The sequence below is a fragment of the Psychromonas sp. SP041 genome (assembly GCF_000470315.2).
Classification (GTDB): domain Bacteria; phylum Pseudomonadota; class Gammaproteobacteria; order Enterobacterales; family Psychromonadaceae; genus Psychromonas.
In genome coordinates, this window is record NZ_CBRF02000002.1 from 57672 (window position 1) to 115342 (window position 57671).

The window sequence follows — 57671 nt, forward strand, 5'->3', positions numbered from 1 at the left end:
GCGCTGTCAATTTATAATATTAAACAATTGAATTAAAAAAACTCTCTTTATAAAGTGATTTTAGCCTTGTCGTTCTTAGATCAAGATAAGAATAAAACGAGATGATATTACGCGTTAAATATTTGGACTTGCTGCAATTTTTTGCTCAAGAAACATGTCTTATATACACTCATTTTAGAATTAGAGCGTAATAAGTAAATTTGAATCAAAGGAACATAAAATGAAAGTAACATGTCCAGGTTGCCAAGCTAAAATTAACGTTAAAGATATTAAGAATATTAAGAAGAAAGGCATTTACGTAGAGAAGCAATGTCCTTCTTGTCATGTTTGGTTTAGTTTAAATACAACACTTGCATTTGCTAAAATGCTAGGCGTTTCACTATTACTTGTTACTAGCTTACTTAATCTTTCTGGTACTAAAAGCGAATATAGCCTGTTATTTTCAAGTCTTGGTTTTGTAGGTGTTGTTGTTGCATTATTGGTCACTTTTTTCGGTAAAAATGAAACAGTGAAAAAGCCAAATAATTAACTAAATAATCTGTATTAAGTTGTCTTATTCTTCGTTCAATCTAGACAACTCTTTAACTAAGCCTTGCGGTCAAAGGGCGATAATCGTGAACTTACTGACTAGGGCATAATAGCGCGTCTTACATTGTTAATCGCAAAGTTCGATGTCTAGTCAGATAACCAACAGACTCACTAGTCTCTACAATTTATGAAGAGACTTCTTTCATTTAAGACCCTCCTATAGCAATAAAATCAAAAAGATTGATATCAAATCTTATTGAGGCGTTAGCATCTTATACCGATTACATTAAATAAGTGATCTAAATTTTGTGCAGGAAAAATGACTTAGTTTAAGGCATAAATTGAGCCTTTCGAAGATTAACTTCGTTAATCGTCTATCGGAGAATTAACCAAAGGATGTTAATTCTTTAATGGTTGTTTCCTTTACGAAATTTAAAACGAAGAAATAAGTTATTTTAACCAGTAAAATAGATCAGTTAATTAGTGTGATTGGTATTACTAGCATGAATAACATTTATACATCAGCTATCAACAAAGAGATCAGTTAAATACTAATGATAATAAGTATCATCTATATTGATCTACCTTCTTTTTATTGTTATGTTATAACGTAACAATAAAAAAGAGGATCAACAATGAAAGAAAATATTCACCCGGATTACCAAGAAGTTGTGTTTCATGACACAGCAGCAGAGGTTTATTTTGTGATTGGGTCAACCTTACAAACAGATAGAACGATAGAGTATGAAGGTAAGGTTTACCCTTATTTACCTATCGATATCTCGAGTGCATCACACCCTCAATACACTGGTAAGCAACGAGCGGCTAAACAGGAAGGGCAAATTGCTAAGTTCAATAATCGTTTTGGAAGCCTTAGGAGTAAATAATGAAGGTATTGAGTTCTTTAAAAAGTGCCAAAACACGCAGTTCAGACTGTCAAGTAGTTAAACGACGCGGGCGGACCTATGTTATTTGTAAATCAAATCCGAGGTTTAAGGCTGTGCAAGGCATGAAGAAAAAACGTTAATTTATTGATAGTTAGTTAGATAGATAGTTAGCTAGTTACTTGTTTAGTTACTTACATCGCTACTTACCTGGCTAACTAACTATCAGGTTCACTCATCAACAGGTTAACTGCTGATCTATTCAATGATTCTATTTTTAAAAATTAACGAGGCTTTTTAAATCGTCTCCTTTTTAATCTTCAAAAATAGGTGTTAAATAACCCGTTCCAAGTTGCCTCATTTGTCGTTCAATCCAAACAACTCTTTGGCTAAGTGTTGCAGTCAAACGGCGAGGGTCGCGAGTTCGTGGGCTAGGTAATAGTACCGCCAACTGTGCCGTTTGATGTTTAGTTAGATAACGTGCGGACTTACCGAAATAATGTTGACTGGCTGCTTCAACACCATAAATACCTTGACCAAATTCAGCGATATTTAAGTACACTTCTAAAATACGTCGCTTACCCCAAATAGCTTCAAGGCTTAGTGCAAAGCCTGCTTCTAAACCTTTACGAATAAAGCTTCGACCAGACCAAAGGAAAAGGTTTTTGGCTGTTTGTTGAGTAATCGTACTTGCGCCACGAAGGCCATCACCATCCCCGTATTGTTCTACCGCATTAATGATCGCGGTAAAATCGACACCAAAATGTTCTGGGAACCGTTGATCTTCAGAAGCTACAACGGCTAATGCCATATTCTGCGGTAGCTTATCAATACTGACCCATTGTTGAGTAACAGGGTAAGGGCTTTGTAGCATAAATGCAGTCGTCGGCAGAGGGACAAAGCGAAACATCAGTAAGATGAGTGCGACGAACAACACTAACGCCAACAGTAAACGCCATATCTTCGACCATATATTACTTAAAAAACTAGATTTACGCTTTGCCATTTATTGTCTCTAATTGGGGATGAACGAAGCTATGAGGAGTGATAGTTTCGACGTCAGTATTTGTTATTAAATGGCCATGACACACTTAATTAAATTGTTAATGTAAAAGCTCCTTTTTAACAATAAGTAAAGGAACAGCCGCGTATAATGCCATATTTCTCATGTTTTATCTCTACCATTGAAGATGGATCCTATTGGGTAGATTAAAGCTAAAGTGTATAAACGGTTTATTATTGATGCGAAATGATTATTAAGTCAATACTGTCGTATCGGTCGATTGTGTTTCAGTTTGCGCTTGCTTAGTATGATAGCTCACTTTCAACTATGGATATTTTACTAATATGAAAAATAGTTTGCTTATCGGTATCACTCTGGCTTTTGTTGTCTCTTGTAAAAGCACCTCAACTGACGTTACTGACAATTCGAATCTAGTGTCTCCTCCCATTGTTGACCAGTCAAAGTCCATTATGTTGTTTAATGGGGAGGATTTAAGTGGTTGGAAAATTCATGGTACTGAACAATGGTATGTAGAAGACGGATTATTAGTCTGTGAAAATGGCGTTGATAATACCTTTGGCTATTTATCCACAATTAAGCACTACAAAGACTTTGTACTGACCTTAGAATACAAACAGGAAAAAAGAGGTAACAGTGGGATCTTTGTTCGCTCAACCGTTCAAGGTAATAAAGCGACTGGCTGGCAAGTTGAAATCGCACCTCCTGGACATAAAACGGGTGGAATTAATGCGTACAAAAGTGGGTGGCTAGCTAAACCCGATTCTTCAAAAGATGCTGTAATTAAAATGGGGGAATGGAATGAAATGAAAATTCTGATAAAAGGTGGTTCAATTACGTCATGGCTTAACGGTACTCAAATGGTCACTATTAATAATGCCGAAATAGAGAAAGGCGAGGGTGGTATTTCATTACAGATTCATGGTGAAAATGTAACAAAAGTGAAATGGCGAAATATTAGATTGGTTGAATTGTAAGTTACAGGGGTCTTTTAAACGTTAAAAGATAACCATTTTTTGTATTAGTTAGTTTTAGCTCATCCTGTTAGTTTTGGTTTAGTCGTGTCTGCGCCCTTTTTGTTACCAGAAGAAAAGAGGCGCAGATAAGGATAAAGACTAGCCATCGAATCATTTTTTATTCAATCAATTTTTTATTTAATTACTTTTTTATTTAATCCAAAGTTTAAAATCATTATTTTAAATGTACCGTTTCGACCTGCATTCACTCACTCTTCTCCGTTAATGCAAACATCCTGTTTAGCTTTACTAAAGCGAATTAATTAGGAAAACTCAACCGTTGGCGGGTTGTAGCCATATTAACTTAGGTTTTATTTTTAGCTTAAAAGCAAAAAGTAAAACCTAAACATCAGAGTCTATTACACCTTTGATTCTCGTGTATTTAATTTGAAAAAACCTGCTAGTTTATCGGCCGGTAATAGTGCGAGTAGCATACCTACCAATGAACATAATCCACCTGCGAGATGAAACCAGTAGATTGATTCATCAAGAAATACAATCGCTAGAGCGGCACCGAACAATGGCATTAAAGTGATTGATAACGACGCGCTTTCAGGACCAAGACGGACCACGCCATTTGTCCAAAATATGTAGGCTAGTATTGATGGGAAAACCCATAGATAAGCAAACAAACTTAGGTGTTCTAATGACGGAAAATAAAACTTAAAAAACACCGCTTCAATGGCATAACCGATCATTAAAAAAGGTAGCCCAAGAATGATGAGTAAATAAAGCACTGTAATGGCGGGCAATTTGAGAGACATTTTTTTTAATAACACAGTAAACAACGCCCAAATCACTACCGCTGCAATCATAAATAGATCACCTTGACTAAACTTAAGGCTTAATAAATGTGGTAAATATCCTTTTGTTAAAATCAATAACACACCTAATATCGATATCGCCATACCAATTGATTGCAGTAAGCGCGGACGGTTGCCTAAGACTCGCCATGCAATCAAAAGTGTCGCAATCGGAATCAGTGTATTAATTAGAGTGATGTTAACGGCAGTCGTAAAATTCGCGGCTACATAAAGTAAGCTGTTATAAAGAGCGATACTTAATACCGCTAACCCAGATAAAGGCAATAAATGAGGACGGATTGTCGGCCAACTTTTAATCACACGAGGGAGAGCAAAAGGTGTTAGCAATATAAGTGCACCAATCCAGCGGAACAAATTCATGGCAATTGGGGCGACTTCGGGCATAAAACCACGGGCTAAAATGGCATTAATCGCCCAAAATAAGTTAGTCATCAACAAGCCTAAAAAAGCCATCCATAATATACGATTGTTTGTTGATGTTGAGTCTGCCATTACTTTATTAGTCAATGTTCTCTCCATAGAATTATTTGATAAAAGCTTTTTCATGTTAATGGTTTAAGGAAATAAAAGACATAAATTAAATATTTAAAGTTAACTTTCATTTAAACTTTAAACTTAAAGCAGGGAAGGGCAGTTTAGATAGGTGTTGACTAAGTTATTTTATTGGATGCGTTGCCGATATATTTACTAATTTTTATTGAGCCATGTAGGTATTTATTCACTTTTATTTCGCTCTTGCGACGAGTTAATGAATATTTAAAGAGTTAAAAGCAATTCAGTGTCAGTCTATTTTATTCCCTATTAGCATAGAGGGCTCTATTAATAGAAATAAATTAAAGTCGTCAACAGTGTGCAAATCCAAAGTGGATAAACTTGTAAATAGACTGGGTGAGTTAATAGTAAAACTAGTTAACCTTAACTCACTTCAATATGTTACTCACATCTACCCCTTGACGCTCTAAAAAATGATGGCTATTTAGCTAGGCTCCTCATCTTCTGATGAAATCGATTCTTCAATAGTTTCGACTTTCTTAACGATATTCAGTGGGGCAATCTCTACACGGTCACGACCGTTTTTCTTAGCAAGATACAAAGCTTCATCTGCAATACTAATGACTTCATCCATTGTTTTTGCATGGTCAGGGTAAGTGGCTACGCCAATAGAGGTTGTCACTGTCCCTAACGACAATTGATTCATGCTGAGTTCAAGAGAGCGAATACCTTTCCCAATACGCTCCGCAATTAATAATGCTTGTTGGTCATTGGCAGACGGACAAACAATGCAAAATTCTTCACCACCATAACGGCAAGCAATATCTTCTTGGCGTATTGAATCAATTAAAACTTGCGACACTGCTTTTAAAACATGATCGCCTGCGTCATGGCCAAAGTTATCATTAAATAATTTAAAGTGGTCGAGGTCGATCATCATAATAGCGATACTGGTACCTGTCCGTTCAGCTCTGCTATAACATTGTTCCAATGATTCTGTCATATAACGACGGTTAAATAACCCTGTTAGTGGGTCTCGAATAGCTTGTTCACGAAGGTTGTCGCGTAATTGAATATTAGCAAGCGTTAACCCAATTTGCTCTGCAATAGCATGGGACATCGCTTGATGTTTATCAATATCAATCTCTGGTGACATCACAAAATGTAGCACCCCAATTGTTTCCCCCTGTGCAAGTAAAGGTATGCATAACGTTTGCTCTGTAGGTTCTTCTTTCCAATGTTGACAAGTAATTTGAATGCCATGATCAGTCGATAAATGTTGATGTCCTTTACGCAGCGCCCAACATTCATTGGGGGCAAAACGCTCGACCCATATATCATCGTCTCCCCACGTTGCAACCGTATCTAAGCGGTTACGAGAAGATTTGATAATAGAGATGGAGCCTTTAAATTCAGGTAATAATTTGGGAATGACAGTATTCATGACTTGTCCTGCTTCTTTCAATGTAGAGCAGGCATTGAGCAGACCACCAAAGGTTTGTAGAATCGATATTTCTGTCGTGCGGTCCTCAACTCGTTTTTCAAGTAAAAAACGTTCGTTTTGTACCGTTTTATGCATTGTTCTCGCACTTAATAAGCCGAGTATTAACACTGCAAAAAGGCTTAGGGTGCCGGTCAAAAACAGCGTGATTCTCAGCTCGTTAATCGCAATTTGAATCGAAGCTTGAGAGCGTGCAATACGTGCCACAATAGGGTGGTTAAGATGAGATGTGCTATCAGTATAGTGAGCTTCACCTGAGCGAATAGCGACATATAACATCTCATCATTAAGTGTATTACTAAAACGCTGAGAGATACCAACGCCAGATGTTAATGCGAGTACAATTTCAGGTCTGTCTGCATGGTTTTCAATATGAATGAGCTGATCAAACCCGATATCAGAATCTCCCAACACTTTCCCTTTTGCATCAATATAGGTCATGCGAAAATCACCAGCATGGGCAATATTTTCAGCTAAACGCTGGAAAGCACGAATGATATATCCCTGATCTTCTGCTTCTATCGACTCTAATGTTTTAATCGACTCAAGGGATGCTTTTGCTAACGTGGTTAATTCAGTTGCGTTACGTTCAAGTAAATGCGATTCAAGATACTTTTCAACCATCAGCATGGTAACAGTACTGACTAAAAGCATTACGGTAAGAGGGATGACCACAAGTTTTTGTTGAATATTCATATTAACCTTAACCCTTTGTGGGCATTAGACTTTAATTACAATAATTTACTCAAGATTGAAATATATTAATGTCTACCAATTACTTTTGTTATTAAAACCAGAGAAGAGTGAAAACGGGATTACTGTTACATAACTATTACATAACTATAAAATAAAATAACTACAAAGTTGTTACCATAAAGTCATATTTATAACCTTATAGTAATAACTTTAGACTAAATATTAGAGTTAATTAGGAAATATGAAAGAAATAAAGTTTTTAAACTGAAAATAGCTATGTAGTTCAATATATTGAAGAAAAGTTTGAAATTAACGTCATTAAATTGAACACATATTAACCGTTCTAGCCTAATTAATGAGACCCATTAAAACTGACTGTAACTGACGACCGTAGAACTTTTACAAATAATGAACTTATTTAGCAAAAACAAGCAGAAGGTTTACGATACTTAAGCAGGAATACTTAAGCCTATTTAGATGAGTTGATTTAATTAATGTAGTTGGATTAGTTGGATTAGTTGAATTAGTTAATGTAGTTGAATTTGATGCAATTGAGCAAGCGTGCTGAGTTGGGTATACCAGAGGAGAGTACCTTTTCTGTGATCTTGTAGGGGCGCTACATTGATTAAGCAGTAGAGGTAAAAGCCGTCCCTAATAAAGTGATCTCATTAAATGAAATATATTAGTAAACGGCTTTTAAAATACTGAGGTTAATAGGTTAGTTGTTTAAATAACTTGGATTCAGATCATAAGTGCATAACTTAATAACTTAATAGCTTAATAACTTAATCAGTTAACAGGTTAATAACTTATTTAGTAGGCGCTTCAGAAGCGCCCAACACGATTTTAGAGAAAGTGGCTTGTACGTAATCGCCATTTGCTTTGTCAATCGCCCAATCACCTGTACCAGGACAATTTGTGTACCATATTCCCGGTGCATCTTTGCTGCTACATTGGTTATAGGCACCTGCTTTAAAATAAAACCAATCTTTTTGATAACCATTAGGGTTATCCAATGCGTCTGCTTTGCCGTAAGCATTAATATTATTTGATAAATCAATTTCATACTTAACTTCAGGTTGATTTTTGGTTGTGAAGGTTAAGTACATAGTATTGTCGTGAACGTTAATGATATAGCTAAACTCTTCTCCTAACGCGATACCTTGGTCACCTGGTTCTGCAGGGTTTTCCCACGAGTTTCCCCACACAGGGTAGGCGACATCAGTACGGTTTGGATCTCTTTTAGGAAGGTTTTTTTCGTAGGTCCAAAAAACAGAGCCTTTGGTATGGTTAGGCCATTTTTTATAATAAATTTTAATCGGCTCGTTACCCCAACCAAACGCGTCATCGGTGTTATATAACAGGTTGTCATCTTTCCCTGCATGTATTTGCCCAACAACAACTGAGTAGGCTGGTGGCTTATTTGGGTAACCTGCATGCACAGAAACAGCATCGACTGTTAAAGTAGCTTCTAATTTACCACCTATATCAGCAAATTTTTTTGCATTAGGATTAGCGGAAAGTGCAAAATTATTACGTTTAGACTTGGGATCGCCTCCGTAGTCACCACTCATCATTTGCCTAAACTCACTACGTGTATTAGTTGAGCCACCTGTGGTTGCAGCTTTGTTTGGCGCCGCAAAAACAACACCATGATCAGCATTCGCATAGAAAAAATTAGGATCGTAAAAAGAATTAATACTACCGACATCAACTTCTCTCGCTTTGCCGCTATTACCTTCTAACGGAAGCGTTATTTTCCAATAACTCAAGTCGGTAATATCAGCAGGCAATACACCACTAGCTGGAGGGGGAAGCGTACAGCCAGATAAAAGTAATGATACGCTGATACTGGTAAACAAATATTGTAGAGGTGGTATACGCTTCATAGAAACTTCCTAAGTAAATGCATGCTGTAGATTAAGCTAAAGTATAAGAATAACCTTAAAGCCATTTTTATTTGCATTACAATAATATTTATTGTGATGTGAATCTCTCAAAATAAATATATAGGCGCTTGATAAATAAGAGGTAAAATAAGTGATTTGTGATATTTATATAAACGGATTCCTATCTTAATAGTCTTAAATCCACGCTTAAACTTACTAGAAGCCGCCATTGATTTAGAAAAACTCAATCAAGGAGAGTGAATGTAGCCAGGTTGAATAAGTATTTTTGTAATTAATTGATTTTATTCGTATTATTTTTCAGATGTTCAGCTTTGAATTACAAAATAAATTAATTGATTGGGAAAGTTAGAGGGAGAAATTGTAGCCATATTGAGTCAGTTTTTATCGTTAACTTTAAGTGGTTTATCACATCAACATTGTCGTTAAAATAGTCATTTTTTATTTTTAATGAAATCAAACTCCTTCCTGCTTGGTCTATTAAACGTGACATCAAAGATTTTAATCAAACACGATCATGTTCAATCAACTAAATATCGATTGAATTGCATTTATTTTACATATTTCGGTTGAGTTTAGTTTTTGTTAACTGGGAAATTTAAAATAAAGATCTGACTGCATCTTTTAAGTCTATTTAGGCATTTCAATAGAAAAATGAAGTGAAAAATAAGTTAAATCTTCTCGTTATGAAAGAGGTCATTATGAAAAAATTAATTACATCTGGTTTGTTAACCATTGCTATGTTCGGTCAACAACAAGTATTAGCCGAAACGTTTAATAGTGGAGTTGATTCTGTTGCGTTAGTTGAACTTTTTAGTTCTGAAGGTTGCCATTCTTGCCCACCTGCCGATGAAAAATTGAGTCAGTTGTTGGATAGTCCACAATTATTTAAAAAATTTGTTCCTGTCGCTTTTCATGTCGATTATTGGGATCGATTAGGGTGGAAAGATCCCTTTGCTACTCCAGAATATACCACTAGGCAATATAACTTGTTATCAGAAAGTGGTCGTAGAGGCGCTTACACACCAAACTTCATTATTTCGGGGAATGAATGGAAAGGTTTCTTTAGAGGGCGTTCTATAGAAAGTGGCGTAGATGCCTTTGCAAAAAACTCAATTGGTAATTTAAAAATAGATTATCAAGCATCAGATTCTCAGCACGAAGTTAAAGCGGTATTTTCACCTGACAAAGGATTTATTGCAGATAAAAATAAGCCATTGATTTTATCCGTTGCACCATTAGGGATGGGATTAAAGAGTGATGTGAAACGTGGTGAAAACAGTAATAAGCAACTACACCATGAATTTGTGGCGTTAGATTGGCAAAAAATCCCGATGACATTTGAAAACAATCAATGGGTAGCGACGTTGAACTTATCTAAAGGTGCACATATAGAACAAGCACAGGCGATTAGCGCATGGGTAAGTAAAGAGAACAGTTTAACTCCTATTCAAGCTGTAGGGGGTTATATCAAATAACATTTTATGGGCGTTGGCTTTAATTTTCTTTTAAATTCGTCTGCGCTCATCCAGCCAGCTTGAATATTATTTACAGTGTTTTCGCCCTGTCTGCGACTCTACTTTTTCTTGTCAGAAGAAACTTTTTACCCACAACACGCAAAAAAGACTGACCTCCGATTCGTTTTTTTAATCTACTCTTTTGGAAATATAGTAATAACTGCCTTCTTTACGTACCGCTCATACGCCACATCCCTGTGGCGAGCTGAGCTAGCACGTCTGCTCAGGACACAATAATGGCGTATAATTCGCTACCTAACCTTGCTAAAGGCATTTCTTGTTTCAGAAAAACGAGACGGAGGGGCTTGTTGTAACCACATTGAGTAATGTTTTATCGTAACTAATTGATATTTCTTAACGCAATGAGTGGGTGTCCACAACTTATTAACACTTTTTAAGTAAAAGTAACAATTATAAGACTCATTTCATTGTGGTTTATTTAAATTTGATCAAAAAGTCTTTTTTTTGATCTATGGCTCATATTTATAGTTCTTTTTCGTTTTTGGTTAATTTTTGTACAGGTTTGTGTTTTAGTTTGTATGAGTCATCATTTTGTGGTCTCTATATATTTAACACTATGAAAGAGTCACTAATTTAAGGCTTAAAGGAATAAGCTGCATTAACAATAGCGTAATTATTATGTTTACTCGCTATGTATGCAACACAATAAAATATGAAATTTTCTAAACTTAAAAAGGAGAAGGTTATGAAAAGCATTTATTTTTTATTATTAAGCGCATCATTATCGTTAACAGGTTGTGGAGGTAGTAGCGATAGTGATTCAAATGAATCGGACCCAAGTGAAGGTGTTTTTTTAGATAGTGCAGTGATAAATATCGGTTATAAAACGGAGACATTAGAAGGGGTTACAGATGAGTCAGGCAAGTTCGATTATGTAGAAGGCGAATCAGTTATATTCTTTATTGGTGATTTAGCGCTCCCATCTGTGGATGCGTCATCGACAATAACACCATTAGATATCGCTAATTCTACTGACACATCTGACCCTAAAGTTATTAATATTATACGTTTACTTCAGTCGATTGATGAGGACGGCGATCCAAGTAATGGTATTATGATTTCTGACACCGCAAAAGAAGTAGCGACTCCGGTTAATTTTGATTTACCTGTAGATGAGTTTGAGTCCTCAGAAGATGTTACTGGGTTAATTAGTCATTCTGGTTCAACAAATACAATGTTAATTTCTGAAAGTCAGGCCATTGCACATTTCGAAGAAACATTAGTTGATGAAGGTGTAGAATTTATCGCTAGCTCTACTATTGTCGGTACTTGGAGGGCAATTGACGATGTAAATGATTTATTATTATTGATCTTCTTTGACGATGGCACCTATGTTCATGCAGAAATTGATATAACAGACTTAGATGAAGATAGTGGAATGGAATGGGGGGCTTACAGCCTAGATAGTGAAACGGGCATTATTACTACGACTCAAACTTTTGATTCAAATGGTGACACTGGACTTAGCGATGTAGAAACAATAACTGCACAAGTTTCTGGTGATCAATTAACCATTATTGCAAGCGATGTTGTTGAGCCTATTGAATTTGAGCGCATTGAATCTGAAGGTTTACTAGGTACTTGGATTTCAGATACAGGAGATGATGATTTATTAGGTTTTATATATTTAAATGATGGAACATATCTTCATATAGAAGTTATCGATTCACCCGCAGGTATTGAGTGGGCTAGTTATGGGCTAAATAATGAAACAAGAGAATTTAATATTACAAACCTTATCTTTGATGAAAATGGGGAAGCTGGTTTGTCTGATATAAATTCTTTATTTATTGATGTTACTGGTGATGTGATGACTTATGAAATTACTGAGCCAGGAGAAACTGATAGTTATAGTATTACCTTTGATCGCGAATAATTGTTTTATTTATTAATAATCTACTGCATTAATCATTTGTTGTATCCATAGCCATCTTTTATTGGGCATTTAGTCTTAATGAAAGGTGGTTATTTTTATCATTAATGGCACAGGCTATTTCATTTTTAAATAGATAACCTGATGCTAATTATTCAATCATTATTAAATAAAACGCGTTACCCAACTTTCGCATACTTCAATATATAATTCAGATCTGCATTTTAGTTATTGTTTCATTACATGCTAATCATGAACACAATCCGATAAGCCAAAAGGTGGTAAGGAAAATAGCAGAACAGTTTACTTGTTAATTGTTGCGTTTTTTATTTATGTGTAAAGTTCATAATGAGGCTGGTCTATTGCTTTTAAAAGTAGCTTGTTGAGAAAGATTATATGGAGTAGTTAATTACTTAGGCTAAAAATTAAAAAGGCCTTGGTTTCAACGCATAGGCCTTTCTAGATAGATTTATATTAGCGAATTTTTTTTGCTTTAACGCTCATTAATCATGTATTAATACTTTTTGTTCTTTTGCGATACGTTGTCTAAATACCCCATTACAAAAGCAGAGAGTACAAACGTTAAGTGTATGATCACAAACCACATCAGTTTATCATTAGCAATATTTTCTGCGTCCATAAATACACGTAAAAGATGAATTGATGAAATAGCAACAATGGCCGCGGCTACTTTATTTTTAAGCGACCCAGAATCGATTGTGCCTAACCAAGAAAGCTTTTCTTTACTTTCGTCAATATCCAACTTAGATACAAAATTTTCATACCCTGCAAACATCACCATAACCAGTAAACCACCGACTAGTGTCATATCGATCAGTGATAATAATAATAAAATAAGATCATTTTCAGTCACACTCAAAATATTAGGTAATAAATGAATTAATTCCTGAAAAAACTTGATTGATAAAGCTAATAAACCTAATGACAACCCCGCATATATAGGCGCTAAAAGCCAGCGAGAAGAGTAAATAAGGTTTTCAATAAAACGTTCCATAAAGCCCAACTTAGTAAAGTTAAAAGGCGATAATATATACACCTATCTGAAAGATGCAATCATAAAAAATCCTATAGTGTGTAGGGGCTCATTGGCAAGTTGATATTTTAAAAGCAACCCCTTTTAGTTTGTATGAACGAGGGGCTAACGTAATTAAGTTTAAATAATCATAATAAAGAAACAGGTATACCTGAACTAATAACAAAAAGGGCAGTGAAAGTACTTTTTGAGCTTTGTATTATTTAATTTTTTAATTATTTAAGTAATGCCTGACATTGCGTCAGGCATTATAACGGCCATTCGATAACTAAAGAAAAAGCAGGTTTCCATTAATAAAGTGAGTCCAACCAATAGAATATGTTTTTCATCTTAGCGCAATCAATGACGGAAGCTCGATATTAATGCAGGAATGCCAGGTAACATGCCTACTGCAGCCATTACGGTTGTTAATACTACGAACATAATACCCGGTATAATCCAACGATTCATTTGGCTTAATTTGGCACTACGTTCTTTACAACCAATTAAACCAAGATTATCAAGCAACATAGTAAGGGACCAACCAAAAGCAGGGTTAACAAGAGTAGATGCAAAGACAACAATAGCGGCTGATTGCGTCGTCTTACCTTCACGCGTCATTTCCATGCCTGCTTCAAGTAATGGGATAAAAACACCTACGATTAATGCAACGCACAATACAGGTTGCCATATCGCTAAATCCATAGGATATCCCCATATCGCTGCTATCACACAAAACAGCGCGGTCAATAAAGCGCCAGCAGGAATAGGGCGTTTAGCAATTGCGGCAGGTATTAAATAAGTTCCCCATGATGACGTAAAGTTAGACCCACCTAAAAGGGAGCCAAACACTTGGCGAATAGACGCAGTGGTCATCGTATCATCTATATTCATTTGTACTTTTTCAGTACGCTCAGGGTAACTGATTTTTTGAAATACTTGATGTCCCAAGAAATCAGGTGACCACATTGCCACTGCTAAAATAGCAAAAGGTAATACAACCACAAAACTTTCTACTGTCGGTAAACCTAACATCCAACCAGTATTTTCTCCCCACCAATACGTTGGGCTCAGATGTGGTAAGCCAGGGTCAGTAATAAACTCAAAGGGCGCGCCCATTGCAAAAGCAATCGTGCCTCCTAACAAACAGCTTAACGGTACTGCTAACCAACGTTTTTTCCAATGTTCAAGTAATGCATACAGCAAAATAGTACAAATAATAACGACAAAAGGGATGTGTGACATACCAATATCATCCCCCCAAGCCAGTAACTTTTTAACTTGAGAAATAGTCCCTACAAAACCAAGATATAACAGTAATCCACCACACACACCTTTGCTGGTGAGGTTTGCTAATCGACTTCCGCCTTTACTAACCGCTAAAATTAAACCAAACGCTCCAATCAGTAAACCAAATGCCATCGGGTGTCCGCCAGCAGCAACTACAATTGGAATAAGTGGAATGAGCGGGCCATGAGTACCCGCTAAGTTGGCCGTTGGCAGTAAAAATCCGGAAAAAAGAACAATAAATATAGAAACAATTAATAGCTCATAACGGACATTTTCTAACACAAAACCTTCATCAAGGCCAAGTGGTAAAGCAAAGGTTGCGGCTATTGCACCCACCATCACTATTTTACCTATCGTCGCGGCCATTGCTGGAATGGTATCTTCTATTTCAAAACGGTAGTCTTTAAAAGGTAAGTTTGGTCGCCAACGTTTAGGCGCCATTATTTGTAATTCGTGCTCTAAGTATTCTTCTCGTGTATTAAAGTCTGAACTCGGTTTGTGCTTTTGCTCGTAATTCAGCTGATCTTTATTTTTTTTGTTTTTTGATTCTTGCTCAAGTGTGGCATTAGCAGTTTTTTTCATTATTAATCCCTGTCGTCACTATTTAAAAAACACTCTGTATTTCAACGCAGTCACACTACGCTTAGGTGATATTGATTACTAATAACGAGATACAATCATTAGCTATACATCATGTTTTTCATTAATTTAGGGGAGTAAACTGTATTGCGTCACACAGATTATAAAATCTATTTTTTACGTTTTATTGATTTAATGACTATCTTCAACGCAGTGAGTCATATGTCGATAAATAAAAGTCACCAAAGGAAAGAAATCGCAGGAAAGAAATCGCGGACATATATGGACGCTCTCTCGTAGTGGAAAGAAATCGCGGACACCCATCTATTTGAATAATTGTAATGCTTAGACTATCTTTTAGAAATGCTTATTTCTGCATCTAGGAGGTAGTTCGTTATGACTCAATCTCGCCAATCTCAAGTATCGTTATCTGATACCCCTTATTACCATTGTATTTCTCGCTGTGTTCGTCGAGCTTATTTGTGTGGAGAAGATAAATACACGGAAAAATCATTTGAACATAGACGACAATGGGTTGTTGAACGCATGCATTATCTAGCCTTTCTGTTTAATATCGATATTTGCGCCTACGCTATCATGTCTAACCACTATCACCTTGTATTACATATTGACGAGGCGCTTAACGAAAGCTTAAGTCATGAAGAGGTTTGTGAACGCTGGTGTCAGCTTTATTCAAAACCTATACTCGTTGAGCGTTGGCAATCAGAGCAAATAGTATCTGAGGCTGAAAACAAAGCCGCATTAGCTATTATCGAAGGATGGAGAGGAAGATTAGTGGATATTTCATGGTTTATGCGCTGTTTAAATGAATTCATTGCGCGTAAAGCCAATAAAGAAGATGAGTGCTCAGGACGTTTTTGGGAAGGCCGATTTAAATCTCAAGCACTATTAGACGAAGATGCGTTATTAACTTGCATGGCTTATGTTGATTTAAACCCAGTACGAGCAAAAATGACTGTCAGTGTAGAAACGTCAGAATATACATCTGCTTACGAACGCATTCATGGTGTTGCCCAACAGCATGAAAAGCCACAGGAGTACCCTTTTATTAAAAAGCCTTTATTTGGCTTTGTGGGTGATGAGAACCAACATCATGCTGAAAAGAACACACAAGGTCTCCCATTTTCATTATTAGACTATATTGAGTTAGTTGATTGGAGTGGGCGAATAATAAGGGAAGATAAACGAGGTGCTATTTCAAATCAACGACCTAAGTTATTATCAATGCTTAGTTTAGATGATGATAGTTGGTTATCACTAGCGAGTAGTTTTGGTAAAGATTATCACGGAGCAGTGGGTTCGTTAGAAGCATTAGCGGCTTATGCAAGCAACACAGGTAAACGCTGGATAGCGAGTAAGAATCAATTACGACTGCATTAACCAGTGCATTTTTTATTCACAAAATAATATACTCTTCAATTAGCTACCGCTAAAATTTTTCATATTTGAAAACGCTATTATTTGTCACAAACTCCCTCAAATTTATATATTTAACGATTAAATAAACTAATTTCGTAATTACTTTTATTTTTCACTAATGAAAATAGGTTTGTTTTTGGTTGTTTAAATTAATGGATGTCCGCATTTTTCTTAGTTTTAATTAATGGATGTCCGCGTTATAGCGTTTATGGGTGTCCAGCACTTTTAAGTCTTTTGAAGCTTCAAGCATTTGGCGAGAACGTGAAGCTACCCCAAAAGAGAAAGGGACATTTGGTTAAAGACACAAACCAAAAGCTTGGAAGAGTCAAAAATTCTCTGCAAGGTGAATTCTCACCAGAAGAATTTAATGAAAAATTCAAGACGATGTTTCCTGTTGAATTTGATATTTATTCATTTGAAAAACGAAATGAATTTGATAAATGGGTTTCTAATGTATTAAGTTCGTCACCTAAAAAATAAACATACAAGTTGCTGTGCCCTGACTCGATACAGGTGGTGAGCAAGGCGTTATCTGCACACAGGAGAGTTCGATGCAAGGAATATGCAAATTATGCAATAAGGAAGGCACCCTTAAAGAAAGCCACTTCATTCCGAAATTCATAGGGAAATGGATAAAAAAAACGTCTATTACTGGTTTTTTGCGTGAGAACAACGATATCCATAAAAGGAAACAAGACATAGCCAAGGAATATTGGCTATGTGGAGAGTGTGAAGGGTTATTCTCTAACTGGGAAAGACAGTTCGCCAACAATATATTTCATCCCTTCGTAGATGATAATAAGTCTAAAGCTTCATATGAAAACTGGATGCCAAAGTTTTGTGCTTCCATTTCGTGGCGTACGTTGACCTATATACGTAGCAAGAACCCAGAGTTAAAAGGCAGCGATGAGGATTATAAGCTTCTTGACGCGGCTGAATCCCACCTTGCAAAATACCTTCTTGGAGAGAATAAATATTTAGAACACTATAAACAGCATGTATTCCCACTAGAAGAGATAGAGTCAACGACTCAGGCAGGGCTACCGCCTAATATAAACAGATATTTTCTACGAGTCATGGCTATGGATATTATCAACAACTCGGAAAATATTTATATATATACAAAGCTACCACGCTTTATCATTCTAGGTGTTGTTAAGTCTTCAGAATCGCAAGATATGCGTTCAAGCCAAATTAGAGAAAAATCAGGGAAAATAAAGCCAAGAGATTATTGGTGGCCCGAAGGATTTATAAGCTATATAGTAGAAAAAACAGAAGAAATCAGTGCTAAAAGTAAAGCTATTACTGAAAAAGATGGTAAAAAGTTTGAAGAATTCATTCTTAAGAATCCAGACAAAGCAGCAAATTCAAAGCAGTTTGAAGCATTTATTCATGATTATGAAATGTTTGGTGATGATGTATTCAGATAACTAATGAATGACTAGCTCAACTAGGTTGCAGTAACACTTAACTAGCCGTTGAGTTTGATTAGTGTCTTTACCTGTATTTACCATAACACCCGTTAAACGCGGCAATTAGAGGCTACCTAAATGAGTAGCTTTTTTGTCTATGAAGGTAAATGATCTAAGTTGCTTTGTACACCGAAGCACCATAGAAGGTTAAGCCGCTAACGCCCCCTTAGCGAGGTACGGTTGTTTTATCGAGCAAATTAATAAAAATGAGTTTTTTGCTCCCTTAAGGGAAAAGCGTTCATAATGGTTTTATATATTATGGTCAAATCTTTAATTCTGCCTTTCCACCGTAAATACGGAATGATTTTCTCTAAAAAGCTGTTCTTTAGTCTATCAATACAGCTATCAAACTATAGAGAGGGGAAGTAATGAGTGTGTATTTTTTCCTTTGCTCTACCAATCATGTAATAAACCTAATGTTCAGAAGCCTTTGTCAAATAAGGTCAGGTTGTTCTCTAGTATGCAATAGGTTAAGTTCATGGCTAAATTCATTTAGCTTTAAAACACATATATCAAAAATATACGTTTTCTAATTTTGTCATTGAAGTTTAAAATTAAAACGCGGGTATCAGATGCCCCTATAGGACTCATTAGTTTTCTTTTGTTTATTTCTCATAATCCGATTTTCCTGTTGATTTCTCTGATGTTAATTTGCAGCTACGACCAAACCAGTTTCTATATTTTTCAATAAAGGTGTCGCTGGCTTTCGCACTACTTTGTTGCGCACATTGCTGTATTACTGTTTGTGTACTGCCGAAGCGTGTTTTGCACTCAGAACGAAAACGTTTTTCTAATTCATACATAGATGTGAATGGTTTACCACAAGACTGAAAAGTGCCTGCTGGCATTTTAAATTTGGATATAGTCGAGTAATATTGTACATTTTGTTGCTGAACTCTACTTCCGCCATTTAATGATAAGGTATTATTGCTTACCGAATTTAATACATTTTGCGTAGTATTTGGTAAATATTTATTCCTGCTTGCATTTTCCGTCTCTTGCTTACTCTTAGCAATTTTGGCTCGTAGTCTTTCTCGCTCCAGTTGCTTTTCATTTCTTGATTCATTGTCTATATCTATATTGGTTTTTCCATTCTTAATTGCTGTTGACATCCTATATTCGATGCTTTTTATGTTACGATTTACGTCCTTTATATTGACTATTTTTTTATCTTTATTAATAGCGACTTCCCATTTGATTGGGATAAATTTACCACTTGACAATCTATGAATATTTATGTATTCATACAGGCGATACTCAGTTTGCCAACGGTTATCACATGGTTTGTTATAATATTTTCTGGGATTAATCTTGAGAGAGAAAGATTGCTCTATTCCTACAGATCCGTCTCCAACAATATAATAGTTTTTAAACCAATACTCGCTACCACCTTCAAAAAAACCTTTACCTGCATATACAATTTGGTGTCTATTATGTAATACCAGAAAATAATTACTAATTAAGCGTTTTAAATCTTGAGCACTTTCACCTATTAAATTTTTATTAATTGAGGCTGCACGGAAATTGGGAGGCCCACAAAATTTTTCTAGAGAACGGTTTGCATAAGGAAATTTTATTTCTTCATTTGAGCTTTGTTTCATCAGTGCAATAATACCATCTAGAGCCTCTTGGGCATTGTTTAGGCTTACCTCTTTATCGTAGGTAGGTTCTGGTGTAGGCGGAGGAGTTGATGCACATGAGATCAATACAAGAGATAAAGAACTAACAAAGCAAATTTTAATCATAATTTTAACTTTTTAAGTGTTTAAATAGTATAAAAAAACTTCTTATATCATATTTATAGTAACATTTTTTTACATTGTCAAGAAAAAGCAGGGTCAGATCTTGCTTTTTGCTATTACTCTCTATTGAGAGGAAACCAGCATAAATTGGGTATTCCAACCGATAATCGAGCAAATATGCTAAGGCGTTTTGTGCCCCTTTGCGTCTCAGAAACTAATAAAATTGTGACCATAATACCCCCATGACAATTAGCTTTAACGGAAAAATCTGTTTCAAACAAATGATGAATACAAACCATTTCAAATGCTCTCCCTAAATTACGATTATAGGCACTTCACATCCTGTATTCCACAGGCTACAATTAACAGTATGAAGTATTCTACTGAAAAAACACATAAGCTACTGAAAGAATTGGATGTTTAAAATGCCAAATAAAGCAAGCCCATTTAATCCTTTTGATTACATGAAGACGCAAGATGAAATTAATACTTTCTTGCGCGAATGTTTAGAAGATGATGATCCAAATGTTTTTGTTTCAGCTTTAGGCCATTTAGTTAAAGCTCATGGAGTTACAGATGTGGCAGAAGTGACAGGGCTAAGCCGTGAAAGTTTATATAAAACTTTCAACGGGAAAACTCAGCCGAAATGGGACACCATATTTAAAGTAAGTCATGCGATAGGGATTCAATTAGCAGTAACATAATTTATCATTGCAGTAGTACGGTGATTTTGGCTACTGATTTAGAGTAAACCAGCACAAACTCCTATCTCGGTTTGTGCCCCTAAGCGCCCTAGAAAGCTAATTGAAGTGAGATAGTCGTTTGTATTACAGCAGAATAACCTGAAAAGCTTAGTTAAAAATACCGTGCTCAAGTCTGCCAATGACATTCAAAACGATCTCAACATCTTTATCAGTTGATAGCATATCAATAGGTAGCCTACCTCCTAATGCTTTTACTTGCGTTTTTAACCATAGCAAAGCCTCTTTATCATTTACAAAGAATTGAACCGCAGAAATTAAAACTTGAGGATATTGTCGCCCATGTCATTTTGAAACGATGAATGGATGTTTTAGAAAATTAACTTAACTAGTTTGTGAGAATTTAGTTGACCACGTCAATATGATATTGAGTGGCGGAGGAAAATGTTATTAGCTGGCAAATCTAAATGTTATCAACTGACAAAACTGGTGTAATTAAATGACCAAGTTAATGTAATTATCCAGTTTGTCCTTTAAAACCAATTTTTATGTTACCTAAATCATGTTTTTTTCCTAACTCATCGAAAAGAGTTAAATAAAACATTGTTACAAATGAATAATCATTCCAATTATCAATATGTAAATAAGCAGTATTTATTGCTTCATTTGGAGTTCTTTGATTGCTAGGTACTACAATAAATTTCATTTGAGACTTATCCTAAAATGTTGAATTAATTTATTTAAACAAATATTGATATTTCCTAAAAATATTAATTTAATTTTTATTGTTTTTTAATCATAGAAATATATATTTAATGATATTATTTGAGTTTATTCTTATATCATAAGTGTTAAATATGTTTAATGCAGCTCAAAATATTATTGAAAAAACTGAAGCTTTGTTATTAAGTCAATCAACTCGGTATAAATTTTGGAGTAAGTTTACTAGGAATGTAGTTTTACCATTTAAGTATATGTTTATGGGCTTTGAAGATTTATTTAAACATATTCCTTTTTTTGTCTTTACATTAGTCTCACTATTAGCGGTTAGTGGATTTTTTTTTAGTTCCATAGACTTAATCGAAACAGTAAAACCGTTTATGATTTACATTTGCTTCGTTGTAACTTTGATTTTGATTTTATTTGCAGTTCCTACAACTTTTATTAGTGGGGGAGTTAATTCAAAACATATTATAGATACTGTAGGATTTATTAATGAGGAAGATATATACACATCAAAAGAAGTAGAACTTTTAGAGCAAAACTTCAACTTGTTATTTGAAAGTATTAAGAGTCGAATTAAGTTGTATCAATGGGGCATTGGTGTGTCTTGGGCAATATATATGCTTTTCTTTAATTTAGGGATAAGAGTGTTACTAAATGTTGAAGGTGGAATTACAAACAAAACTGCGATAATGGAACATTTTTTATCGTTTATTCTAGCAATCCTTATTACTCTCGTGGCATTGATATTAGTTGCTGCATATAAAGTAGCAAATGAAAGAGTGATAAAAACAATTCAGTTTGCTTGCGTCCAACAAAAATATGATATTGATTATCATAATGGCGATTAAATATTAATTCGCTAGGTGGAATTAATACTCACATAGCTACAATTCTCCACCGTCAAGCTTTCCCAAATAATTAACGCATTTTAGTAACACCAAACGGGATGTTTGGTGTAGTTGAGGCTAGTGCATGGATGCACGTCCGAAATGGTACGTTTAAAATACGTTAATTGGTTGGATCAGAAAGCGACTCAGTGCCAGTCTCTTTGAACTCTTTGTAGGCATAGGTTCTCTACGGGTCTAGAGAAAATAAATTCGCGGACAGGGCGAAATAAATGTAAATTAAAACGTTAATGTTCTGACGAGCGCAGACGAGAAATAACAAAACAGAAAGTAAAAACAAGCAGGCTGAAGCCAGCGCCCCGAAACCCCATAATCCGTAAGCCAAATACTAAGTTAACAAACTGAACTAACAACTCTTGATTTAGCTGTAACAAGGCCTTGTTCAATGCTGCTGTTACGATAACTTCCCCGTTAAGTTTTTCTGAATCAATCACTGCCTTTAGCAAGCTAAGGCATGGAGCGAATTATGCGACAGCATACTGTTATGAGCGGGCTAAGCTCTGCGTGCCCTCTGCCGTTGCTAGCTCAGTTCGAAACATGGATGTCGAGTCTGAGCGGTGCGTAAAGAAGGCAGTTATTTATTCAGATTAAAAAACGTTATGGGTGCCTTTTTCTTTGGTTACTTTCTTTTGGGCACGCAAAAGAAAGTAACACGCCGTTAGGGCGGAAATCCAAAGCTGGAAATATCAAACTGACCCGACGAGCGCAGACGAGAAATAACAAAACACAACACAAAGTAAAAACATGCAGGCTGAAAAAAGGAATCGCAGAGCTCTTCCGTTCATAACACTAGCCTGTCGGCTAATTCACCCTACCCCCGAAAATCAACACACAACAAGCAACGAAAAACTAGCTCGCCTTCGTACACTTCAACATATAATTCACATCCACATTCTGCGTGATCTTAAAATCATTCGACAACGGACTGTACTCAACTCCACACAAATCATCACACTGTAACTGCGTTGCATCAATCGCATTCAACAACTGAGAAGGGCGAATAAACTTCTCATATTCATGTGTGCCTTTTGGCACCCAACGTAACACATGCTCTGCGCCTAAAATCATCATCAGGTACGCTTTCCATGTTTTATTGATGGTTGAGAAGTAAACGGTGCCGCCTGGTTTCACCAAATCACAACAAGCTTGAATGACGGATGCCGGGTCGGGCACGTGCTCTAGCATTTCCATGCAAGTCACAACATCGAACGCTTGTGGGTGCGTTTGGGCAAATTGTTCTGCAGTGGTTTTTTGGTAATCAACTTTAGTTTGTGTTTCTAATGCGTGTAAGCGGGCGATTTGTAATGAGGCATGTGCCATATCAATGCCCGTCACTTCTGCGCCTTTAATGGCCATGCTTTCCGCTAAAATACCGCCACCACAACCGACATCAACCACTTTCTTTGCGAAGAGTCCGTCTACGCCTTGCTCTATATAATCTAGGCGAGTTGGGTTCAATAGGTGTAGTGGTTTGAAGTCGCCTTCTAGATCCCACCATTGCTCTGCCATCGCAGAAAACTTTTCAATTTCTTGCTGATCTACATTCGCTTCTAGCACATTGTCTTTTAATGAAGTTGCTTGTGGTTTGTTATTCTGTGATGGATTTTGTTCAGCCACGCTATTGTCATCCTATTTAGTTGCGGTTTTTATATGGTGATTTGTAGAAAAAACAGTCGTTGTAGCGATCTTATTACGCTATTGATTACCTGACCAAATTGAGAGCAGCGATTATAACGTGATAATAATAATGATGGGGGATTAATTTTGCGATTTTAAGGGGCTTTAAAATATCTCTTTGGTTGTATGAAAAATGAGCGGTTAGTTAATAAGTACCTCATATTGTCCCATAAAACGATTCTCAGACGATTTTGCTGATTAAAACGCTTCTGCCAAGGTGCATTTGTGCTACTATCGACCCCTTACTAAATTCAGTCTGTTTCCACTAATTTAAGGATTTAAGTTTCTATGAGCGAATTTGCTTCTGACGTTTCCCCAATTAATATCGAAGATGAATTAAAGAATTCTTATCTTGAATATGCAATGAGCGTGATCGTAGGACGTGCATTACCCGATGTACGTGATGGTCTAAAACCAGTTCATCGTCGTGTTTTATTTGCGATGAATGTTTTACGTAATGATTGGAACAAACCTTACAAAAAATCAGCACGTGTTGTTGGTGATGTAATCGGTAAATACCATCCACATGGCGACACTGCGGTATACGATACGATTGTTCGTATGGCGCAAGACTTCTCTCTACGTTACATGTTGGTTGATGGTCAAGGTAACTTCGGTTCTGTTGATGGTGATAGCGCGGCAGCGATGCGTTATACGGAAATCCGTATGCAGAAGTTAGCACATGAGTTATTAGCTGACTTAGAAAAAGAAACGGTTGATTACGTACCTAACTATGATGGTACTGAATTCATTCCTGAAGTGTTACCGACTAAAATCCCTAACTTATTAATTAATGGTTCATCGGGTATTGCGGTTGGTATGGCAACGAACATTCCACCTCATAACTTAGGTGAAGTGATCAGTGCTTGTTTAGCGCTAATTAAAGATGAAGATATTACGATCAATGAGTTGATTGAGCATATCCCAGGTCCTGACTTCCCAACAGCGGGCATCATCAATGGCCGTAAAGGTATTATTGAAGCTTACCATACGGGTCGCGGTAAAATTAAAGTACGCGCTAAAGCGGACATTGAAGTTAATGAAAAAACCGGTCGCGAAACGATCGTGGTTCATGAGCTACCGTACCAAGTTAACAAAGCACGTTTGATTGAAAAAATAGCGGAATTTGTTAAAGATAAAAAAATTGAAGGCATCAGCGCACTACGTGACGAGTCAGATAAAGACGGTATGCGTATGGTGGTTGAAGTTAAACGTGGCGAAGTGGGTGAAGTGGTTTTAAACAACCTTTATGCACAAACGCAAATGCAAGTTACCTTCGGTATTAATGCGGTTGCACTTGACCACGGTCAACCAAAATTATTCAACCTAAAAGAGATGTTAGAAGCGTTTATTCTGCATCGTCGTGAAGTAGTGACACGTCGTACGGTATTTGAATTACGTAAAGCACGTGACCGTGCACATATCCTTGAAGGGTTAGCGATTTCATTGGTTAACATTGAAGCTATCATTGAAATGATTCGTAACTCTCCAACACCAGCTGAAGCAAAATTAGCGCTACAGTCTCGTGGTTGGGATTTAGGTGCTGTTGCTTCTATGTTAGAAGCAAGTGGTGTTGATGCTGCTCGTCCTGATGGTTTAGCGATTGAATTTGGTATTCGTGATAATCAATATTTCATGACTGAAATTCAAGCACAAGCGATTCTAGATTTACGCCTACACAAGTTAACGGGTCTTGAGCACGAGAAAATTTTAGGCGAGTACAAAGAGTTATTAGAAATTATTGCAGCTCTATTATTCATTCTTGAAAGTCCTGCGCGTTTGATGGAAGTGATTGAAGAAGAATTAGAAGAAGTGCGTGATAACTTTGATGATGAACGTCGTACTGAAATCACTGAAAGTGAATCTGATTTATGTATGGAAGATTTAATCGTTGAAGAAGATGTGGTTGTGACACTTTCTCACGAAGGTTACGTTAAGTACCAACCGTTATCAGATTACGAAGCACAGCGTCGTGGTGGTAAAGGTAAAGCAGCGACTAAGATGAAAGATGAAGACTTCATTGAGAAACTGTTAGTAGCAAGTACGCATGATACGATTTTATGTTTCTCTACACGTGGCCGTTTGTACTGGTTGAAAACATTCCAATTGCCATTGGCATCTCGTCAAGCACGTGGTCGTCCGATTGTGAATATCTTGCCGCTTGAAGAGGGTGAACGTATTACTGCAATCTTGCCAGTACGTGAATACGAAGATGATAAATATGTGTTCATGGCAACGGCTAACGGTACGGTTAAGAAAACCGCATTAAGTGCTTACAGTCGCCCACGTTCAAGTGGTTTGATTGCGATTAACCTAAATGATGATAATGAGCTAATCGGTGTGGCATTAACGGATGGTACAAACGAAATCATGTTGTTCTCAGATGCAGGTAAAGTGGTTCGCTTTAAAGAAGCGGAAGAAAGCCAAGTAACTGATGAAGAAGGTAATGTTGTACTTGATGAAGAGGGTAACCCTGAGATTAAATTCAAAGGTGTTCGTCCAATGGGTCGTACGGCAACGGGTGTTCGTGGTATTAAATTAAACGAAGGCGGTAAAGTTGTTTCATTAATCGTACCTAATGCAACGGGTCATATATTAACAACGACTGAAAATGGTTACGGTAAACGTACGCCATTAAATGATTACTCATCTAAGAGTCGTGCTACGCAAGGTGTTATCTCAATTAAAGTGAGCGAGCGTAACGGTAAAGTAGTTGGCGCGGTACAAGTCGATGATAACGATGAAATCATGTTAATCTCTAACCGTGGTACGTTAGTACGTACACCTGTTAGTGGCGTGTCAATTGTGGGTCGTAATACACAAGGTGTTACATTGATCAAAACACGTGATGATGAAAAAATCGTGGCATTACAACGTATTGAAGAAATCAAAGATGTGCCTGTTTACGATGAAAATGGTGAACTAGTCATAGAAGAGCCTGCAGTATTAGAGGCCGTTGAAGGTGAAACACAAGAAAGCGAATCAGACGCAGTAGATAATGCGGATGAGCAACCAACTGATGCACCTGAATAACGATTAGTTACGATTTAATAAGCGGCAATAGCCGCTTATTTTGTTTTAAAAGAGTCAACTTATTACTTAAATTCAATAGAGAGTTAGCAATGACAAAAATATATAACTTTTGTGCTGGTCCTGCGATGTTACCTGAAGCAGTAATGCAACAGGCACAAAGTGAATTTTGTAACTGGCAAGGTTCAGGCGTTTCTGTAATGGAAGTCAGCCACCGAAGTCCTGAGTATGTTGCAATGGCAAAACAAGCTGAGCTTGATTTGCGTGAATTGATGGCGATTCCTGATAATTATAAAGTGTTGTTTTGTCATGGTGGTGGACGCGGTCAATTTGCTGCGGTTCCATTTAACTTATTAGGCGACAAGCTAGACGCTGACTACATTTTAACGGGACAGTGGTCTAAATCTGCGGTAGTTGAAGCTAAAAAACATGCACGTATTCATGAAACCAATATCATGCGAACCACTGAAGACGGCAAAATTGGTGTTAAATCTTCTGATGATTGGAATGTGAATGCAGGTTCAGCTTATGTTCATTATTGCCCGAATGAAACCATTGAAGGGATTGAAATCTTTGATGTGCCTGAAACAGGTGTAGTGCCATTAGTTGCTGATATGAGTTCAACTATTTTGTCTCGTCCGATTGATGTTTCAAAATTCGGTGTTATCTATGCTGGAGCACAGAAAAATATCGGTCCATCGGGTTTATCGATTGTGATTGTTCGTGATGACTTAATTGGTCATGCTCGTCAAACTATCCCGTCTATTTTTGATTACCAAGTACAAACGGACTTTGATTCGATGTACAACACACCGCCAACGTACTCATGGTACTTAGCAGGTTTAGTGTTTAAATGGTTATTAGCACAGGGCGGTATTGCAGCGGTTGAAAAGAACAATATTGCAAAAGCTGAGTTACTTTATAACGCTATTGATAGCTCTTCATTCTATTCAAACAATGTTGATGCAAGTGTCCGTAGCCGTATGAATATTCCATTTACATTGGCTGATGATAGCTTAAATGAAACATTTTTAAGTGAATCTAAAGCCGCTGGTTTGGTGACCTTAAAAGGCCACAAGTTAGTGGGCGGTATGCGTGCGAGTATTTATAACGCAATGCCGATTGAAGGTGTTCAAGCGCTAGTGGACTTTATGGCTGTTTTTGAAAAGAAATACGCTTAAGCATTGTTGATAAACACCGAATATAAAAGGCGCTTTTATATTACCTTTTTATAAAAGCGCCTCTAAAGAATAGTGATTCATTGTAAGGAACTGGAATGAGTAATGATTTTTTAAGTTTGGCTAATACTGGCGTACAGAAATTACGTCCGTACCAAGCAGGTAAACCCACTGATGAATTAGAACGTGAACTAGGTATTACGGATATCGTTAAACTCGCGTCTAATGAAAACCCATTAGGGTTAAGTGAATCAGTAAAATTAGTATTACAGAAAGAGTTAACGGAATTAACTCGTTACCCTGATGCTAATGGTTTTTATTTAAAACAAGCGCTAGCGAGCAAGTATGCGGTTGACGTCAATCAAGTCACTTTAGGTAATGGTTCTAACGATTTATTAGAATTGATTGCACGTGCATTTGTTGAACCAACGAATGAAGTGATGTTTGCTGAACATGCATTTGTTGTTTATCCATTAGTAACACAAGCGATTGGCGCGCAAGCGGTGGTGGTTAAAGCAAAAGATTACGGTCATGATTTGCCAGCGATAGCAGCTGCTATCACAGGCAATACTAAGCTTATCTTTATTGCTAACCCTAATAACCCAACGGGGACGTTTTTAGAGCAAGCTGAGTTGAAGGACTTTTTAGCAAAAGTGCCGGCGACTGTCTTGGTCGTATTGGATGAAGCTTACTTTGAATATGCCGCAAGCGAACGTCGTGGTAATGCCATTGCGTGGATTGCTGAGTTCCCTAACTTAATCGTTTCACGTACTTTCTCTAAAGCTTATGGCTTAGCGGGTTTACGTGTGGGTTACAGTATTTCACATCCTGATATTGCCGATATTTTAAATCGTGTTCGTCAGCCTTTTAACTGTAATGCATTGGCCTTAAAAGCTGCTGAAACGATTTTACAAGATGAGCAATACCTAGCTGATAGTGTGGCGTTGAATAATGCAGGCATGAAAGATTTAAGTGCTTTTTTTGATGCGAATAATTTAGAGTATATCCCATCAATGGGTAACTTTATTACTGTGAATGTTAGCCACGCTTCTGATAACAAGACGGGCGACGAGGTGTACCAACAGTTACTACTTGAAGGCGTTATTGTACGTCCGATCACAGGATATGGTTTGCCGAATCATTTGCGTATCAGTATTGGTACTGAAGCGGAAAATCAACGCTTCAAACAAGCACTAACTCACGTTTTAAATTTGCAATAAGAGAAACGAAAACAATGGAACAGTTATTATTAAACCCGATTAAAAAAGTCGATGGCGAAATTAATTTACCGGGATCAAAAAGCCTGTCAAATCGTGCCTTATTGTTAGCGGCATTAGCATCAGGTACCACGACATTAACTAACTTATTAGACAGTGATGATATCCGTCACATGTTGAATGCATTAACTAAATTGGGTGTTAACTACCAATTGTCTGCAAATAAAAAACAGTGTGTTGTTGAAGGGTTAGGGCGTGCATTCAATACCCAAGAGTTGGGTGATATTGAGTTGTTTTTAGGTAATGCAGGCACGGCGATGCGCCCATTATGTGCGGCATTATGTTTAGGCAAAGGTGAATATACGTTAACGGGCGAGCCGCGTATGTTTGAGCGTCCAATCGGTTCTTTAGTGGATTCTCTAAAGCAAGCGGGCGCTGACGTTATTTACTTAAAAAATGAAAACTACCCACCATTGAAAATCAAAGGAACTGGCCTTAAAGGCGGTACTATTACGATTGATGGTAGTGTTTCCAGCCAATTCTTAACGGCATTTTTAATGTCTGCACCAATGGCGTCTGAAGATACAACAATTAACATTGTTGGTGAATTAGTATCAAAACCTTACATCAAAATCACGTTGCAAATTATGCAAGATTTTGGTGTTGAAGTAGATAATGTTGGTGGTGAGTACCAAAGCTTTGTGATTAAAGGCGGACAAACTTACCAATCGCCAGGCAACTACTTGGTAGAAGGTGATGCTTCATCGGCTTCTTACTTTTTAGCGGCAGCAGCGATTGGCGGCGGCAGCATTAAAGTAACAGGTATTGGTAAAAAATCAGTGCAAGGCGATATTCAATTTGCTGATGCATTGGAAGCAATGGGCGCGAATATTGAATGGGGCGATGATTACATCAAAGCGAGCAAAGGCGAGCTTAAAGCCATTGATATGGATATGAACCATATCCCTGATGCGGCGATGACCATTGCGGTAGCGGCTTTATTTGCTGAAGGCACCACGAAAATCACTAACGTTTATAACTGGCGTGTGAAAGAAACGGATCGTTTATATGCAATGGCAACAGAGTTGCGTAAAGTCGGCGCTGAAGTGGTAGAAGGCCATGACTTTATTGAAGTGACGGCACCTGCTCAAATCAAGCATGCTGAAATCGATACTTATGATGATCATCGTATTGCGATGTGTTTCTCATTAGTGGCGTTAAGCGGTACGCCTGTGACGATCAACGATCCCAAATGTACGTCTAAAACATTCCCTGATTACTTTGAGAAACTAGCCTCAGTTAGTTTTTAAGCGTAATAGGTTAGGTTGTCTTAACGTTTTAGCCTTAAAGGTTATATTGTTAGCTTAAGACTGCTTTATTCGCATTACTAAACCTACTTCGGTAGGTTTTTTTATCGCTTTAATTTGTAATAAGTAGATAAGACGTAACTAAGCACTTAAGCGTTTAGTGTTTTAGCTGTTTTTTATTTAGCTGTTTTTTATTTAGCTGGTTGTTTATTTAACTGGTTTTTTATTTAATAGGTTTTGACATGCGTGCTAGTGACTCGTCAGAATTTTATCTATAGTGAGCTTCTTAACTTTTAATTTAAACGGTGTGGAATTTATGTTCTCAATGAATATGGAGAAAAAGCAGTTTGCTGTGATTGGCTTAGGTCGATTTGGTTTAGCATTATGTGAGGAGTTGATGGATCAAGGTGCACAAGTACTGGCCTTAGATATTGATGAAGAACGCGTTAAATTAGCTGCTGAAACCTCGTCTCATGCCATTATTGCAGATTGTAGTGATGAAGAGACGGTCGCCGAATTAAAGTTGGATGAATACGATATTGTAATGGTCGCGATTGGTGATGATATTAATACCAGTGTGTTAACAACGTTAGTGTTGAAAGAGTTGGGTGTTAAAAATGTTTGGGTGAAAGCGAAGAATAAATTTCACGCCAAAATATTACAAAAAATTGGTGCTGATAAAATTATTAGCCCAGAAAGGGACATGGGTATTCGAGTGGCGCGCAGCATGCTTTATAAACATGTTTTTGATTTCTTAGTGTTAGGCAGTGGTTTGGCTATTACCGAAGTTGTTATTGGCGGAAAACATTTAGGACTACGCCTTGATGAACATCCTTGCAGCAATATTGATGGCATTAAAATACTTGCTTACAAACGCGGTGCGACTATTCACGACCGTCCTGATGATGGTGTGAGTTTAGAAATTGACGATATATTGATTGTGGCCGGAGAAGAAGTGCTGTTAAAACAAAAATTAAAATACCTTTGAGCTTCTTAAAAAGATCGATGAGCCTCTTAGCTAAAAAAAGCAATAGTATTGACCTTAAAGATAGGCAAGGTAAACGACGTTGGTCTGAACCTCGCATTATCTTGCTTAGCTTTCTGGGTATATTATTGCCTTCTGCGATCCTATTAACGTTGCCATTATTTTCTATTTCAGGGCTGAGTTTTATGGATGCCTTGTTTACTGCTACGTCTGCGATTAGTGTGACGGGCTTAGGCGTGGTTGATACGGGGACTCATTTTACCTTATCAGGTAAGATTTTATTGATGCTGTTAATGGAAGTAGGCGGGTTAGGTCAAATGACTTTATCAGCTATTTTATTGTATATGTTTGGTTTGCGCCTGAGCTTACGTCAACGAAGTGCAACGCAAGAAGAGCTTGGGCAAAGTGGTTCGTTAAACATACGTCGATTAACCATTCATATTATTATTTTCTCATTAATCGCTCAAGTGATCGGGGCTTGTCTATTAGCTTTTCGTTGGGTGCCGGAGATGGGGTGGTGGCAAGGTGCTTTTTATTCTCTTTTTCATGCCGTTTCTGCCTTTAATAACGCTGGATTTTCGTTATTCAGTAATAGCATGATGGATTACGTTGGTGATCCGTTAGTTATCTTTACGATTGCTGCTTTATTCATTTTTGGTGGGCTCGGGTTTACGGTGATCTCTGACCTACAACGACATTGGCGTAAGGGATTTTGGGCGTTAAGCTTACACAGTAAAGTGATGTTAACGGCGACACCTGTTTTATTATTGGTAGGGACCATCTTTTTATGGATTTTAGAGCACCATAACAACCACACTTTCACGGAACTACCTTTATCAAGCCAATGGCTAGCGGCGTTTTTTCAATCGGCTAGTGCACGTACTGCTGGGTTTAACAGTGTTGATTTAAGTCAGCTCACGCAGCCTGCTTTATTGGTGATGATGGTGCTGATGTTAATTGGTGCGGGTTCAACGTCTACGGGTGGGGGGATTAAAGTGTCTACCTTCGTGGTGGCGATGGCTGCAACATGGGCTTTTCTTCGTCAACAGAGTCATGTGGTGTTATTTAAACGCACCGTTGCTTGGACTAAGGTAACGAAATGTTTAGCGATTATTGTGGTCAGTTTTTTAGTGCTCGTGGTTGCGATGTTTTTATTGATGTTAACAGAGCAGGCACCTTTTGATGTGGTCGTTTTTGAGGTGATTTCAGCCTTTGCTACGGTAGGGGTAACCGCTGGATTAACCGCTGAGTTATCTGAAGCAGGTAAGTTGATTATGGTGGTTGTGATGATCATTGGTCGTATTGGGCCATTAACATTAGCGTATATGCTTGCCAGAGCAAAACCTACGTTATTAAAATACCCTGAAGATGAGTTATTAGCGGGTTAAATTATTAGCATTATGAAAGGTGTCCAGCTTTACTGCCATAAATAAATGTCAATAAATTATTAAAATTATCATTTCATCAATAGTATCGGTCTTAAAGTAAGCTTTTCACTTTCTTTTCTTGCTGTATTTTTGGTGGGTTGGTAGAGTACGCGGATTACTTTTATTCGCTTCTTTTGGAAATATTCATGTTTAAAATGTTCCGCGGTATGTTTTCTAACGATTTATCAATCGATTTAGGAACTGCAAATACCCTTATTTATGTTAAAGACCAAGGTATTGTACTGGATGAGCCCTCTGTGGTTGCAATCCGAAAGGATAAAAATGGCAAAAGAGTTGCCGCCGTTGGTAGTGCTGCAAAGCAAATGTTAGGGAAAACACCTGGTAATATCGAAGCTATTCGTCCAATGAAAGATGGTGTTATTGCTGACTTTTATATTACTGAGAAAATGTTACAACACTTTATCAAGCAAGTGCATAACAATAGTTGGATGCGTCCAAGTCCTCGTGTTTTAGTCTGTGTTCCTTGCGGCTCTACACAAGTTGAGCGACGCGCTATTCGTGAATCTGCAATGGGTGCTGGTGCGCGTGACGTATTCTTGATTGATGAGCCTATGGCTGCTGCTATTGGTGCAGGTATGCCTGTGTCTGAAGCAAAAGGTTCAATGGTTGTCGATATTGGTGGTGGTACTACTGAAGTTGCTGTTATCTCATTAAACGGTATTGTTTATTCTGCTTCTGTACGCATTGGTGGTGATAAGTTTGATGAAGCTATCATTAACTATGTACGTCGTAATTACGGTTGTACTATTGGTGAAATCACTGCTGAACGTATCAAACACAGCATTGCTATCGCTTACCCAATCGATGAAATTAAAGAGATTGAAGTCCGTGGTGTTAATGTTGCTGAAGGTGTTCCACGTAGCTTTACATTAAACAGTAATGAGATTTTAGAAGCACTACAAGAGCCATTGAGCGGTATTGTTTCAGCGGTAATGCTAGCGCTAGAAAAAACGCCACCTGAACTTGCTGCAGATATTGCTGAGCAAGGTATGGTATTAACAGGCGGTGGTGCATTATTATGTGAGCTTGACCGTCTGTTATCTGAAGAATCTGGTATTCCTGTTATTGTTGCCGATGATCCTCTTACTTGTGTTGCTCGTGGCGGCGGTATGGCGTTAGAGATGATCGATACACATGGTGGTGATGTCTTTAACGGAGATTGATATCAATTAGCGTGGTTTGATAGCTGCGCTAACATTCAATAAAAACATCCATGAAACCAATTTTTACCCGCGGTCCCTCTTTTACGTTAAGGCTATCCATTGTGATAGCCTGTTGCGTTGGTTTGCTGATCGCTGACAATAAATATAACCTCTTTTCTCCTGCACGTGTTTATTTAAACTCTATTGTTGCCCCTATTCAATATATTGCCGATGCACCACAAAAACTGTTTAGCTCATTTTCTGAAAATATTATGACTAGACAAGCGTTAGTGGACCGCAATCAACAGCTTGAAAAAGATAATTTGCATTTAAAAGCCGATCGTCTTTTATTAGGGCAGTTGCAAAGCGAAAATAAACAGCTTCGTGAGCTATTAAACTCTGAAAAGAAATTCAAATACAAACGTATGATCACCGAAGTGATGAGCTTACGTTCAGACCCTTTTACGCATCAATTATTGATTGATAAAGGCGCGCTAAACGGGGTTTACTTAGGTCAACCTGTTATCAATGAGCAAGGTGTTGTTGGGCAAGTTTCACAGGTCGGTAGTACTACTAGCCGCGTGGTGTTAATTGTTGATGCAACCCATGGTATACCGGTACGTGTTCAACGTAATGATGTGATTGCTATTGTTCATGGTAGTGGCGCGTGGGATCAATTAAAAGTACCTTTTGTTCAAAGTAATGCAGATATTAAAGAAGGTGACTTACTGGTGACGTCTGGTCTTGGTGGTCGTTTTCCTGCGGGTTATCCTGTTGCTAAAATTAGCCGTTTTGAATATCAAGAAGGTGAGTTATATGCAACGGTGACGGCAACGCCTGTTGCTGATTTAGATAGAAGCCGTTATTTACTATTATTATGGAATGATGATCCGTTAGCTGATGCTGATTTAACGTTAGATACACCGGAATTATTCGATGCCCCTGTTCAATAGTTATAAAATAATTTATCTGTCCTTTTTAGTTTGTCTTGTGGCCGCTATTTTTCCATTACCGATCATGTTTAATGCTTTTCGACCTGATTGGATGCTATTAGTCCTTTCTTATTGGGTCATGGCGTTGCCGCATAGAGTCAATATTGGACATGCCTTTATATTAGGGCTGTTATTAGATTTATTATTGGGTTCTATTTTAGGGATGCATGGACTTTTATTTTCATTACTCGCTTACTTTACCAGTATTAACTTTCAACGTTTTCGTAATTTTACCTTAGTACAAACTACGTTGTTACTTGGTGTATTTATTTTCCTCGCTAAATTAGGCTTATATTGGATAGCGTCTAGCATGCAGGAAATTACTCTGCATCGACCTTACTTTTGGTCTATTTTTACTTCTATGCTTATTTGGCCTTGGTTCTTTCTGTTTATGCGTTTTATACGTGTTCGCTATAGGGTTAGTTAATGTCGATTCAATTTTTTTTAGCGTCAAATTCTCCCCGTAGAGGTGAGTTGTTGTCGCAAATTAATGTTCAATATGAACGTATTAGTGCGCCTATTGACGAAACAAAAAAAACGTCTGAAACCAGTGCAGAGTATGTACAGCGTTTAGCTTTAGAAAAAGCACTTGCTGGTTTAGCTAAAAATAACCAGCAAGGTTTAGTGTTAGGCGCTGATACGATTGTTGTATGTGGTGACGTAGTGATGGAAAAACCATTAAATAAACAACACGCACAACAAATGATGACATTGTTATCGGGTAATACACATCAAGTATTGACGGCTATTGCATTGGTGACTGAACAGAAACAAGTCGTCAAATTAGTGGTTACAGAGGTCACATTCAAAACCTTAACTGAACAAGAAATTTCGGACTATTGGGAAACGGGTGAACCACAGGATAAAGCGGGTGGTTATGGTATCCAAGGGATTGCAGGTCAATTTGTTACCCATATTTCAGGTAGTTATAGTGCAGTAGTAGGGCTTCCTCTCTATGAAACAGCGCAACTTATTAAATGCTTTAGAGAGGCTTAACATGTCCGTTGAATTATTAATGAATATCACTCCCACTGAAACACGTGTTGCTTTAATCGAGGGGGGTGTTTTACAAGAATTACATATTGAGCGTCAAGTTAGTAAAGGGATTGCTGGCAATATTTATAAAGGTAAAGTGACTCGCGTTTTACCTGGTATGCAAGCTGCCTTTATTGATATTGGTTTAGAAAAAGCGGCATTCTTACATGCTTCTGATATCGACTTGCACGCAGAGTGTTTTACTGGACCTGATAAAGATAAATTTAAAATCGCTGATATTTCAACCTTAGTTAGACCTGGTCAGAATATTATAGTGCAAGTAGTTAAAGATCCTTTAGGCACTAAAGGTGCCCGTTTAACGACCGATATTACGCTACCTTCTCGTTACCTTGTTTTTATGCCCGATACAAAACATGTGGGTGTGTCACAACGTATTGAAAGTGCCGAAGAAAGAGAACGTTTGAAAGGAATTACTGAATCTTGTGTTGATGAACTCGGTGGTTTTATTATCCGTACTGCGGCTGAAGGTGCGCCAGAAGTTGAATTAAGAAATGATGCGGCTTTTTTACAACGTGTTTGGCGTAAAGTCATTACTCGTAAACAACGTACTCAATCAAAAAATAAAATGTTATACCAAGATCTTAGTTTAGCATTTCGTATTCTACGTGATTTTGTCGGTACAGAGATTGATCGCGTTCGTATTGATTCAAAGCTTAGCTTTAAAGAGTTGTCTAATTTCAGTACTGAGTTTATCCCTGAATTAGAAGGTAAAGTTGAATATTACGACGGCGAAAGCCCTATCTTTGATTTGTTTGATGTTGAAAATGAAGTACAACGCGCTTTAAATCGTAAAGTTGAACTGAAGTCAGGCGGTTATTTAATTATCGATCAAACGGAAGCGATGACCACAGTTGATATTAATACAGGTGCTTTTGTTGGACACCGTAATCTTGAAGAGACTATCTTTAATACTAATGTAGAAGCAACATTAGCGATTGCCCGTCAATTACGTTTACGTAACTTAGGCGGGATTATTATTCTCGACTTCATCGATATGAAGTCAGCCGAACACCGACGTAGAGTATTTAATAGCTTAGAGCAAGCGCTGGCCAAAGATCGTGTTAAAACACATATTAATGATTTTTCACCGCTTGGTTTAATCGAAATGACCCGTAAGCGTACTCATGAAAGTCTTGAACATATTTTTTGTGGTGAATGTACGACGTGCAATGGTCGCGGTTATGTTAAAACGGTTGAAACAGTGTGTTATGAGATTTTACGTGAAATTTTACGTGTAGATCGTGCTTACTCTGCAGAACGTTTTTCTGTTTATGCTTCTGTATCGGTTGCTGAAGCACTGAAAGGCGACGAGTCTTATAACCTAGGTGAGTTGATAGTGTTCATGCAAAAACGTGTTGAAATACATCCTGAGCCTTTATATGGCCCTGAACAGTTTGATGTAGTAATGATGTAGTTATGACATAATGATTATTTTGCTATAATGCAGCTATTTGTTGTGATGGAATAGTTGTAGCACCATTATCATGGTGAAGTTACCCATCACCATGATGTAAAAAGGCAAGTTAGTGAATTGATTGTATTTATATAAAAGCGTATTAATGGTTTTAGGCAGTTGAAAATAAATACAAATAACATTGAAATATTATGAAAGGGCGGTAAATGGGTTTTCATTTTTGAAATATTTTACTTTTGGATGTTTAAAGTGTTTATTGATGTTAACGGTCGTTACATTGATTCTTATTGCAATATTATTGACGGCTGCCCGTTTTGCAATCAATAGCGTTGATGATTATAAAGAGCAACTTGTCGAGTGGGTTGCTGCTGAGCATGATATTAATGTAAATGCAGACAAAGTCACTGCTGGGGTTGATTTCTCTGGGTTAGTGCTGACGCTAAAAAATGTAACGTTTACTGAAACGGAAGCTTTACCCTTTGAGTTAAAAATAGATAACTTATTTTTACATTTTGATTTTTTAGAAAGTCTTCGTAAACAACAAATTACCTTTAATGATATCTCACTTAAAGGTGCTAATTTACTCCTGAAGTCCTCTTTAGATACTGAAGATATAGGACAGTTAGAATTCTCTGATGCTGAATCACAGTCTCAAAGCACGCTTGATGCCCTTAAAAATATTTTCCTTCTTCGTTTAAGTTCTTTTTCCATTACTGAAAGTCGTATTAATTTTACCGACCATCTTTACAATAAAAAAACAATTTTAATACAAGAATTAAGTTGGATTAATGATGGAGAGCATCATCAAGGTGTCGGTAAAGCCTCACTCCCTAATACATTAGATGGGAATAGTTTAGAGTTTATCATCGATATAAAAGGCGATGCGGAAGGCGCAAATGAACAATTAATTGGTAGTATTTATGCTCATGCTGACAATTTGAATGTTGCAGAATATATCAGACCACAAATAAACCCATTAGCCGAATTAAAAACGGCGACTACGTCATTCAAATTATGGAGTGAATTTGATTTTAATGGTCCTAAAACCATCCAATTAGAATGGGGGAATTCTGAAATAGCGTGGTTAATGTTAGGGCAGTCGCATGATTGGCAAGTAAATCATGGAACATTACAATTTACCTATCAAAATAATTATTGTTTATTTGATAGCTATGACTTAAACATTACTCATAATTTTGTTCCTTTCAGTGATGTGAAAATATCAGCAGATGGCACATTAGGTAAATTTGGTGGGGTTGATTTAAATGGCATTGATGTCAGCTCTATTATGCCCTTTGGTCTTTTATTTTCTTCTCTTTCTGAAGCGGATATTAAGAAAATATCAGCATTAGAAATAGGTGGGAAATTAAATAAAATAGGCCTAAATGTTGATAAGCCTGGCGAACTCACTATTAATGCGAATATTGATGCATTTAATAACCAAGCCGTTGGTGTGATACCTGCTGTGAGCGATGCCAATATATCAGTGACATCGAATCAACATAATGGATATGCGAGTATAAAATTAGGACCACAAGATATTTATTTCGATGGTCAATTTAATCGCCCAATGCCACTTCAAGAAGGTGACTTTGCATTAAGTTGGAAGAATAATGAGGATGGTTTTGAATTAATGAGTGAGAAGAGCTTGTTGATTACCAATGAGCTTAATAGTCTATCTCAGTTCTCATTATTTTTTCCTAATGAAAATGCTGAGAATACGAGCCCTATCCTAAACCTTTATTCTTATGCATCCCTCAATGATGCCAGTAAAGCACAACATTACTTTCCAATTCATGCGATGGGGGAAGATGTATTTAACTATTTAAAGCCAACGCTTAAAAAAGGTACTGTAGAAGGCGCTAAAATTCTATGGAGTGGACGACTCTCCGATTATCCTTTTGAACAAGATCAAGGTGTTTTTCAAGCATTTGTGCCAGTCAAAAATGCGGAGTATGATTTTTATGAAGGCTGGAAAGGGTTAAGTGATTTAGACCTTAATTTATTATTTGAAAATGATTCATTACTCATGAAAAGTAATAAAGCAAAATTAGGCGATATTAAGGTCGATAAATTGATGGCAAATATTGATCATTTGTCTTCTGAAGGTTTATTAACAGTGAATGTTGATCTTGAAGAAAAGTCTCAGTCGATTGTTAAGTATCTCATTGCATCCCCATTAAAAGACAGTGTTGGTAAGGCTGTTCAGTCAATCCATATTAATGATCGTCTAAAAGGTAATTTGGTATTAACTATTCCATTAGCTGAAGATAATGATGAAACTCAAGTATCGGGAAAATTTAACCTTAATAATAACGATATAGATATCGAACTTGGCAGTGACTCGTTATTACCTTTAAAACATGTAAAAGGTGCATTTAGTTTCATTAATGGTGATTTAACAGCAGATGATTTAACGGCAACATTGTTTGATCAACCCGTTAATATTTCTTTTTTTAGTAAAGAATATTCCGACAAATACGAACTTAAAGCGAATATATTCGGTCAGTGGGATGTGGCTAAACTAAGTCGAGATCAACAATCATTATTGCCTTTACAATTGAGTGGTAATTTAGATTGGCAAGGGAAAATGACCTTTACACAACATTTAAATAAAGACTATAAATTTGGTGTTCATTTAACATCACAATTACAAGGAGTGAAGGTTAATCTGCCTCTACCTTATAATAAAAATTCACTACAAGCTTGGCCTACAACCATTAATATTAATGGTGACCAAAATAGCATGCATTGGGATGCGTTAGTCTCTAATAAGTTAAAATCATCGGGTGAGTTAGCTTACCCTAAGCAAAAAACCTCTCTTAATTATTTGTACCTAGGGTTAGGCAAAGATACTGGCATTGCTATCGATAAAACAAAGCAAATTATTCGTATTAATCAAGATAAAGTTAACTTAACACCTTGGGCTGAAATATTAAATAATTACTTCTTTAAGCCACTAACAACACCAATCAAAACAGCTGAAAATGTAACGGATGCACCCAATGAGTTGATAAATATTGATGCTGTCTACCTTAAGATAAAACATGCAGAGTTATTTGAACAACCGTTAATTAATTTGAGCTCTGATATAATCCAAACAAATGAAAAACTTGATATTAATGTTAAAGCAGATAACTTATTAGCAAATGTTGAATATCGACAAGGTATTCCTGACCGTTATGATATTGATATAAAAGAATTTAATTTTCAATTTCTAGATATGGAAGCATTGCAAGCTACATTATTTAATGAGGAAAAAACGACATTAACTGAATACAGTGATAATTTACGTGAAGATTATCCTGAGATATTTTTAGAGTGTTTCTCATGTGTTTACAAAAAAATGGATCTATCATCATTAAAAACTCATGTGTACCCTAGCCAGTCGCGTTTTAGTATTGATTATTTACAATTAGGAGATGGTAAACAATCAACTAATATTTCGGGCGTTTGGGATCAACGCCGAACTAATATTATTGTAGATAGCCATGCTAGCAGTGATACAAGCATTATTCATCGACTTGGTTACAATAGTCCATTGAATTATCAAAATGCCCAATTAAATGGCTCATTTAATTGGGTTGGCGCACCATGGGAGTTTAATCTTGACTCTTTAAATGGCGATCTCTCCTTGGACTTTGAAGATGGACAAATCACGGAAGTTGATGATAAAGGCGCACGCTTATTAAGCTTTTTAAGCCTCGATGGTATTCGACGTAGCTTGAATTTAGAGTTTGGAAATGTCTTTTCTAAAGGACTTGGCTTTGATGAAATGTCTTTTTCTGCGAATATTACTAATGGCATTTTAAAAAATGATGATTATTATCTCGATGGCTCTGCAGGTAAAATTTCTGGTAATGGTTTGATTGATTTACCAAACCTTAATGTTAATTATCGTTTTAGTTATAGTCCTGCTGTGACCTCTAGTTTACCCGTCCTTGCTGCTTTTGCTATTAACCCATTAACAGGGGCTGCTGTGTTAATGTTAACTAAAATATTTGAACCAGTAGTGGATACGATTATACGTGTCGACTTCTCTGTAAAAGGTGCGTTAAGCGATCCAGAGATTAAAATTGAAGATAGGTTAAAAGGCACCGTTAAATTACAAAATAGTGAAGTACTTGAAGAAATTGAAGACCAACAATTAGACAATAATTCATTACAAGATATTTTGCTGAACGAAGAATCAATGGATGAGGAGCTGGAAGATGAGTTCTAAAATACATAACCCACAAATAAAAAGCACTGATATTAAAGAATCAGGAATATGTAAATTAACCGCCATTCAAATTATTAGTAATGACAATGTTGACGATAATTTTTCACAAATAGAAACGCAACTTAATGCTTTACCAGCAAGTACAGATGCAACAAAGCACATTGTATTATTACCTGAAAATGCACTTTGCTTTGCGAATAGAGAGCATTACTTAAGCGTTGCTGAGCGCTTAGGTGATGGACCGAATCAAACACGTTTAAGCAAACTCGCTAAACAACATCATTGTATTTTAATCTGTGGTAGTTTCCCTATTCAAAGTGAGCAAGCAGATAAAATATACACGACTAGCTTGGTTTATTCAGAGAGTGGTAAGCTGCTTGAGTCATATCATAAAATTCATTTGTTTGATGCTGATGTTGCCGATACACAAGGTGCATACAAAGAATCAGATACATTCATTGCAGGACAAGAAATAAAGATCGTTGATTGTGGCTTTGCTAAAATTGGTTTAGCTATTTGTTATGATTTACGCTTTCCTGGTTTATTTCAACAACTCGCTGAATGTGGTGCTGATATTATATTATTACCGGCTGCTTTTACTAAAGTGACAGGACAAGCACACTGGCAAGCTTTGCTACAAGCGCGCGCTATTGAAAACCAGTGCTACTTTATTGCAGCAAACCAAGGTGGTGAACACTTTGTTGATCACGATACTTTTAGCGTACGTGAAACCTATGGGCATTCAATGATTATTAATGCGTGGGGAGAAGTGCTGAGTCAATTAACAACGGGAAATGGCTTTGCACAAGCAGACTTCGATAAAGAGGCTTTAAATAGCATCAGAAAAAAAATGCCAGTAAAACAACATAATCAATTTAATAGCACTCAAAAATTTAAATAAAATAAGGATCTTTAATGTCTTTTCAACAAGTTGTAGACAATTTTTTAGCCCCTGCAGATATGCAAATCAGTGATTTAGAATCACAGCTTAGCCAAATTTCTGGGGCTCACATTGACTACGCAGATTTTTATTTTCAAGCGAGTCGCCATGAGTCTTGGTTATTAGAAGACGGCATCGTTAAAGAAGGTAGCTATAACATAGAAAAAGGCATCGGTATTCGCGCGGTTTCTGGCGAAAAAACTGGCTTTGCTTATTCAGACCATATCTCTAAAAAAGCGATATCAGAAGCGGCTAATGCAGCTAAAAGTATTGCTAACTCTGGTCAAGAGAAAACCATTAAATTGGTTATGCCCACACCACAACCTATTTACTATGGCACTTCTGATCCTTTAGAAAGTATGAGCCGTGATAAAAAAATTGAATTATTAAAGCAAGTTGATACTTTTGTTCGTGCTTTAGAGCCATCGGTAAGTGAAGTGACTGTGTCATTAAACGCGGTTTATGAAGAAATTTTAGTGGCGGCTACTGACGGTACACTAGCATCAGATATTCGCCCTTTAATCCGTTTCGGTTGTTCTGTCTTAGTTGAAAAAAATGGTAAGCGTGAACGTGGTAGTTCAGGTGGCGGTGGTCGTTTTGATTTAGATTATTTTACTGATACACAAGAAGGTGAATTAAAAGCGTTCTCCTATGCTCGCCAAGCCGTACGCCAAGCATTAGTTAATATTGATGCTATTGCTGCTCCTGCTGGCGCGATGCCAGTTATTGTCGGTGCTGGTTGGCCGGGAGTGTTATTGCATGAAGCAGTAGGGCATGGCTTAGAAGGCGACTTTAACCGTAAAGGCTCTTCAGCATTTTCTGGAAAAATAGGGCAACAAGTGGCTTCTAAGCATTGTACTATTATCGATGATGGCAGTATTGCCGATCGTCGTGGTTCAGTGAATATCGATGATGAAGGAACGAAAGGACAACGTAACGTTTTAATTGAAAATGGTATTTTGAAAGGTTACATGCAAGATAAGCTTAATGCACGATTGATGGGCGTTGATCCAACGGGTAATGGCCGCCGTGAGTCTTATGCTGATTTACCAATGCCACGTATGACGAATACTTTTATGTTGAATGGTGAGTATGAGCATGAAGAGTTAATCGAAAGTGTTAAAAAGGGTATTTACGCGCCTAACTTTGGTGGTGGGCAAGTGGATATTACGTCAGGTAAGTTCGTATTCTCGGCATCAGAAGCTTATTTGATTGAAGATGGTAAAATTACTGCTCCCATTAAAGGTGCAACATTAATTGGTAACGGGTTTGATGCAATGCAACAAATCTCTATGGTTGCGAATAACATGTGCTTAGATGCGGGTGTTGGTGTTTGTGGTAAAGAAGGGCAGAGCCTACCTGTTGGTGTTGGGCAACCCTCTTTGAAAATTGATCAGTTAACAGTTGGCGGCACTAACTAAAGTTACTTTTTTATTGTTCTATTTTTTATGTTCTATCACTTTCCATTACGCAGATTGTATTTATAGCGCTTTCTATTTATATCATTTTTTATAAGTAGGAAGTTGTATTAATATCCAAACAAAAAAGCCAGATTAGTTTAACTAATCTGGCTTTTTTGTTTGTCGCATAAATTATTTATTAGAGACTTATAAACAATTCGTTTTTAAGTAAACAAATAATTCTTTTGCTGTTTTAGCCGGTTTCTCTAATTTCTTTTCTTTATTCGCTTGGCGTATTAATTGGCGAAGCTTTTGGCGCTCTAGTTGAGGATACATGTCTAACGTATCATTCACTTTAGGGTCACCTAGTTCAATTAGTTGCTCAGTTAATAATTCTAAATGTGCGATCGCATGAGTACGTTTACGATTGTTGTCATTTAAAATATCAAGTTTAGCAGTAATCTTCTCCATGTCTTCAGTACGTAGTACCTTACCGATATATTGATACTGTCTGCGTAGTGCTTCATGCTTAGTTGCAATTTTATGTGCAACCTTGATACCTTCCATCAATGTATCGCTGGCGGGTATTTGTGCTAATTGTTTTGCATTTAAGGCCACTAACTGGCGACCAATCTCTTTTAAAGCTTCAGCTTCACGTTTGATTTGCGACTTACTAATCTCTTCTTCTTCAGAGATTTCTTCAACTTTTTTATTCATGGCTTATGGTCTATCACGTTAGGGATTAAATAATTATGCGCATCATACCATCATCGCAAGATGCTTACCTTAATCCATGTTATTATTTGTTATCTTAAATTTATTTTACATTGTGGTGATTAAACATGATTGAACAGAAACAGATGCTAGAAAATGCCGTAAATACGGCACTTAATATTGCCAATGATTTAGGGGTTACCCAAGCTGAAGTTGCATTAGGTAAAAGTGCTGGTATTTCTGTCAATACCCGTTTGGGTGAAGTAGAGAATATAGAGTTCAATCATGACGGTGCAATGGGCATTAGTGTTTATGTCGATCATCGCAAAGGTAGTGCATCAACAGCTGATTTAAGTGAAGAAGCGATTGCCGCTAGTGTTAAAGCCGCAGTGGATATTGCTAAATATACTAGCCAAGACCCTTATGCTGGGTTATTAGATAAACGTTACTTAGAAGACAATCCAATTGATTTAGATTTGTATCATGCGAGTAATAAAAGTACCGATGATTTATTAGCGTTAGCAAAACAATGTGAGGATATTGCATTAGGTTTGGATAAACGTATTGTGAATTCTGATGGTGCAGGTGTGAATAGCCATACCAGTTTACAAGTGTATGGTAATAGTAATGGTTTTCTAGAAAGTTATGGTAGCAGTCGTCATAGTTTAAGTTGTGTATTAATTGCACAAGAGAATGATGAGATGCAACGTGATTATAGCTATACCAGTGCACGTGATATGAATGAGTTATTATCGCCTCAATGGGTAGCAGAACAAGCGGTAAAACGCACTGTTGAGCGTTTAGGTGCTCGTAAAATTCCAACACAAGAAAGCCCTGTTATTTTCTCTCCTGAAATGGCCAGTGGTTTATTTGGGCATTTAGTGAGTGCTATCAGTGGTGGAAGCTTATATAAAAAGTCTTCTTTCTTATTAGACTCTATCGATACACAAATATTCCCTGATTGGATGTCAATTTCAGAAGACCCACATATCATCAAAGGCATTGCGAGTTCTCCTTTTGATAGTGAGGGCGGGCGTACTGTTAAACGTAATATCATTGATAATGGTTTCTTGCAGACTTACTTACTAACTGGCTATGCGGCACGTAAAATGGGGTTAGAAAGTACAGGCCATGCTGGTGGTATTCACAATTGGTTTGTGAAAGACGGCGGCTTAGATTTAGCTGGTTTATTAAAAGAGATGGGCACTGGGTTATTTGTAACTGAATTAATGGGACAAGGCGTTAATATGGTGACGGGTGATTATTCTCGAGGCGCTGCAGGTTTCTGGATTGAGAACGGCGTTATTGCTTATCCTGTTCATGAAGTCACCATTGCAGGCAATTTAAAAGAGATGTTTATGGATATCAGTGCGATTGGTTGTGATACTGACCCAAGAAGTAGTTTGAAAACGGGTTCTATCTTAATTAAGAAAATGAAAATAGCGGGTGCATAATATTTTTTATTAAAGCATTGTCTAATAAAAAAGCATTTAATGAAAAAAGCTTAATAAAGCATTACTTAATAAGAGTTTAATAAAGAGCTTAATAAAAACATTTAATAAAAAGCCGCTACTTTAATTTAGCTAAAGTAGCGGCTTTTTAATTATGTTTATAAGTAAAGTTTAGTAAATAAACTAAGCAGGTAAACGTTATTGAGCTTTATGAATGATATAAGCTTTAGGATAATCTAACTGCACCGATTTTAGTAATGCTTCTGTTTTAGATTCACTCGAGAAAGGCCCAACACGTAAATAATATAGGTTGTTTTTTTGTTCAATAAAGCTATTTACTTTGTATTGTTTGGTTAATTTTTCTGATAGTAAACCTGCTTTTTTTGCGCTCGATGTCACTAAGTATTGAATACTAAAAGTGCCGTTAAGATTTTCTTGCTCATTTAATATCGTAACACTTTCATCTTCAGGGAAATGTAATAGTTTAATTTCAACTTGGCCTGTACCTGCTTTAATAATATCGAGTTTGCTCGCTGCTGCATAAGAAAGGTCAATAATGCGACCTTCATGAAATGGTCCACGGTCATTTACTCTTACAATAATTTTCTTTTTATTGGCTAAGTTTGTCACTTCTACATAACTTGGTAAGGGTAAGTTTTTGTGGGCTGCGCTCATCGAAAACATATTATAACGTTCACCATTAGAAGTTAAATGGCCATGAAATTTATTACCGTACCAAGAAGCGCCACCTTTTTCAGTTAGCTCCGTAATATCTCTCCATACTTTGTAATCAAGGCCACGCACAGTGTAATCTTTATTGCCACCACGAGAATAAGGTTCATAACGAGGGGTTACATTTTCAATATGTTCTAATGATGGAATCTCTGTTGGTGCATGATCTTGACTGTATTGATAGCGGCCATAATTATCAGTATAAACAGGTTCTTCAGCCTTATTGTTAGTCTTGTTGCCTGCATCATTATTGTTACTACTACAAGCCGTTAAAAAAATGCTTATAAAGCAGAGTTGGAGTATATTTTTAAGCATAATTTTACCGTTTTATATTAAATCGTTTATGAGTATGGATAGACATTAAAATACCAAACCCTGCAAGTAAAGTTACAATAGAGGTACCACCAAAACTAACAATAGGTAGCGGTACACCTACCACGGGTAATAAACCACTTACCATACCAATGTTTACAAAAACATAAACAAAGAAAGTAAGAATAATACTCCCTGCAATTAATTTAGTGAAAGCATCCTGTGCTTGGTTAGCAATCCACAATCCTCGACCAATAATCAGAAGATAAATGCTTAATAAGAGTAAAACACCCACAAACCCAAATTCTTCGGAGAATACCGAGAATATAAAGTCAGTATGACGCTCAGGTAAAAACTCAAGTTGAGATTGTGTTCCTTGCATCCAACCTTTGCCCCATAAACCGCCGGAACCAATTGCTATTTTAGATTGAATAATATGATAACCCGCACCTAAAGGATCAGCTTCAGGATTAAGCAGTGTTAAAACACGACCTCGCTGATAATCAAGCATCAGGAAATACCATAGAATAGGGATAAAAGCTAAAACCGCCGCTAGAGCAAGACCTATATATAACCAAGAAATACCCGATAAAAATAGTACAAAGATACCTGACGACGCGACTAGAATTGAGGTACCTAAATCAGGTTGTTTAGCAATCAATAAGGTCGGGATCACAATTAATAATAATGCGATAAACCCTTCTTTAAAGCGTGTAGGTAAAGTGTATTGACTGACATAGTAAGCGACCATCAATGGCATAATGAGTTTCATGATTTCAGAAGGTTGAAATTTGGTAAACCCTAAATCTAACCAGCGTTGTGCACCTTTACCTGTATGCCCCATGACTAATACAGCCACCAGTAATAACACACAAATTAAAAAGATAGCGGGTGTCCATCGTTGATACCATTCAGGTGGTATTTGTGCGATAACAATCATTGCTGTTAATGCTATTGCTAAGCGGGTCACTTGACGATATAACATTTCATATCCGCCTACAGAATATAAAACGGTCAAGCTAATGCTCATTAATGCGAGTAACCCTAACAATAAGTAAGGGTCAATATGTAACCGATAGAAAATGCTTTTTTGAGCTTGTGTACTGACCATAATTATAAACCCGGTTCCGGTGTTGAAGCTGCTGAGGTTTTCTCTTTAAAGTACTCATCAAATAATTCACGAGCAATTGGCGCAGCATTACTACTACCACCACCTGCATTCTCTAATACAACAGTCACTACAATTTCAGGAGACTCAAAAGGTGCAAATGCGACAAACATAGCATTATCACGATGACGCTCGCTTATTTTATCTGCATCGTATACTTCATCTTCTTTAATATTAATAACCTGTGCTGTTCCTGATTTACCTGCGACGGTATACGGGGCATCACCAAAAGTACGGTAAGCTGTCCCTCTTCTTTTACTGGTTACGCCTTGCATTGCTTCTAATGCGACATCCCAATAGCGTTGACTATGTAATTTAACCGCTTGTGTTACTTCATACTCAGGTGTAATTGTCTCTTCCGCAGAGATAATAGAATTTAATATATGTGGTTTAATATTTTGACCACGTTTCGATAACATCGCCGTTGCTTTAGTTAATTGGATAGGAGTCACTGTCCAATAACCTTGCCCGATACCAATTGAAATCGTATCACCATCGTACCAAGGTTGATTGAATCGCGTACGCTTCCAATCTCGTGATGGCATAATTGCTTTTGTTTCTTCTGCGATATCTAAACCACTGTATTCACCAAAGCCAAACAAGCGCATGAACGGCTCGATACGATCAATACCTAATTTATATGAAGTGTCATAGAAAAAAGTATCACAGCTTTGCTCTATTGCATGGAATACATCTACTAACCCATGTCCCCAACGTTTCCAGTCACGGAAACGTCGTTTAGAATTAGGGACGATCCACCAACCTGGATCGAATATTTTTGTTTCTTCTGTAATGACTTTTTCATCTAATGCTAATAAAGCCATTTGTGGTTTAATGGTTGAAGCGGGTGGGTAACGTCCTTGTGTAGCACGGTTAATCAGCGGTCGATCTTTTGACTCTAATAGTTCTTGGTATTTTTTCTGGCTGATCCCAGTTACAAATAAATTAGGATCGTAACTTGGTGCTGACACAAGACTTAATACAGCGCCATTTCTGGCATCCATTAAAATAATGCTACCACGGTTATCGCCTAATAATTCTTGTGCTTTCAACTGTAAGTTAATATCAATATTAAGTTTGATATCTTTACCAGGCACTGGAGAAGTAAAGCTTAGTGTTCTGATTACCTTACCCCAACTATCAACCTCTACTTGGCGTTGACCTGGTTGACCATGAAGAATATCTTCGTAGTACCTTTCGATACCTAACTTGCCAATATAATGCGTGCCTTGATAACGAGCACGTTCGCCACGTTCTTCAATTTTTTCTAAATCACGGGTATTAATTTTTGCGATATAACCTAATACATGTGTAAACGCATTACCGAAGGGATAAAAGCGCTTGAGGTTAGCTTGAATGGAAAAACCTCTGAATAGATGTTGGTTAACAGTGAATTTAGCGACTTCTTCTGGAGTTAATTGATCTCGAATAGTGATCGCTTTAAAGGAGCGAGAATGGCGACTTTTGCTTTTGAAGTCACTTAACTCATTTTCAGACAGTGAAAGTAAAGAAGCTAAACGCTCAATATCACTCTGCAAGTGTTTAGTTTTATTAGGAATAACTTGTAGGCTATAGACTGGTCTATTTTCTGCGAGAATGACACCATTACGATCGTAGATTAAACCACGATTGGGCGGGACGGTTTGTACGCTGATCCGATTCGCATTGGATCTTGTTTTATAGGTATTGAAAGAGTTAATTTGTAGGTAATACAAATTAGTAACTAAAATACCGACAACAAATAAGATCCCTAGAAAAAAAACAATCGATCTGCGCACAAATAAAGCAGACTCAGCGCTGTGATTACGAATGCTATTACGTTTTCTCTTCACCTTTATTCCCTGTGGTAAGGGTGATTAATAGTGAGCGTAAAGGCGCGATATAAACTTTCTGCAACGATGATACGAACCAGAGGGTGCGGTAACGTTAATGCAGAAAGTGACCATCGCTGCTCAGACTGTTCAATACACTCTGGTGCTAGGCCTTCAGGGCCGCCGATCAATAGGCTAATATTTCGCCCATCGTGTTGCCATTTTGTCATTTCATTGGCTAATTGTTCAGTTGTCCACGATTTACCTGTCACTTCTAGCGTGACAATTTTGTTACCTTTTGGAATCGCTTCTAAGGTTAATTCACCTTCTTTTTTTAAAATACGCTTAATGTCTGCGTTTTTTCCACGTTTACCTGCGTTAATTTCTAGTAACTCAAGTTGCATCTCTTTTGGGAAACGCCGTGCATATTCTAGGTAACCTTTTTCAACCCAGTCTGGCATTTTAGTGCCCACTGCAATTAGCTGAATTTTCATTATGCAGTTTCAGTCCATAACTTTTCTAATTGGTAAAATTGACGCGTTTCATCTTGCATAACGTGTGCGACAACCGTTCCCATATCAATTAAAACCCACTCGCTACCTTCAAGTCCTTCAACGCCTAGAGGCACTTCACCGGCATTTTTTGCTGCTAGTGCCGTTTGTTCAGCAATCGAACGAACGTGGCGTTTTGAAGTACCTGTACAGATGATCAAAGTGTCAGTCACATCTGAGATGCCAGCTACGTCAATCGTTACGATTTCTTTTGCTTTCATGTCTTCAAGTTGGTTAATGATAAATGCTTTTAATTGTTCGTCTTGCAAGGGAATTTCCTTCCGAGTTTATTGATTAAATTGTTTTAAGCGGCGGAGTATATCACGCAACTTATTAATTGGACGCATTTTGAGATTAATTTCACTTTTTTATTAACCGATAAACCATACAAATAAAATGGCTACCAAAGAAAAGTGCGATCTTGATCTCTATTTAAAAAGATCCATTGCTTGCAATAATATTGAACTTTATTAGACTGAGTGGTCAAAAGTGGGGAAAAGTGACAAATTGTGGATCTTTTTCTTATAAAGTGGATCGTTTACCCACAAATAAATGGAATTGAATAATCATGTTGCGTGGTGCAAATGCAATAAATCTGGACACAAAAGGACGTATTGCGATCCCAACTCGGTATCGTGATTGGCTGACTGACAATTGTCAGGGGCAGTTTGTGTGCACGATTGATTTTCAATCTCAGAACTGTTTATTGCTTTATCCAATAAATGAATGGTTGTTAATAGAAAATAAATTACGTGGTTTATCCAGTACAAACCCACAGGAAAGACGTATACAGCGACTTATTCTAGGTCATGCCAGTGAGTGTGAGTTGGATAAAAATGGACGAACGTTGATTGCGCCAACGCTGCGTCAACATGCAAAATTAGATAAAAAAATAATGTTAGTAGGTCAATTGAATAAATTTGAAATTTGGGATGAAGACGTGTGGCATCAACAAGTACAACAAGATCTAGAAAGCGATATGTCGTTAGGCATGGAATTAAGTGATTCTCTCAAGGAGTTCTCGTTCTAATGAGTGAGCATGTAACCGTATTATTAGATGAAGCAGTTGATGGTCTAGCGATTAAGCCTGATGGCATTTATGTCGATGGGACATTTGGTCGTGGTGGACATTCTCGACATATTCTATCAAAACTTGGTCCTAACGGACGTCTGATCGCGATTGATCGTGATCCGCGTGCCATCGCGACTGCTGAAGCATTAAAACTAGAAGATAGTCGTTTTGAGATCGTTCATGGTCCTTTTTCTGGTTTGGCTGAATATATTAAAGATCTTGGGTTAGCCGGAAAAATCGATGGTGTTTTATTAGATTTAGGCGTGTCTTCTCCACAACTTGATGAAGCGGAACGTGGTTTTAGCTTTATGCGTGACGGCCCGTTAGATATGCGTATGGATCCAACGTCTGGTATTAGTGCTGCTGATTGGTTAGCTAAAGCTGATGTCGATGATATTGGTTGGGCGTTAAAAACCTTCGGTGAAGAAAAGTTCGCTTATCGTATTGCTCGCGCAATTGTTGCAGATAGAGTGGAAACACCCTTTACACGCACTCTACAGTTAGCACAGTTGATTGAGCGTTTATGTCCTAAGCGTGAAAAGAAAAAGCATCCTGCAACACGAAGCTTCCAAGGTATTCGCATTTACATTAATAGTGAATTAGAAGAGATCCACAAAGTATTAGACGGTGCTTTAGATATTTTAGCGATTGGTGGTCAACTGTCTGTGATCAGTTTTCACTCTTTGGAAGATCGTATTGTTAAACGATTTATTCGTAAAGAAGAAAAAGGACCTGAATATCCACCGGGTTTGCCATTAACCGATGCGCAAATGCAAGACGGTAAAAATTTGAAAGCAGTAGGTAAAGCAATTAAACCAACTGCACAAGAAATTGATGTTAACCCTCGTTCTCGTAGCTCAGTTTTACGTGTCGCTGTAAAAATCAGACAGCCAGAGGTTAAGTAAGTGGTTGATTATCGAGATAACTTATTATTACTTATTTTAGCGGACTTACGTCAAAATGCTATCTTAGTTATTTTGGGCATTGTTATACTTATCAGTGCTTTATATAACATTTATATAACGCATGAAACGCGTGAATTAGTGACTAAGAAAGAATCTTTATCACAACAAAAAGACAACTTAATGATCGAATGGAGAAACTTGCTAATCGAAGAGCATACGCTTGATGAGCATAGTCGGATCCGTTCAGTTGCAGGTAATCAGTTATCAATGTCACAACCAACTAAGAAAAATAGTGTATTAGTGGAAATTCGATGAACAGAAAACGGACTACAACAAGAGCCAAGGCAGGTTCGCAAACACGTAAGAAAAAAATATATCTAACCTATTCATCGGGTAGATATATTTTTGTAGCCGCGACGATCACGATGATTGCTATTGCTTTAATTTCACGTCTTGCCTTTATCCAAGTCCTTGAGCCTGAATACCTCTCTAATGAAGCCGATAAGCGTAGTTTACGTGTCACCAGTTCTGTTGCTCATCGTGGTAATATTGAAGATCGAAATGGTGAAGAGTTGGCGATCAGTGTGCCTGCTTACGCTATTTGGGTTGATCCTAAAGAAGTTAAAAAACATTTTGTATTCACTCGTGAAGAGTGGGCTGATAGTGTTGTTGTTAATCCTAAAACAGGCTTAGAGAGACACACTAAAAAGTACTTCTATGAGTCTAAAAAATGGCCAGCATTAGCAGAAGTGCTTGATATTAAAATTGAAGATCTTGCTAAAGCAATTCAAAAACCAAACTCTCGTTTTGCTTACTTAAGACGCCAAGTGAATGATCCCGTGGTGCAATATGTAAAACAATTAAGACTATCGGGTATTGCAAGTCAGTTAGAGTCGCATCGTTTTTACCCTACAGGTGAAATTAATGCCAATATTCTAGGATTAACTGACCTCGATGCACAAGGCATTGAAGGAATAGAAAAAAGTTATAATGATTATTTAGAAGGGCAAACCGGTAAAAAACGTGTTCGTAAAGATCGTTTAGGTAATGTGATTGACAATGTCGAAGTATTGCGTGAGAAAAAGCTAGCGGGTAATTTACAGTTAACGATTGATCAACGTATTCAAGCGGTTGCTTATAGTGAATTAAAACGTGCTATTAAAATCAATAATGCGACTTCTGGGTCTATTGTTGTGATTGATATTCATAATGGTGAAATTTATGCGATGGCCAATTATCCATCGTTTAATCCTAATGATCGTAATCAATATCAAGCTTATAAATTACGTAATCGTGCTATTACAGATACTTTTGAACCCGGTTCGACAGTTAAACCATTAGTGGTTGCCAGTGCATTAATGAATAAGAAAACGAATGTTGATGAAGTGATTGATACTTCCCCAGGCTGGATGAATATTGGTGGGCGTCGAGTACGTGATGGTCATAATTACGGGAAAATGGATTTAGCTAAAATATTAAAGAAATCAAGTAACGTTGGGGTAAGTAAACTAGCATTGCGACTAAAACCAGAGCAATTACAACAAACCTTTGCTGATTTTGGTTTTGGTAATGATACCGGTATCGGGTTGATTGGAGAAAGTGTAGGTCGTTTACCGATTCGTCATCGTTGGTCTGATTTTGAGTTAGCAACGATGTCTTTTGGTTATGGCATTACAACAACAACATTACAACTTGCTAAAGCGTATGCGACTTTGGCAAGCGGTGGTATTGAATACCCTGTTTCTATTATCAAAGGGACAAAACAGCCTGGTGAACAAGTTATTCCTAAAAATATTGCGCTTGAAGTTGTTGCAATGATGGAAGGGGTGAGTAAACCCGGCGGTACTGCTAAGAAAGCCAAAGTTGAAGGTTACCGTATTGCAGGTAAAACGGGTACTTCTAGAAAAGCTGAAGCAGGCGGTTATGGTGATGACTATGTTGCTGTTTTCGCAGGGATAGCACCGGCGAGTCGTCCTCGTTTTGCTATTGCAGTTATGATTAATGAACCGCAGGGTGACCGTTATTATGCTGGTGATGTTGCTGCACCTGTATTTTCTGAAGTAATGAAAAGTACTTTATTATTAACACATGTTTTGCCGGATGGTGGAGATGAAAGCTACACCTACCTGGAGGCTAAGTAATGACTAGTAAAGTACAGCTAACACACGCTAGTTGTATCCTTTCTTGGTTATTAACGCCATTTTTTAAAAATACAGGTGTTGATCCACTTTTATCTTTGTCAGAAACTTGTATTACAGGGATGACGTTAGATAGTCGAGTCATTAACACCGGTGACTTATTTTTTGCTGTACAAGGTGCAATGAGTGACGGCCGTACCTTTATTAATAAAGCGACTAAAGCAGGGGCTTCTGCCGTGCTTTCTGAAACAAAAGATAAAGCGTTACATGGTCAATTTCATTTTGAACAAACGATCCCCGTTATTGAAGTGTATGAATTAAATAAACACCTTAGTGCAATCGCGATGCGCTTCTATTTCTCTAGCTCAAACCTTCATTCTGTCACGGCCATTACTGGCACTAATGGTAAGACTACTATTGCAAGTTTATTAGCCAATAGTTACATGCTGTTGGGTCAGCAAAGTGCGCAGATGGGAACCATAGGAAATGGCTTATATGGCCAGCTTGAAACAAGTTTAAATACGACGTTAGACGCTATCTCAGTATGTCGTGAATTATCACAATACCAATGCCAGGGTGCTCAACATACGGTGATGGAAGTTTCTTCTCATGGCTTAATACAGAACCGAGTGGCTGCTATACCTTTTAAAACCGCTATTTTTACTAATTTAACGCGTGACCACCTTGATTATCACGGCACTATGCAAGCTTATGCCGATGCTAAAAAAATACTATTTGAAGAATTTCCATTACAGCATCGTATTATCAATGCCGATGACTCAGTCGGTAAAGCGTGGCTAGCTGAATATTCTGACGCAATTGCCTATGGCTTTAATGTAATACCTCATTCAGCAACGCAACAATACTTTAGTGTTACTAAGGTTCAGTATTTAGCGCAAGGGTTGGCTTTTGACTTTATCTCTAGCTGGGGCGAGGGTTTCATCGAAACACCATTTTACGGTGACTTTAATATTTCGAATATCGCAGCAGTGAGTTGTGCATTATTAGCTGATGGCTTTTCGATTCAACAAATTCAAACGGTAATCGCTCAATTAACTGTGGTTCCTGGGCGAATGGAGCAATATGTATTTCAACAACAAAAGCTAACGTTTGTTGTTGATTATGCACACACTCCAGATGCGTTAAAGAATGCATTGCAAGCATTACAAAATCACACACAACAAGGACGTATCATTGCTGTGTTTGGTTGTGGTGGTGATCGCGATAAAGGTAAGCGCCCTGAAATGGCTAAAGCAGCTGAGAAAGGTGCTGACCAAGTCGTGATTGTTGATGACAATCCACGTAGTGAAAATGCACAAGAAATTGTTGAAGATATTAAAAAAGGATTAACTCATCCTGAACAAGCGTTAGTCATACATGATCGTAAACAAGCTATTTTACATTTATTAGCAACAGCAAATGAAAACGATATTATTTTGGTGGCGGGTAAAGGCCATGAAGATTATCAAATTTTTGGCGATACAAAGGTTCATTATAGCGATCGAGAATGTTTGAGTGAGTTAATCGAATCCTCACAAATAGAAAAATCTGAATTAGAAAATGAAAAAGCACAGGAACAAAAGCGATGATCACACTCTCAGTTGAGCAATTATGCAATGCAACGAAAGGTAACCTAAAAGCAGGTTATGCATCGCTATCACAATCTGCTGCTATCACTTTTAATAATGTCAGTACCGACACTCGCACGATTAAAAGTAATGATTTGTTTATTGCATTAAAAGGTCCCTCTTTTGATGCACACCAATTATTGCAAAGCGCGCTTGATAAAGGCGCTTCTGTTTTATTAGTCGAAGCGAATAGCACATTAACGATTCCAACTGACAGTCTTGTCGTTGAAGTTGAAGATACGCGTATTGCATTGGGCTTATTAGGTCGTTATATAAAACAGCAGATTACTGGATTAAAATGTGCAGCGATCACTGGCAGTAATGGTAAAACCACGTGTAAAGAATTATTGAGTGCGATATTAACGGCACACAGCGGTAATGCAGATAAAGTATTAGCAACCGCTGGTAACTTTAATAATGATATTGGTTTACCGTTAACGTTACTGAGGTTAGAAGCTCAACATCAATTCGCAGTGCTTGAATTAGGGGCAAACCATATTGGTGAGATTGCTTATACCGCAGCTTTGGCAAAACCTGATGTCGCATTAGTTAATAATGTGATGCCTGCGCATTTAGAAGGATTTGGTTCTTTAGAAGGTGTGGCGACTGCAAAATCTGAAATCTGGTCTAGTTTAGCGTCTGATGGTGTTGCTGTGGTTAATTTAGATGCGAATTTTGCTGATGACTTTATTAAAAAACTACAGAATAAACAACAACCACTTATCACTTTTTCTAGAGAAACTGAGACCGACAGAACGGTCGATGCAGATCTATTTGCCACTGAACTCCACAGTAATGAGTTAGGTCAATCAAGCTTTATATTGAACGTTAAAACATCAATGCTCTTCGCTCAAAAACAAGCTCAGAATGAATCGGCTAATTCATTACAAAATATTCAAATTCAATTGAACCTTCCAGGTAAGCATAATGTCAGTAATGCATTAGCGGCAAGTGCGATGGCATTGGCATTAGGCTGTTCATTAAATGACATTCAGCAAGGTTTACAAACATTA

Annotated in this window: 48 protein-coding genes (1 of these 48 only partly in view); 32 read left to right on the forward strand and 16 right to left on the reverse strand. The window is 37.2% G+C overall.

Annotated features, from left to right (window positions below; all coding sequences use genetic code 11):
* The first annotated feature begins 220 nt into the window (after nt 1-220).
* From SP041_RS01660 to ykgO, 3 genes are all read left to right on the forward strand, one after another.
* Nucleotides 221-529 (forward strand): hypothetical protein, encoded by a 309-nt coding sequence (locus SP041_RS01660; protein WP_025564750.1) that lies wholly within the window; start codon nt 221-223, stop codon nt 527-529.
* A gap of 634 nt (nt 530-1163) precedes the next feature.
* Complete coding sequence (locus SP041_RS01665) at nt 1164-1415, forward strand: type B 50S ribosomal protein L31 (RefSeq protein ID WP_025562423.1); 252 nt, start codon at nt 1164-1166, stop codon at nt 1413-1415.
* The gene (gene ykgO, locus SP041_RS01670) at nt 1415-1555 is read left to right on the forward strand and encodes a type B 50S ribosomal protein L36 (RefSeq protein ID WP_025562424.1); all 141 of its coding nucleotides are present in this window, start codon (nt 1415-1417) and stop codon (nt 1553-1555) included. Before SP041_RS01665 ends, ykgO begins: the two co-directional genes overlap by 1 nt.
* A gap of 170 nt (nt 1556-1725) precedes the next feature.
* Here the strand turns inward: ykgO and mtgA are convergent, their stop codons facing one another.
* Nucleotides 1726-2418 carry a monofunctional biosynthetic peptidoglycan transglycosylase gene (mtgA, locus tag SP041_RS01675; protein ID WP_025562425.1) on the reverse strand — a complete coding sequence of 231 codons (693 nt, stop codon included), beginning with the start codon at nt 2416-2418 and terminating at the stop codon, nt 1726-1728.
* Nucleotides 2419-2759: 341 nt separating this feature from the next.
* Between mtgA and SP041_RS01680 the strand changes: the two genes are divergently transcribed.
* On the forward strand, nt 2760-3410 hold the full coding sequence (locus SP041_RS01680; protein ID WP_025562426.1) for a DUF1080 domain-containing protein: 651 nt from the start codon (nt 2760-2762) through the stop codon (nt 3408-3410).
* Between the two features lie 398 nt (nt 3411-3808).
* Here the strand turns inward: SP041_RS01680 and SP041_RS01685 are convergent, their stop codons facing one another.
* The 3 genes from SP041_RS01685 to SP041_RS01695 form a co-directional block, all read right to left on the reverse strand.
* A complete protein-coding gene (locus tag SP041_RS01685; RefSeq protein ID WP_025562427.1) occupies nt 3809-4780 on the reverse strand; it encodes a DMT family transporter in 972 nt (323 codons plus the stop codon).
* 469 nt (nt 4781-5249) lie between these two features.
* Nucleotides 5250-6962 (reverse strand): diguanylate cyclase, encoded by a 1713-nt coding sequence (locus SP041_RS01690; RefSeq protein ID WP_025562428.1) that lies wholly within the window; start codon nt 6960-6962, stop codon nt 5250-5252.
* 809 nt (nt 6963-7771) lie between these two features.
* The gene (locus SP041_RS01695) at nt 7772-8851 is read right to left on the reverse strand and encodes a polysaccharide lyase family 7 protein (RefSeq protein ID WP_025562429.1); all 1080 of its coding nucleotides are present in this window, start codon (nt 8849-8851) and stop codon (nt 7772-7774) included.
* Nucleotides 8852-9570: 719 nt separating this feature from the next.
* On the opposite strand from SP041_RS01695, the gene SP041_RS01700 reads away from it, so the two are divergent.
* Both SP041_RS01700 and SP041_RS01705 read left to right on the forward strand, forming a co-directional pair.
* Complete coding sequence (locus SP041_RS01700; RefSeq protein ID WP_025562430.1) at nt 9571-10347, forward strand: DUF1223 domain-containing protein; 777 nt, start codon at nt 9571-9573, stop codon at nt 10345-10347.
* A 745-nt stretch (nt 10348-11092) separates the two neighbouring features.
* A complete protein-coding gene (locus SP041_RS01705) occupies nt 11093-12283 on the forward strand; it encodes a hypothetical protein (protein ID WP_025562431.1) in 1191 nt (396 codons plus the stop codon).
* Nucleotides 12284-12794: 511 nt separating this feature from the next.
* On the opposite strand, the gene SP041_RS01710 is transcribed toward SP041_RS01705, so the two are convergent.
* Both SP041_RS01710 and SP041_RS01715 read right to left on the reverse strand, forming a co-directional pair.
* Nucleotides 12795-13295 (reverse strand): TIGR00645 family protein, encoded by a 501-nt coding sequence (locus SP041_RS01710; protein WP_025562432.1) that lies wholly within the window; start codon nt 13293-13295, stop codon nt 12795-12797.
* A 378-nt stretch (nt 13296-13673) separates the two neighbouring features.
* On the reverse strand, nt 13674-15185 hold the full coding sequence (locus SP041_RS01715; protein WP_025562433.1) for a DUF3360 family protein: 1512 nt from the start codon (nt 15183-15185) through the stop codon (nt 13674-13676).
* A 393-nt stretch (nt 15186-15578) separates the two neighbouring features.
* Between SP041_RS01715 and SP041_RS01720 the strand changes: the two genes are divergently transcribed.
* The 3 genes from SP041_RS01720 to SP041_RS01730 all read left to right on the forward strand — a co-directional run bounded on the left by SP041_RS01720 (nt 15579) and on the right by SP041_RS01730 (nt 18052).
* On the forward strand, nt 15579-16583 hold the full coding sequence (locus tag SP041_RS01720; protein ID WP_137297279.1) for a transposase: 1005 nt from the start codon (nt 15579-15581) through the stop codon (nt 16581-16583).
* A 300-nt stretch (nt 16584-16883) separates the two neighbouring features.
* Nucleotides 16884-17102, forward strand: coding sequence for a hypothetical protein (locus SP041_RS01725; RefSeq protein WP_137297280.1), 219 nt, complete (start codon nt 16884-16886; stop codon nt 17100-17102).
* Nucleotides 17103-17173: 71 nt separating this feature from the next.
* Nucleotides 17174-18052, forward strand: coding sequence for a hypothetical protein (locus SP041_RS01730; RefSeq protein ID WP_025562437.1), 879 nt, complete (start codon nt 17174-17176; stop codon nt 18050-18052).
* A gap of 647 nt (nt 18053-18699) precedes the next feature.
* On the opposite strand, the gene SP041_RS01735 is transcribed toward SP041_RS01730, so the two are convergent.
* The gene (locus SP041_RS01735) at nt 18700-19839 is read right to left on the reverse strand and encodes a hypothetical protein (RefSeq protein ID WP_025562438.1); all 1140 of its coding nucleotides are present in this window, start codon (nt 19837-19839) and stop codon (nt 18700-18702) included.
* 422 nt (nt 19840-20261) lie between these two features.
* Between SP041_RS01735 and SP041_RS01740 the strand changes: the two genes are divergently transcribed.
* A complete protein-coding gene (locus tag SP041_RS01740) occupies nt 20262-20540 on the forward strand; it encodes an addiction module antidote protein (protein WP_025562439.1) in 279 nt (92 codons plus the stop codon).
* 514 nt (nt 20541-21054) lie between these two features.
* Here SP041_RS01740 and SP041_RS01750 read toward each other — a convergent pair.
* Nucleotides 21055-21243 carry a hypothetical protein gene (locus SP041_RS01750; protein ID WP_025562440.1) on the reverse strand — a complete coding sequence of 63 codons (189 nt, stop codon included), beginning with the start codon at nt 21241-21243 and terminating at the stop codon, nt 21055-21057.
* Nucleotides 21244-21394: 151 nt separating this feature from the next.
* Between SP041_RS01750 and SP041_RS01755 the strand changes: the two genes are divergently transcribed.
* Nucleotides 21395-22111: a hypothetical protein gene (locus SP041_RS01755; protein WP_025562441.1), complete on the forward strand. Its 717-nt coding sequence runs from the start codon at nt 21395-21397 to the stop codon at nt 22109-22111.
* Nucleotides 22112-22395: 284 nt separating this feature from the next.
* Here the strand turns inward: SP041_RS01755 and SP041_RS01760 are convergent, their stop codons facing one another.
* Nucleotides 22396-22602, reverse strand: a complete 207-nt coding sequence (locus SP041_RS01760) for a hypothetical protein (RefSeq protein ID WP_137297281.1) — start codon at nt 22600-22602, stop codon at nt 22396-22398.
* A 415-nt stretch (nt 22603-23017) separates the two neighbouring features.
* Nucleotides 23018-23725: a bifunctional 2-polyprenyl-6-hydroxyphenol methylase/3-demethylubiquinol 3-O-methyltransferase UbiG gene (gene ubiG, locus SP041_RS01765; RefSeq protein ID WP_037047649.1), complete on the reverse strand. Its 708-nt coding sequence runs from the start codon at nt 23723-23725 to the stop codon at nt 23018-23020.
* A 408-nt stretch (nt 23726-24133) separates the two neighbouring features.
* Here ubiG and gyrA point away from each other — a divergent pair, with 408 nt between their 5' ends.
* The 14 genes from gyrA (at nt 24134) to tldD (ending at nt 44197) form a co-directional block, all read left to right on the forward strand.
* The gene (gene gyrA / locus SP041_RS01770; protein WP_025562443.1) at nt 24134-26878 is read left to right on the forward strand and encodes a DNA topoisomerase (ATP-hydrolyzing) subunit A; all 2745 of its coding nucleotides are present in this window, start codon (nt 24134-24136) and stop codon (nt 26876-26878) included.
* An 89-nt stretch (nt 26879-26967) separates the two neighbouring features.
* Complete coding sequence (serC, locus tag SP041_RS01775) at nt 26968-28056, forward strand: 3-phosphoserine/phosphohydroxythreonine transaminase (RefSeq protein ID WP_025562444.1); 1089 nt, start codon at nt 26968-26970, stop codon at nt 28054-28056.
* A gap of 95 nt (nt 28057-28151) precedes the next feature.
* Entirely contained in the window at nt 28152-29273 is a 1122-nt protein-coding gene (gene hisC, locus SP041_RS01780; RefSeq protein ID WP_025562445.1) for a histidinol-phosphate transaminase, read from the forward strand.
* Between the two features lie 14 nt (nt 29274-29287).
* Entirely contained in the window at nt 29288-30580 is a 1293-nt protein-coding gene (aroA, locus tag SP041_RS01785; RefSeq protein WP_025562446.1) for a 3-phosphoshikimate 1-carboxyvinyltransferase, read from the forward strand.
* Between the two features lie 313 nt (nt 30581-30893).
* Nucleotides 30894-31565 carry a TrkA family potassium uptake protein gene (locus tag SP041_RS01790; RefSeq protein ID WP_240791398.1) on the forward strand — a complete coding sequence of 224 codons (672 nt, stop codon included), beginning with the start codon at nt 30894-30896 and terminating at the stop codon, nt 31563-31565.
* Nucleotides 31566-31582: 17 nt separating this feature from the next.
* A complete protein-coding gene (locus SP041_RS01795) occupies nt 31583-32950 on the forward strand; it encodes a TrkH family potassium uptake protein (protein ID WP_025562449.1) in 1368 nt (455 codons plus the stop codon).
* Between the two features lie 185 nt (nt 32951-33135).
* On the forward strand, nt 33136-34173 hold the full coding sequence (locus tag SP041_RS01800; protein ID WP_137297282.1) for a rod shape-determining protein: 1038 nt from the start codon (nt 33136-33138) through the stop codon (nt 34171-34173).
* A gap of 50 nt (nt 34174-34223) precedes the next feature.
* Nucleotides 34224-35105, forward strand: a complete 882-nt coding sequence (gene mreC / locus SP041_RS01805; protein ID WP_137297283.1) for a rod shape-determining protein MreC — start codon at nt 34224-34226, stop codon at nt 35103-35105.
* On the forward strand, nt 35089-35571 hold the full coding sequence (gene mreD, locus SP041_RS01810; protein ID WP_137297284.1) for a rod shape-determining protein MreD: 483 nt from the start codon (nt 35089-35091) through the stop codon (nt 35569-35571). The genes mreC and mreD overlap by 17 nt, the downstream gene beginning before the upstream one ends.
* Nucleotides 35571-36140: a Maf family protein gene (locus SP041_RS01815; protein WP_137297285.1), complete on the forward strand. Its 570-nt coding sequence runs from the start codon at nt 35571-35573 to the stop codon at nt 36138-36140. Before mreD ends, SP041_RS01815 begins: the two co-directional genes overlap by 1 nt.
* A 1-nt stretch (nt 36141) precedes the next feature.
* On the forward strand, nt 36142-37614 hold the full coding sequence (gene rng / locus SP041_RS01820) for a ribonuclease G (protein ID WP_137297286.1): 1473 nt from the start codon (nt 36142-36144) through the stop codon (nt 37612-37614).
* A 259-nt stretch (nt 37615-37873) separates the two neighbouring features.
* Nucleotides 37874-41836, forward strand: coding sequence for a YhdP family protein (locus SP041_RS01825; RefSeq protein ID WP_137297287.1), 3963 nt, complete (start codon nt 37874-37876; stop codon nt 41834-41836).
* The gene (locus tag SP041_RS01830; RefSeq protein WP_137297288.1) at nt 41826-42737 is read left to right on the forward strand and encodes a carbon-nitrogen hydrolase family protein; all 912 of its coding nucleotides are present in this window, start codon (nt 41826-41828) and stop codon (nt 42735-42737) included. The genes SP041_RS01825 and SP041_RS01830 overlap by 11 nt, the downstream gene beginning before the upstream one ends.
* A 14-nt stretch (nt 42738-42751) precedes the next feature.
* Nucleotides 42752-44197 carry a metalloprotease TldD gene (gene tldD, locus SP041_RS01835; protein WP_137297289.1) on the forward strand — a complete coding sequence of 482 codons (1446 nt, stop codon included), beginning with the start codon at nt 42752-42754 and terminating at the stop codon, nt 44195-44197.
* 186 nt (nt 44198-44383) lie between these two features.
* Here the strand turns inward: tldD and yjgA are convergent, their stop codons facing one another.
* Nucleotides 44384-44893 carry a ribosome biogenesis factor YjgA gene (gene yjgA / locus SP041_RS01840; protein ID WP_137297290.1) on the reverse strand — a complete coding sequence of 170 codons (510 nt, stop codon included), beginning with the start codon at nt 44891-44893 and terminating at the stop codon, nt 44384-44386.
* A gap of 125 nt (nt 44894-45018) precedes the next feature.
* Here yjgA and pmbA point away from each other — a divergent pair, with 125 nt between their 5' ends.
* Entirely contained in the window at nt 45019-46344 is a 1326-nt protein-coding gene (pmbA, locus tag SP041_RS01845; protein ID WP_137297291.1) for a metalloprotease PmbA, read from the forward strand.
* Between the two features lie 195 nt (nt 46345-46539).
* Here pmbA and SP041_RS01850 read toward each other — a convergent pair whose 3' ends face one another.
* From SP041_RS01850 to rsfS, 5 genes are read right to left on the reverse strand one after another with little or no spacing between them, the layout of a single operon-like run.
* Entirely contained in the window at nt 46540-47388 is an 849-nt protein-coding gene (locus SP041_RS01850; protein WP_137297292.1) for a septal ring lytic transglycosylase RlpA family protein, read from the reverse strand.
* Between the two features lie 4 nt (nt 47389-47392).
* On the reverse strand, nt 47393-48496 hold the full coding sequence (rodA, locus tag SP041_RS01855) for a rod shape-determining protein RodA (RefSeq protein ID WP_137297293.1): 1104 nt from the start codon (nt 48494-48496) through the stop codon (nt 47393-47395).
* Nucleotides 48497-48498: 2 nt separating this feature from the next.
* On the reverse strand, nt 48499-50385 hold the full coding sequence (gene mrdA, locus SP041_RS01860) for a penicillin-binding protein 2 (RefSeq protein WP_137297294.1): 1887 nt from the start codon (nt 50383-50385) through the stop codon (nt 48499-48501).
* Nucleotides 50386-50387: 2 nt separating this feature from the next.
* Nucleotides 50388-50858 carry a 23S rRNA (pseudouridine(1915)-N(3))-methyltransferase RlmH gene (gene rlmH / locus SP041_RS01865; RefSeq protein WP_137297295.1) on the reverse strand — a complete coding sequence of 157 codons (471 nt, stop codon included), beginning with the start codon at nt 50856-50858 and terminating at the stop codon, nt 50388-50390.
* Nucleotides 50858-51184, reverse strand: coding sequence for a ribosome silencing factor (gene rsfS / locus SP041_RS01870; RefSeq protein ID WP_137297296.1), 327 nt, complete (start codon nt 51182-51184; stop codon nt 50858-50860). The genes rlmH and rsfS overlap by 1 nt, the downstream gene beginning before the upstream one ends.
* A gap of 299 nt (nt 51185-51483) precedes the next feature.
* On the opposite strand from rsfS, the gene mraZ reads away from it, so the two are divergent.
* The 6 genes in view from mraZ to murF are tightly spaced (each overlapping or abutting the next) and all read left to right on the forward strand, a layout consistent with a single transcriptional unit that may run on beyond the window.
* Complete coding sequence (gene mraZ / locus SP041_RS01875) at nt 51484-51945, forward strand: division/cell wall cluster transcriptional repressor MraZ (protein ID WP_137297297.1); 462 nt, start codon at nt 51484-51486, stop codon at nt 51943-51945.
* The gene (gene rsmH / locus SP041_RS01880) at nt 51945-52892 is read left to right on the forward strand and encodes a 16S rRNA (cytosine(1402)-N(4))-methyltransferase RsmH (RefSeq protein WP_137297298.1); all 948 of its coding nucleotides are present in this window, start codon (nt 51945-51947) and stop codon (nt 52890-52892) included. Before mraZ ends, rsmH begins: the two co-directional genes overlap by 1 nt.
* On the forward strand, nt 52893-53207 hold the full coding sequence (gene ftsL / locus SP041_RS01885) for a cell division protein FtsL (protein WP_137297299.1): 315 nt from the start codon (nt 52893-52895) through the stop codon (nt 53205-53207). It abuts the gene before it with no gap.
* Nucleotides 53204-55033, forward strand: a complete 1830-nt coding sequence (locus SP041_RS01890) for a penicillin-binding transpeptidase domain-containing protein (protein WP_137297300.1) — start codon at nt 53204-53206, stop codon at nt 55031-55033. The genes ftsL and SP041_RS01890 overlap by 4 nt, the downstream gene beginning before the upstream one ends.
* Entirely contained in the window at nt 55033-56619 is a 1587-nt protein-coding gene (gene murE, locus SP041_RS01895) for a UDP-N-acetylmuramoyl-L-alanyl-D-glutamate--2,6-diaminopimelate ligase (RefSeq protein WP_137297301.1), read from the forward strand. The genes SP041_RS01890 and murE overlap by 1 nt, the downstream gene beginning before the upstream one ends.
* Nucleotides 56616-57671: the 5' portion of a UDP-N-acetylmuramoyl-tripeptide--D-alanyl-D-alanine ligase gene (murF, locus tag SP041_RS01900; RefSeq protein ID WP_137297302.1), read on the forward strand. The gene runs 450 nt beyond the window's last position; only the first 1056 of its 1506 coding nucleotides appear in the window; its start codon is at nt 56616-56618; the stop codon falls past the right edge of the window. Before murE ends, murF begins: the two co-directional genes overlap by 4 nt.

What these genes read in the sequence shown, in the direction of transcription:
- SP041_RS01660 (WP_025564750.1), top strand. Translation starts at nt 221, where the DNA reads ATGAAAGTAACATGTCCAGGTTGCCAAGCTAAAATTAACGTTAAAGAT.
- SP041_RS01665 (WP_025562423.1), top strand. Translation starts at nt 1,164, where the DNA reads ATGAAAGAAAATATTCACCCGGATTACCAAGAAGTTGTGTTTCATGAC.
- ykgO (WP_025562424.1), top strand. Translation starts at nt 1,415, where the DNA reads ATGAAGGTATTGAGTTCTTTAAAAAGTGCCAAAACACGCAGTTCAGAC.
- mtgA (WP_025562425.1), bottom strand. Translation starts at nt 2,418, where the DNA reads ATGGCAAAGCGTAAATCTAGTTTTTTAAGTAATATATGGTCGAAGATA.
- SP041_RS01680 (WP_025562426.1), top strand. Translation starts at nt 2,760, where the DNA reads ATGAAAAATAGTTTGCTTATCGGTATCACTCTGGCTTTTGTTGTCTCT.
- SP041_RS01690 (WP_025562428.1), bottom strand. Translation starts at nt 6,962, where the DNA reads ATGAATATTCAACAAAAACTTGTGGTCATCCCTCTTACCGTAATGCTT.
- SP041_RS01695 (WP_025562429.1), bottom strand. Translation starts at nt 8,851, where the DNA reads ATGAAGCGTATACCACCTCTACAATATTTGTTTACCAGTATCAGCGTA.
- SP041_RS01700 (WP_025562430.1), top strand. Translation starts at nt 9,571, where the DNA reads ATGAAAAAATTAATTACATCTGGTTTGTTAACCATTGCTATGTTCGGT.
- SP041_RS01705 (WP_025562431.1), top strand. Translation starts at nt 11,093, where the DNA reads ATGAAAAGCATTTATTTTTTATTATTAAGCGCATCATTATCGTTAACA.
- SP041_RS01710 (WP_025562432.1), bottom strand. Translation starts at nt 13,295, where the DNA reads ATGGAACGTTTTATTGAAAACCTTATTTACTCTTCTCGCTGGCTTTTA.
- SP041_RS01715 (WP_025562433.1), bottom strand. Translation starts at nt 15,185, where the DNA reads ATGAAAAAAACTGCTAATGCCACACTTGAGCAAGAATCAAAAAACAAA.
- SP041_RS01720 (WP_137297279.1), top strand. Translation starts at nt 15,579, where the DNA reads ATGACTCAATCTCGCCAATCTCAAGTATCGTTATCTGATACCCCTTAT.
- SP041_RS01730 (WP_025562437.1), top strand. Translation starts at nt 17,174, where the DNA reads ATGCAAGGAATATGCAAATTATGCAATAAGGAAGGCACCCTTAAAGAA.
- SP041_RS01735 (WP_025562438.1), bottom strand. Translation starts at nt 19,839, where the DNA reads ATGATTAAAATTTGCTTTGTTAGTTCTTTATCTCTTGTATTGATCTCA.
- SP041_RS01740 (WP_025562439.1), top strand. Translation starts at nt 20,262, where the DNA reads ATGCCAAATAAAGCAAGCCCATTTAATCCTTTTGATTACATGAAGACG.
- SP041_RS01750 (WP_025562440.1), bottom strand. Translation starts at nt 21,243, where the DNA reads ATGAAATTTATTGTAGTACCTAGCAATCAAAGAACTCCAAATGAAGCA.
- SP041_RS01755 (WP_025562441.1), top strand. Translation starts at nt 21,395, where the DNA reads ATGTTTAATGCAGCTCAAAATATTATTGAAAAAACTGAAGCTTTGTTA.
- gyrA (WP_025562443.1), top strand. Translation starts at nt 24,134, where the DNA reads ATGAGCGAATTTGCTTCTGACGTTTCCCCAATTAATATCGAAGATGAA.
- serC (WP_025562444.1), top strand. Translation starts at nt 26,968, where the DNA reads ATGACAAAAATATATAACTTTTGTGCTGGTCCTGCGATGTTACCTGAA.
- hisC (WP_025562445.1), top strand. Translation starts at nt 28,152, where the DNA reads ATGAGTAATGATTTTTTAAGTTTGGCTAATACTGGCGTACAGAAATTA.
- aroA (WP_025562446.1), top strand. Translation starts at nt 29,288, where the DNA reads ATGGAACAGTTATTATTAAACCCGATTAAAAAAGTCGATGGCGAAATT.
- SP041_RS01790 (WP_240791398.1), top strand. Translation starts at nt 30,894, where the DNA reads ATGTTCTCAATGAATATGGAGAAAAAGCAGTTTGCTGTGATTGGCTTA.
- SP041_RS01795 (WP_025562449.1), top strand. Translation starts at nt 31,583, where the DNA reads ATGAGCCTCTTAGCTAAAAAAAGCAATAGTATTGACCTTAAAGATAGG.
- SP041_RS01800 (WP_137297282.1), top strand. Translation starts at nt 33,136, where the DNA reads ATGTTTAAAATGTTCCGCGGTATGTTTTCTAACGATTTATCAATCGAT.
- mreC (WP_137297283.1), top strand. Translation starts at nt 34,224, where the DNA reads ATGAAACCAATTTTTACCCGCGGTCCCTCTTTTACGTTAAGGCTATCC.
- mreD (WP_137297284.1), top strand. Translation starts at nt 35,089, where the DNA reads ATGCCCCTGTTCAATAGTTATAAAATAATTTATCTGTCCTTTTTAGTT.
- SP041_RS01815 (WP_137297285.1), top strand. Translation starts at nt 35,571, where the DNA reads ATGTCGATTCAATTTTTTTTAGCGTCAAATTCTCCCCGTAGAGGTGAG.
- rng (WP_137297286.1), top strand. Translation starts at nt 36,142, where the DNA reads ATGTCCGTTGAATTATTAATGAATATCACTCCCACTGAAACACGTGTT.
- SP041_RS01825 (WP_137297287.1), top strand. Translation starts at nt 37,874, where the DNA reads ATGTTAACGGTCGTTACATTGATTCTTATTGCAATATTATTGACGGCT.
- SP041_RS01830 (WP_137297288.1), top strand. Translation starts at nt 41,826, where the DNA reads ATGAGTTCTAAAATACATAACCCACAAATAAAAAGCACTGATATTAAA.
- tldD (WP_137297289.1), top strand. Translation starts at nt 42,752, where the DNA reads ATGTCTTTTCAACAAGTTGTAGACAATTTTTTAGCCCCTGCAGATATG.
- yjgA (WP_137297290.1), bottom strand. Translation starts at nt 44,893, where the DNA reads ATGAATAAAAAAGTTGAAGAAATCTCTGAAGAAGAAGAGATTAGTAAG.
- pmbA (WP_137297291.1), top strand. Translation starts at nt 45,019, where the DNA reads ATGATTGAACAGAAACAGATGCTAGAAAATGCCGTAAATACGGCACTT.
- SP041_RS01850 (WP_137297292.1), bottom strand. Translation starts at nt 47,388, where the DNA reads ATGCTTAAAAATATACTCCAACTCTGCTTTATAAGCATTTTTTTAACG.
- rodA (WP_137297293.1), bottom strand. Translation starts at nt 48,496, where the DNA reads ATGGTCAGTACACAAGCTCAAAAAAGCATTTTCTATCGGTTACATATT.
- rlmH (WP_137297295.1), bottom strand. Translation starts at nt 50,858, where the DNA reads ATGAAAATTCAGCTAATTGCAGTGGGCACTAAAATGCCAGACTGGGTT.
- mraZ (WP_137297297.1), top strand. Translation starts at nt 51,484, where the DNA reads ATGTTGCGTGGTGCAAATGCAATAAATCTGGACACAAAAGGACGTATT.
- rsmH (WP_137297298.1), top strand. Translation starts at nt 51,945, where the DNA reads ATGAGTGAGCATGTAACCGTATTATTAGATGAAGCAGTTGATGGTCTA.
- SP041_RS01890 (WP_137297300.1), top strand. Translation starts at nt 53,204, where the DNA reads ATGAACAGAAAACGGACTACAACAAGAGCCAAGGCAGGTTCGCAAACA.
- murE (WP_137297301.1), top strand. Translation starts at nt 55,033, where the DNA reads ATGACTAGTAAAGTACAGCTAACACACGCTAGTTGTATCCTTTCTTGG.